41 protein-coding genes (1 of these 41 running past the window's edge) are annotated in these 57,671 nt (G+C 73.0%); 9 read left to right on the forward strand and 32 right to left on the reverse strand.

The genetic code is table 11. The features are described 5' to 3' along the window. Positions 1 to 88: 88 nt before the first annotated feature. Positions 89 to 1,024, reverse strand: a complete 936-nt coding sequence (locus FE634_RS20320; RefSeq protein WP_138876949.1) for a pseudouridine-5'-phosphate glycosidase — start codon at positions 1,022 to 1,024, stop codon at positions 89 to 91. Then, entirely contained in the window at positions 1,021 to 1,872 is an 852-nt protein-coding gene (locus tag FE634_RS20325) for a PfkB family carbohydrate kinase (protein WP_246060859.1), read from the reverse strand. The genes FE634_RS20320 and FE634_RS20325 overlap by 4 nt, the downstream gene beginning before the upstream one ends. 94 nt (positions 1,873 to 1,966) lie before the next feature. Here FE634_RS20325 and FE634_RS20330 point away from each other — a divergent pair, with 94 nt between their 5' ends. After that, entirely contained in the window at positions 1,967 to 2,926 is a 960-nt protein-coding gene (locus FE634_RS20330) for an ATP-binding cassette domain-containing protein (RefSeq protein ID WP_137294733.1), read from the forward strand. Continuing rightward, positions 2,923 to 3,723 (forward strand): ABC transporter permease, encoded by an 801-nt coding sequence (locus tag FE634_RS20335; protein ID WP_137294734.1) that lies wholly within the window; start codon positions 2,923 to 2,925, stop codon positions 3,721 to 3,723. The genes FE634_RS20330 and FE634_RS20335 overlap by 4 nt, the downstream gene beginning before the upstream one ends. 6 nt (positions 3,724 to 3,729) lie before the next feature. Here FE634_RS20335 and FE634_RS20340 read toward each other — a convergent pair whose 3' ends face one another. Both FE634_RS20340 and FE634_RS20345 read right to left on the reverse strand, forming a co-directional pair. Further along, the gene (locus FE634_RS20340; protein ID WP_138876950.1) at positions 3,730 to 4,890 is read right to left on the reverse strand and encodes a PQQ-dependent sugar dehydrogenase; all 1,161 of its coding nucleotides are present in this window, start codon (positions 4,888 to 4,890) and stop codon (positions 3,730 to 3,732) included. 73 nt (positions 4,891 to 4,963) lie between these two features. Next, positions 4,964 to 6,148 carry a homogentisate 1,2-dioxygenase gene (locus FE634_RS20345; protein WP_148240924.1) on the reverse strand — a complete coding sequence of 395 codons (1,185 nt, stop codon included), beginning with the start codon at positions 6,146 to 6,148 and terminating at the stop codon, positions 4,964 to 4,966. 81 nt (positions 6,149 to 6,229) lie between these two features. On the opposite strand from FE634_RS20345, the gene FE634_RS20350 reads away from it, so the two are divergent. The 3 genes from FE634_RS20350 to FE634_RS20360 are packed head-to-tail and all read left to right on the forward strand — an operon-like array spanning position 6,230 to position 8,982. After that, positions 6,230 to 7,087, forward strand: coding sequence for a hypothetical protein (locus FE634_RS20350; protein ID WP_138876952.1), 858 nt, complete (start codon positions 6,230 to 6,232; stop codon positions 7,085 to 7,087). A 10-nt stretch (positions 7,088 to 7,097) separates the two neighbouring features. Further along, positions 7,098 to 8,309: a fumarylacetoacetase gene (gene fahA / locus FE634_RS20355; RefSeq protein ID WP_148240925.1), complete on the forward strand. Its 1,212-nt coding sequence runs from the start codon at positions 7,098 to 7,100 to the stop codon at positions 8,307 to 8,309. After that, positions 8,284 to 8,982 carry an IclR family transcriptional regulator gene (locus tag FE634_RS20360; protein ID WP_138876953.1) on the forward strand — a complete coding sequence of 233 codons (699 nt, stop codon included), beginning with the start codon at positions 8,284 to 8,286 and terminating at the stop codon, positions 8,980 to 8,982. Before fahA ends, FE634_RS20360 begins: the two co-directional genes overlap by 26 nt. Before the next feature lie 74 nt (positions 8,983 to 9,056). Here the strand turns inward: FE634_RS20360 and FE634_RS20365 are convergent, their stop codons facing one another. From FE634_RS20365 to FE634_RS20385, 5 genes are read right to left on the reverse strand one after another with little or no spacing between them, the layout of a single operon-like run. Further along, on the reverse strand, positions 9,057 to 10,388 hold the full coding sequence (locus FE634_RS20365) for an MFS transporter (protein WP_137294740.1): 1,332 nt from the start codon (positions 10,386 to 10,388) through the stop codon (positions 9,057 to 9,059). Between the two features lie 50 nt (positions 10,389 to 10,438). Continuing rightward, entirely contained in the window at positions 10,439 to 11,860 is a 1,422-nt protein-coding gene (locus tag FE634_RS20370; protein ID WP_138876954.1) for an FAD-dependent oxidoreductase, read from the reverse strand. Continuing rightward, a complete protein-coding gene (locus FE634_RS20375; protein WP_138876955.1) occupies positions 11,860 to 12,648 on the reverse strand; it encodes an SDR family NAD(P)-dependent oxidoreductase in 789 nt (262 codons plus the stop codon). Before FE634_RS20375 ends, FE634_RS20370 begins: the two co-directional genes overlap by 1 nt. Beyond that, a complete protein-coding gene (locus tag FE634_RS20380) occupies positions 12,641 to 13,474 on the reverse strand; it encodes an SDR family NAD(P)-dependent oxidoreductase (protein WP_138876956.1) in 834 nt (277 codons plus the stop codon). Before FE634_RS20380 ends, FE634_RS20375 begins: the two co-directional genes overlap by 8 nt. After that, the gene (locus FE634_RS20385) at positions 13,471 to 13,941 is read right to left on the reverse strand and encodes a nuclear transport factor 2 family protein (RefSeq protein ID WP_138876957.1); all 471 of its coding nucleotides are present in this window, start codon (positions 13,939 to 13,941) and stop codon (positions 13,471 to 13,473) included. Before FE634_RS20385 ends, FE634_RS20380 begins: the two co-directional genes overlap by 4 nt. Positions 13,942 to 14,084: 143 nt before the next feature. On the opposite strand from FE634_RS20385, the gene FE634_RS20390 reads away from it, so the two are divergent. Both FE634_RS20390 and FE634_RS20395 read left to right on the forward strand, forming a co-directional pair. Next, on the forward strand, positions 14,085 to 14,783 hold the full coding sequence (locus FE634_RS20390) for an IclR family transcriptional regulator (protein WP_212721866.1): 699 nt from the start codon (positions 14,085 to 14,087) through the stop codon (positions 14,781 to 14,783). Positions 14,784 to 14,862: 79 nt separating this feature from the next. After that, the gene (locus tag FE634_RS20395; RefSeq protein ID WP_138876958.1) at positions 14,863 to 15,693 is read left to right on the forward strand and encodes a hypothetical protein; all 831 of its coding nucleotides are present in this window, start codon (positions 14,863 to 14,865) and stop codon (positions 15,691 to 15,693) included. 30 nt (positions 15,694 to 15,723) lie between these two features. Here the strand turns inward: FE634_RS20395 and FE634_RS20400 are convergent, their stop codons facing one another. The 7 genes from FE634_RS20400 to FE634_RS20430 form a co-directional block, all read right to left on the reverse strand. Beyond that, positions 15,724 to 17,037, reverse strand: a complete 1,314-nt coding sequence (locus tag FE634_RS20400; RefSeq protein WP_138876959.1) for a cytochrome P450 — start codon at positions 17,035 to 17,037, stop codon at positions 15,724 to 15,726. A gap of 130 nt (positions 17,038 to 17,167) precedes the next feature. Beyond that, positions 17,168 to 17,698, reverse strand: coding sequence for a Dps family protein (locus tag FE634_RS20405; protein ID WP_138876960.1), 531 nt, complete (start codon positions 17,696 to 17,698; stop codon positions 17,168 to 17,170). Positions 17,699 to 17,784: 86 nt separating this feature from the next. Continuing rightward, positions 17,785 to 18,828 (reverse strand): tRNA (adenosine(37)-N6)-threonylcarbamoyltransferase complex transferase subunit TsaD, encoded by a 1,044-nt coding sequence (gene tsaD / locus FE634_RS20410; RefSeq protein WP_246060861.1) that lies wholly within the window; start codon positions 18,826 to 18,828, stop codon positions 17,785 to 17,787. A gap of 49 nt (positions 18,829 to 18,877) precedes the next feature. Then, complete coding sequence (locus FE634_RS20415) at positions 18,878 to 21,703, reverse strand: FAD-binding and (Fe-S)-binding domain-containing protein (protein WP_148240926.1); 2,826 nt, start codon at positions 21,701 to 21,703, stop codon at positions 18,878 to 18,880. After that, the gene (locus tag FE634_RS20420; protein WP_137294749.1) at positions 21,700 to 23,280 is read right to left on the reverse strand and encodes a GMC family oxidoreductase; all 1,581 of its coding nucleotides are present in this window, start codon (positions 23,278 to 23,280) and stop codon (positions 21,700 to 21,702) included. The genes FE634_RS20415 and FE634_RS20420 overlap by 4 nt, the downstream gene beginning before the upstream one ends. After that, positions 23,277 to 23,786 (reverse strand): hypothetical protein, encoded by a 510-nt coding sequence (locus FE634_RS20425; protein ID WP_222847635.1) that lies wholly within the window; start codon positions 23,784 to 23,786, stop codon positions 23,277 to 23,279. Before FE634_RS20425 ends, FE634_RS20420 begins: the two co-directional genes overlap by 4 nt. A 104-nt stretch (positions 23,787 to 23,890) precedes the next feature. Then, positions 23,891 to 24,670, reverse strand: coding sequence for an IclR family transcriptional regulator (locus tag FE634_RS20430; RefSeq protein WP_137294750.1), 780 nt, complete (start codon positions 24,668 to 24,670; stop codon positions 23,891 to 23,893). A gap of 85 nt (positions 24,671 to 24,755) precedes the next feature. On the opposite strand from FE634_RS20430, the gene FE634_RS20435 reads away from it, so the two are divergent. Further along, a complete protein-coding gene (locus FE634_RS20435) occupies positions 24,756 to 25,076 on the forward strand; it encodes a putative quinol monooxygenase (RefSeq protein ID WP_134768264.1) in 321 nt (106 codons plus the stop codon). Positions 25,077 to 25,106: 30 nt separating this feature from the next. Here FE634_RS20435 and FE634_RS20440 read toward each other — a convergent pair whose 3' ends face one another. From FE634_RS20440 to xylB, 7 genes are all read right to left on the reverse strand, one after another. Continuing rightward, entirely contained in the window at positions 25,107 to 27,233 is a 2,127-nt protein-coding gene (locus FE634_RS20440; RefSeq protein ID WP_138876961.1) for a DUF6891 domain-containing protein, read from the reverse strand. A 68-nt stretch (positions 27,234 to 27,301) separates the two neighbouring features. Then, entirely contained in the window at positions 27,302 to 28,348 is a 1,047-nt protein-coding gene (locus tag FE634_RS20445; protein ID WP_138876962.1) for an HAAS signaling domain-containing protein, read from the reverse strand. Then, entirely contained in the window at positions 28,345 to 28,734 is a 390-nt protein-coding gene (locus FE634_RS20450; protein ID WP_138876963.1) for a PadR family transcriptional regulator, read from the reverse strand. The genes FE634_RS20445 and FE634_RS20450 overlap by 4 nt, the downstream gene beginning before the upstream one ends. Positions 28,735 to 28,839: 105 nt before the next feature. After that, the gene (locus FE634_RS20455) at positions 28,840 to 29,160 is read right to left on the reverse strand and encodes an AzlD domain-containing protein (RefSeq protein ID WP_138876964.1); all 321 of its coding nucleotides are present in this window, start codon (positions 29,158 to 29,160) and stop codon (positions 28,840 to 28,842) included. After that, positions 29,157 to 29,864, reverse strand: a complete 708-nt coding sequence (locus FE634_RS20460) for an AzlC family ABC transporter permease (RefSeq protein ID WP_212721875.1) — start codon at positions 29,862 to 29,864, stop codon at positions 29,157 to 29,159. Before FE634_RS20460 ends, FE634_RS20455 begins: the two co-directional genes overlap by 4 nt. 42 nt (positions 29,865 to 29,906) lie before the next feature. Further along, positions 29,907 to 31,067: an ROK family transcriptional regulator gene (locus tag FE634_RS20465; RefSeq protein WP_148240927.1), complete on the reverse strand. Its 1,161-nt coding sequence runs from the start codon at positions 31,065 to 31,067 to the stop codon at positions 29,907 to 29,909. 84 nt (positions 31,068 to 31,151) lie between these two features. Continuing rightward, on the reverse strand, positions 31,152 to 32,549 hold the full coding sequence (gene xylB, locus FE634_RS20470) for a xylulokinase (RefSeq protein ID WP_138876967.1): 1,398 nt from the start codon (positions 32,547 to 32,549) through the stop codon (positions 31,152 to 31,154). Between the two features lie 256 nt (positions 32,550 to 32,805). Between xylB and FE634_RS20475 the strand changes: the two genes are divergently transcribed. Then, the gene (locus FE634_RS20475) at positions 32,806 to 33,951 is read left to right on the forward strand and encodes an ROK family protein (protein WP_262347510.1); all 1,146 of its coding nucleotides are present in this window, start codon (positions 32,806 to 32,808) and stop codon (positions 33,949 to 33,951) included. Positions 33,952 to 34,366: 415 nt separating this feature from the next. On the opposite strand, the gene FE634_RS20480 is transcribed toward FE634_RS20475, so the two are convergent. From FE634_RS20480 to eboE, 9 genes are all read right to left on the reverse strand, one after another. Next, the gene (locus FE634_RS20480; RefSeq protein ID WP_138876968.1) at positions 34,367 to 40,987 is read right to left on the reverse strand and encodes a ThuA domain-containing protein; all 6,621 of its coding nucleotides are present in this window, start codon (positions 40,985 to 40,987) and stop codon (positions 34,367 to 34,369) included. A 106-nt stretch (positions 40,988 to 41,093) separates the two neighbouring features. Beyond that, a complete protein-coding gene (locus FE634_RS21755; protein ID WP_262347511.1) occupies positions 41,094 to 49,133 on the reverse strand; it encodes a PKD domain-containing protein in 8,040 nt (2,679 codons plus the stop codon). Between the two features lie 519 nt (positions 49,134 to 49,652). Further along, the gene (locus FE634_RS20525; RefSeq protein ID WP_212722050.1) at positions 49,653 to 50,858 is read right to left on the reverse strand and encodes a Gfo/Idh/MocA family protein; all 1,206 of its coding nucleotides are present in this window, start codon (positions 50,856 to 50,858) and stop codon (positions 49,653 to 49,655) included. An 81-nt stretch (positions 50,859 to 50,939) separates the two neighbouring features. After that, positions 50,940 to 52,025, reverse strand: coding sequence for a substrate-binding domain-containing protein (locus FE634_RS20530; RefSeq protein WP_137295372.1), 1,086 nt, complete (start codon positions 52,023 to 52,025; stop codon positions 50,940 to 50,942). 111 nt (positions 52,026 to 52,136) lie between these two features. Beyond that, complete coding sequence (locus tag FE634_RS20535; RefSeq protein WP_262347512.1) at positions 52,137 to 53,312, reverse strand: ABC transporter permease; 1,176 nt, start codon at positions 53,310 to 53,312, stop codon at positions 52,137 to 52,139. A gap of 16 nt (positions 53,313 to 53,328) precedes the next feature. Continuing rightward, positions 53,329 to 54,879: a sugar ABC transporter ATP-binding protein gene (locus FE634_RS20540; protein ID WP_262347513.1), complete on the reverse strand. Its 1,551-nt coding sequence runs from the start codon at positions 54,877 to 54,879 to the stop codon at positions 53,329 to 53,331. Between the two features lie 148 nt (positions 54,880 to 55,027). Then, positions 55,028 to 56,035, reverse strand: a complete 1,008-nt coding sequence (locus tag FE634_RS20545) for a sugar phosphate isomerase/epimerase family protein (protein ID WP_138876973.1) — start codon at positions 56,033 to 56,035, stop codon at positions 55,028 to 55,030. 79 nt (positions 56,036 to 56,114) lie between these two features. Continuing rightward, complete coding sequence (locus tag FE634_RS20550; RefSeq protein WP_212722058.1) at positions 56,115 to 57,509, reverse strand: alkaline phosphatase family protein; 1,395 nt, start codon at positions 57,507 to 57,509, stop codon at positions 56,115 to 56,117. After that, positions 57,506 to 57,671, reverse strand: the 3' end of a protein-coding gene (gene eboE / locus FE634_RS20555) for a metabolite traffic protein EboE (protein ID WP_138876974.1). Its footprint extends 1,049 nt past the window's final position; only the last 166 of its 1,215 coding nucleotides appear in the window; its start codon lies beyond the right edge, outside the window — the gene reads right to left on this strand; it ends in the stop codon at positions 57,506 to 57,508. The genes FE634_RS20550 and eboE overlap by 4 nt, the downstream gene beginning before the upstream one ends.

Here is a 57,671-nt window from a genome sequence, read left to right on the forward strand (position 1 = left end):
GGTGGCCCCAGCCGCGCAATTGCCGCGAAATGGGCAGCTCGGTGCGCGAAAACCGGCCAGATCGCGGCAATTGCGCGCTGTGGGCCAGCTACCGAGCGGCGTGGGCGGACGCGATGGCGGCGCCGAGGCGGGCGTTGTGGCGCACGAGCGCGATGTTGGCGACCAGGCTGGCGCCGTCGGTGAGCTCGACGATCCGCTTGAGCAGGTAGGGGGTGACGTCCTTGCCGCCGATGCCGAGGGCGTCGAGGTCGGCGAGGGCGCGGGCGATGACGCCGTCGATCTCGGCCGCCGGGATCTCGTCGGCGACCGGGATCGGGTTCGCGACGACCAGGCCGCTGCGCAGGCCGAGGCCGCGGGCGGCGGTCATCGCGGCGGCCACGTCGGCGGCGGACTCGATGCGCGAGGGGGCGGCGTGCCCGCTGACCCGCGAGTAGAAGGCCGGGAACTCGTCGCTGCCGACGACCATGACCGGGACGCCGTTGGTCTCGAGCACCTCCAGGGTCAGGCCGATGTCGAGGATGCTCTTCACGCCGGCGCACACGACGGTGACCGGGGTGACCGCGAGCTCGGTGAGGTCGGCGGAGACGTCGAGGGACTCCGCCGCGCCGCGGTGCACGCCGCCGAGGCCGCCGGTGACGAAGACGTCGATGCCGGCCAGCGCGGCCAGCCGCATGGTCGCGGCGACGGTCGTGGCACCGTGCCCGCCGCGCGCGACGACGTGCGGGAGGTCGCGGACGCTGGCCTTGGTGACGCCGGGGTCACGGGCGAGCAGCTCGAGGGCGTCGTGGTCGAGCCCGGCCCGCGGGACGCCGTCCAGCACCGCGATCGTGGCCGGCACCGCCCCGTGCTCGCGGACGATGCCCTCGACCTCGAGCGCCATGGCGACGTTGTCGGGGTAGGGCATCCCGTGGCTGATGATCGTGCTCTCGAGCGCGACGACCGGGCGCCCCTCGGCGACCGCGGTCGCGACCTCCTCGGTCAGGCGGATCGGCGGGGTCGAGGGGGTCGGGGCGGGGGCGGTCACAGGAGGCTCCTCACGAGCTCGTCGGTCAGGTCGGGACGCACGGTGTGCGGGCTGGAGACGGTCAGGGCGGCGACGACGTGGGCGTAGGTCGCCGCCTCCCCCGGCTCGGCGCCGCCGAGCCAGGCGTGGCAGAACGCCGCGAGCATCGCGTCGCCGGCGCCGGTGACGTCGACGACCTCGGCGGTGCGCGCGGCGAGCCGGTGGACGCCGTCGGGGGCGGTCAGCGTGGAGCCGGCGGGCCCGCGCCGCTCCCAGGTCAGGTCGGCGGCGGGGGCGCCGCCCGCCGAGAGGGCGGCCAGCTCGGCGCCGCCGGCGGAGAGCAGGAACAGTCGGCGGCCCGCCGCGGTCGGCGCCAGCCGCGCGGCCTTCGGGACGCTCACGGGGTCGAGGGCGACCGGGCCGGTGGCGGCGTCCCAGGCGGCGGCGAGGGTCGCGGGGGCCAGGTTGCCGTCGAGGACGACGAGGTCGGCGGCGGCCAGGAGGTCGCGGTCGAGGTGCTCGGGCCCGAGCGCGGCCGGCATGTCGGAGACGCCGCCGACCAGCTCGCCGGTGTCGTCGAGCAGCGCGACGTAGCTGCCGGTCGCCGCGGCGACCAGCCGGACGCCGCCGACGTCGACGCCCGCGGCCCGGGTCGCCCCGACCACGAGCCGGCCGTGGGCGTCGTCGCCGACCGCGGCCAGGAGGTGGGTCGTCGTGCCGAGGCGGGCGAGGTTCTCGGCGATGTTGCGCCCGACGCCGCCGGGCGTGACGGCGACGCTGCCGGGGTTGCTGGTGGCCGGCACCGGCGCGGCGTGCGGGCGGGCGACCACGTCGACGTTCGCCCCGCCGACCACGACCACGCTCGCCACGGGAGAACCATGCCAGGCGCGATGAATGCGGTTGTCGGTGCCGGTCCCTACCGTGACACTGACGCCACCACCGCACCACGAGAGGCGACGACGCATGGTCGACATGATCCGGGCCCGAGGCCTGGTCAAGCGCTACAAGGAGGTCACCGCCCTGGCCGGGCTCGACCTCGACGTGCCCGAGGGCACCGTCCTGGCCCTGCTCGGGCCCAACGGCGCCGGGAAGACCACCGCGGTCCGGTGCCTGACGACCCTCCTGGTGCCCGACGAGGGCAGCGCCGAGGTCGCCGGCGTCGACGTGCTGGCCGACCCGCAGGGCGTGCGCCGCAGGATCGGCCTGTCCGGCCAGTACGCCGCGGTCGACGAGCACCTCACCGGTTTCGAGAACCTCACGATGGTGGGCCGGCTCTACGGCCTCGGGAAGGCGCGCTCGCGCACCCGGGCCCGCGAGCTGCTCGAGCGCTTCGACCTGGCCGAGGCCGGCGACCGGCCCTCCAAGACCTACTCCGGCGGCATGCGGCGCCGCCTCGACCTCGCCGGCGCCCTGGTCGCCGAGCCGCCGGTGCTGGTGCTCGACGAGCCGACGACCGGGCTCGACGTCCGCGCCCGCCAGCAGATGTGGGAGGTGATCCGCGAGCTCGTGGGCAGCGGGGCGACGCTGCTGCTCACCACCCAGTACCTCGAGGAGGCCGACCGGCTCGCCGACGACATCGTCGTGATCGACCACGGCCGCGCGATCGCGCGCGGCACCGCCGACGAGCTCAAGTCCCAGACCGGGGGCGAGCGGATCGAGGTCGTGGTCGCCGACTCCCTCCACGTCGAGGCCACCCGCCGGCTGCTCGGCGCCGTCGCGCTCGGCGACGTGCAGGTCGAGGACCGCACGCTGACCGCGGCGGTGACCGACGGCGCGCCCGCGCTGCGCCGGCTGCTCGGCGACCTCGAGGGCGAGCGCATCGGCGTCCTCGACGTCGGGCTGCGCCGCCCGACCCTCGACGACGTCTTCCTGACCCTGACCGGCCGCACGGCCGACGAGCAGCCCGAGGAGGCCGCCCGGTGAGCACCCCGCAAGCCCTCAGCGACGGCTGGGTCGTCGCCCAGCGCAACCTGATCAAGATCAAGCGCGTGCCCGAGGTGCTGGTCTTCGTGCTGATCAGCCCGATCATGTTCGTGCTGCTCTTCGCCTACGTCTTCGGCGGCGCCATCGCCCCGCCGGGCGCGGTGGGCTACAAGGAGTTCCTCGTCGCGGGGATCTTCGCCCAGACCGTCGTGTTCGGCGCCACCTTCACCGGCGCCGGCCTCGCCGAGGACATGCAGAAGGGCATCATCGACCGGTTCCGGTCGCTGCCGATGTCCCGCTCGGCCGTGCTGATCGGGCGCACGACGTCCGACGTCGTCTACAACGTGCTCTCGCTCGTCATCATGGCGCTCACCGGCCTGCTCGTCGGCTGGCGGATCCGCGAGGGTGTCCTCGACGCCGCCCTCGGCTTCCTGCTGCTGCTCGCCTTCGCCTACGCGATCAGCTGGGTGATGGGCTTCATCGGCCTGCTGGTGCCGAGCGTGGAGGTCATCAACAACGCCTCGTTCATCGTCATCATGCCGCTCACGTTCGTCTCGAACGCCTTCGTGCCGACCGAGTCGTTCTCCGGCGTGCTGCGCACCATCGTCGAGTGGAACCCCGTCTCCACCCTGACCCAGGCCAGCCGCGAGCTCTTCGGCAACACCGGCGGCCAGGCCGCCCCCGACGCGTGGCCGATGCAGAACCCGGTCCTCTACACGCTGCTGTGGGTGGTGCTCATCATCGTCGTCTTCGTGCCGCTCTCGGTGCGCCAGTACCGGCTCTCGTCGGCGCGGTAGCCCGGCTCACCGGGCCAGCGCGAACAGCTGGTCGTCCTCGGCGGCCGGCTCCCCCCGGCCGTCGGTGTTCGAGGTGGCCAGCCACAGCATCGTGGTGTCGGCGGTCGCGACCACGTTGCGGATCCGGCCGTAGCGGCCCACGAGGTGGGCGACCGGGTCCTCCAGGAGGTCGGCGCCGGTGCGGTCGCCGTCCTCGCCCTCTCCGGGCCTCTCGGCCACGGCACCGGCGAACGGCACCTCCCACAGGGTCTCGCCCCTCAGGGCCGCCACCCACAGCGACCCGTCCCACCAGGCGATGCCGGACGGCGAGGCCTCCTCGGTGGTCCAGACGACCGCCGGGTCGACGTACTCCTCGCCGCCGCCGGTGCCCTCGACCGCGGGCCAGCCGTAGTTGGCGCCGGCCTGGACCAGGTTGAGCTCGTCGAAGGCGTTCTGGCCGAACTCGGCGGCCCACAGGCGGCCCTCCGGGTCGAAGACGAGACCCTCCACGTTGCGGTGGCCGAGGCTGTGGACGGCGGTGCCGGACGGGTTGTCGGGCGCCGGCTCGCCGCCGAGGGTGTAGCGCAGCACCTTGCCCGAGAGCGAGTCCGGGTCCTGCGCGTCCTCGGGGACGCCGTTGTCGCCGGTCGAGACGTAGAGCATCCGGTCGGGCCCGACGGCCAGCCCGCCGCCCTGGTGGTAGGTCGCGCCGCCGGGGATGCCGCTCACGACCTCCTCCGGCTCGCCGAGCCTCGTCCCGTCCCAGCTCATCGCGACCACGCCGTTCTCCTCCGGCCCGGTCCGGAAGGCGTACAGGGTGTCGTCGCCGGGGCCGAGGGCCAGGCCGAGCAGGCCGCTCTCCCCCTCGGCGCGGACGCCGTCGACCGAGCCGACCACCTCGGGCTGGCCGCCACCCGGTGGCGACAGCAGGATGTCGCCGCTGTCGCGCGAGCCGACGAACAGACCCCCGCCGACCAGCGGGGCCAGCCCCCACGGCGTCTCGAGCTCCGTGGCGACGCCGCTGACCCGCAGCTCCTCGACGGCCGCCGGGACCGACGGCCCGGCCGAGCCGGTCCGCGACGCGTCGCTGGGCTCGTTGCGGGCGTCGTCGTCACCGCAGCCGGTCAGGACGGCGGCGACCAGGGTCGCGCACGCCAGGGCGGTGGGGGTCCGGGCTGCGGGGCGCATGTCCCGATGGTGCCGGACCGGCCCTGAGGGTCCGTTCGCGGAGCCCTGGTCGCGCGGGTGCGCGCCGAGCCGCTCAGCGCGGGCTGTTGGCCCAGGTCCAGGCGTAGGCGGGGTCCTCGACGGCCAGGCCGCCCTCGCCCAGCTCGAGGGGGGCGAAGGTGTCGACCATGACGGCCGACTCCTCGAAGTACTCCGCGCCGAGCGAGGCCTCGATCGCCGACGGCTGCGGGCCGTGGGCGTGGCCGCCCGGGTGCAGCGAGATGGAGCCGAGACCGATGCCGGAGCCCTTGCGCGCCTCGTAGTCACCACCGACGTAGAACATGACCTCGTCGCTGTCGACGTTCGAGTGGTAGTAGGGCACCGGGACGGCGAGCTCGTGGTAGTCGACCTTGCGCGGCAGGAAGTTGCAGATCACGAAGTTGTGCCCCTCGAAGACCTGGTGCACCGGCGGCGGCTGGTGGATCTTGCCGGTGATCGGCATGTAGTCGTCGATGTTGAACGTGTAGGGGTAGAGGCAGCCGTCCCACCCGACGACGTCGAAGGGGTGCGTCGCGTAGGTGTAGCGGGTGCCGACGATGCTCCCCGAGACGCGGTGCTTGACCAGCACCTCGACGTCGGTGCGGTCGGGGCCGTCGAGCAGGTGCACGGCGGTGGGACCGTGGAGGTCGCGCTCGCAGTAGGGCGCGTGCTCGAGCAGCTGGCCGTAGCGCGAGAGGTAGCGCCGGGGCGGGGCCACGTGGCTGTTGGCCTCGATCGGGTAGAGCTGCGAGGCCTCGGCCGGCACCCACCGGTGCGTCGTGGCGCGCGGGATGACCACGTAGTCGCCGGCGCGGTAGGCCAGCACGCCGAAGACGGTCTCGACGGTGCCGCTGCCGGACTCGACGTAGACGCACTCGTCGCCGATCGCGTTGCGGTACAGCGGCGAGGCGTCGGTGCCGGTGGTGACGTAGGAGATCCGGACGTCGGCGTTGCCGAGCACCAGCCGCCGGTCGAGGACGGCGTCGGTGCCGGTCACCAGGTCGTGCAGCTTGAGGTGGCGCGGCTTCAACGGGTGGTTGGGCACCCGGGTCTGGTCGGGCAGCTCCCAGACCTCGGCCGAGGAGATCGCCGAGGGCACGCCGCGGTGGTAGAGCAGCGAGGAGTCGGAGGAAAAGCCCTCCTCGCCCATCAGCTCCTCGTAGTAGAGCCGGCCCTGGGGGTCGCGGTGCTGGGTGTGCCGCTTCGGGGGGACCTCGCCGACCTGCCGGTAGTGCGCCATCGCTGCGTCCTCTCGTCCTGCCTGTCCGATTAACGAACAGGTGCTGTTCTCATTCCGGACGGTAGTCGCTAGGGTGGGACGGTGTCCATCCCCCCGCCGTTCCGGCACCTCGTCGACGACGCCGCGATCTTCCCGCCCGGCCTCGCCCCGCTCCCGGACGCCGTCGCGGCCCACGCCGCCCACCTGCGCTCGGACCACGCCGCGCTCGTGGGCCCGTTCCTCGTCGACGCCGCCCGCCTCGACGACCTGGGCGCCCTGGCCCCGGCCGGGCTGGCGGTGAGCGTCGTGGTCCCCGCTCCCGACGCCGTCACCGACGTCGTCGCCCGGGCCGGCGCCGCCGGCCTGGTGCTCGCCGGGCTCGAGGTGAAGCTCGGCGGCGCGGGCGCCCCCGGGGCGCAGGTCGCCCAGGTCGCCGAGCTCTCCGCCGGGAGCGGGGTGCCGACCCACGTCGAGGTGCCGCGGGTCACCGACCCCGCGTGGCCCGCCGTCCTCGACGCGGTGCTCGCCCACGGCCTGCGCCTGAAGTTCCGCACCGGCGGCACCGAGGCCGCCGCGTTCCCCTTTGAGGCCGAGGTCGGTGGCTGGATCGAGGCCGCCGTCGCGCACGGCGTCCCGTTCAAGTGCACCGCCGGCCTGCACCACGCGGTGCGGCACACCGGGCCGGCGACCGGCTTCGAGCACCACGGCTACCTCAACATCCTCCTCGCCACGGCCCGTGCGCTCGCGGGCGCACCGGTGGCGCCCGTCCTGGCCGAGCGCGACGGCCCGGCGCTCGCCCGGGCGGTCGCGCTGCTGCCGCCCGAGGACCTGCTCGCGGCCCGCGCCGCGTTCACGTCCTACGGCTCCTGCAGCATCCTCGAGCCGCTCGAGGACCTCACGGCCCTGCACCTGCTCCACCCCACCGACGTCCACCCCGCCGACGTCCGCACCACCGACTGAGAGGCTCCACATGATCACCTGGGTCGAGGGCGCCGCCGGCAGCCCGTACGACATCGACAACCTCCCCTACGCCGTGGTGTCCACCGACGCCACGCCGGCACGGCTGGGTGCCCGGATCGGCGACCGGGTCCTCGACCTCGGCGCGGCCGCGCGCACGCTGCGCCCCGCGTGGGCGCCGCTGCTCGACGTCGCGGCGCTGAACCCGTTGATGGCCGCCGGCCCGCGCACGTGGGACGAGGTCCGCTCGTGGGTGGTCGAGCTGCTCACCGATCCCGCCCTCCGCGACCGCGTCACCCTGCTGGGGGTCGACGAGGTGACGACCTCGCTGCCCTTCGAGGTCGCCGACTACGTCGACTACTACGCCTCCGAGCACCACGCGACGAACGTCGGCCGGATCTTCCGCCCCGACGGCGACGCGCTGCTGCCGAACTGGAAGCACCTGCCGGTCGGCTACCACGGCCGGGCCGGCTCGATCGTGGTCTCGGGCACCGCCGTCCACCGGCCCGCGGGCCAGCGCAAGGCGCCGGCCGACGACGCCCCGACCTACGGTCCCTCGCTGCGCCTCGACATCGAGGCCGAGCTCGGCTTCGTCGTCGGACGCAGCCTCCCGCTCGGCGAGCGGGTCGGCACCGCCGAGCTCGCCGACACCGTCTTCGGCGTCACCGGGGTCAACGACTGGTCGGCCCGCGACCTCCAGGCCTGGGAGTACGTCCCGCTCGGGCCCAACCTGGCCAAGTCGTTCGCCACCTCGGTCTCGGCCTGGGTCACCCCGCTGGCCGCGCTCGCGGCAGCCCGCGTCGACGTGCCCGGACAGGAGGTGGCGGTGCTCCCCTACCTGCAGGAGTCCGGCCCGAACGGCGTCCCCTCCGGCTACGACGTCGACGTGGAGGTCGAGCTCAACGGCGTCGTCGTCGCGCGGCCGCCGTACCGGACGATGTACTGGTCGCCGGCGCAGATGCTGGCCCACCTCACCGTGAACGGCGCCTCGCTGCGGGTCGGCGACTTCTTCGCCTCCGGCACGATCAGCGGCCCGGAGCAGGACCAGCGCGGCTCGTTCCTCGAGCTGTCGTGGGGCGGGCGCGAGCCGTTCGCCGTCGGCGAGGAGCAGCGCACCTTCCTCGAGGACGGCGACGAGGTCGTGCTGCGCTACAGCGCGCCGGGTGCGCTCGGTGGACGGATCGGGTTGGGTGAGGTCCGTGGCCGCATCCTCCCGACCCGCTGACGCCGAGGGCGGCTCGCAGACGCTCGAGCGGGGGCTCGCGGTCCTCGTCGAGCTGGGCCGGCACCCCCGCGGCCTGACCACCGCCGAGGCCGCGGTGGCGTGCGGGCTGCACCGCTCCATCACCCACCGGCTGCTGGTCTCGCTGGTGCGCACCGGCTTCGCCGACCGCGACGCCGCGGGGCGCTTCCGCGTCGGCCCGGCCGCCGGGGACCTCGCCCACGGGGTCGGCGTCCGTCCCGCCCGCCTGCGCGACGTCGCCGGCCCCGTGCTGCACCGGCTCGCGGTCGAGCTCGACGCGACCGCGTCGCTGGTCGAGGTCGCCGGCGACGCCGCGGTGACCACCCTCGTCGCGGAGCCGCCCACCGACGGGCCCCGCTTCTCCTACCGCCTCGGCAACCGCGACCCGCTCGACCGCGGTGCCGGCGGCCTCGCGGCGCTGGCCTCCGGCCCGGCGCTGCCCGGCGAGGCCGAGCGGGTCGCCGCCGTCCGCGAGGCCGGCCACGTCGCGACCTACGCCGAGCTCAACCCGGGCGCCTACGCCGTCGCCGCCCCGTTGCCCGGCTGGCCGGTCCGCGCGGCCGTCAACGTCGTCACCTCGCGCGAGGAGCTCGTCGCCGCGGCCGTCGAGCCGGTGCTGCGCGCCGTCCGCGAGATCGGCGCCGCGCTCGGGTGAGCGCAGCGCACCGCCCCCGCCGGGTCGACCGGCGGGGGCGGTGCTGTGCTGCCGTGGTGCTGCCGTGGTGCTGCTCAGACCGTCTCGGTGACGGCGGCCGGGGTGCCCTTGGCCGGCTTGACGAAGGCCAGCAGGATGATCGCCACGAACATGCAGATGGCCGGGAAGATCATGCTGAAGATGACGTCGTCCGCCGCGGCGGTCTTGCCGATGACGAACGGCCCGAAGAAGCCACCGGCGGCCGCGATCGCGTTGATGGTCGCCAGCCCGACCGCGGTCTGCGACCGGGTCAGGGCCTCCGAGGCCAGCGCCCAGAACGGGCCGAGGTAGGAGAAGACGCCGATCGCCAGCAGGCAGAGGCCGATCATGCCGAGCGCCGGGGTCTCCTTGAAGACCATCGTGACGACGAGCCCGACGACGGCGACCGCCAGCGTGCACATCACGATCGGCTTCCGGTTGCCGAGCAGGTCGGAGTAGCGCGCGACCAGGAGCATCGCGATCGCGCCGCACACGTACGGGATCGCCCCGACGAGCCCGATGTTGGTCGAGGAGTAGCCCGGGTTGAGCTGGGCGACGATCTGCGGCAGGAAGAACGTCATGCCGTACAGGCCCACGGCGTAGAGCAGGTTGATGAAGGCCAGGTAGAGGATCTTGGGGTTCTTGACCGCGTCGAGGGAGATCTCCATGTGCTCGTCGTCGGCGACGTCGTACTCCTTGCTGATCTCGCCCTCGAGCCAGTCCGACTCGTCCTGCGAGAGCCAGCGCGCCTTGCTCGGACGGTCGGCGAGGTAGAACAGCACCCAGACGCCGAGGATCACCGGCGGGGCGCCCTGCAGGATGAACACCCACTGCCAGCCGTTCAGGCCGAACCAGTCCGCGTGGTCGAGGATGTAGCCGGCGCTGACGCTGCCGATGAGCAGCGCCACCGGCTGGGCGAGGGAGAACCCGGCGATGCCGCGGCTGCGGTCCTGGGTGCGGAACCAGTAGGTCATGTAGAGCAGCAGCCCGGGGAAGAGGCCGGCCTCGGCGACGCCAAGGGCGATCCGGGCGATGTAGAGCTGCGTGGTGTTCTGCACGAACCCGGTCAGCATCGTGATGATGCCCCACGTGATCGCGATCCGGGCCAGCCAGAGGCGGGCGCCGACCTTCTTCATGACGATGTTGCTCGGGACCTCCAGCACCGTGTAGGCGACGAAGAAGATCGCCGCGACGGTGCCATAGGTGGCCAGGCTGATGCCGAGGTCCGACGACATCTGGAGCTGGGCGTAGCCGATCGCCGCCCGGTCCATGTAGTTGAACATGTAGAGCAGGAAGGCGGCCGGCAGGACGTAGCGCTGGACCTTGCGCAGGACGGCGGGCCCGGAGACGGACGCGCCCGGGCGCGCTGAGGGGGTGCTGGTGGACATGGGAGCTCCAGTTTTCCGGTGACGGGACGGCGGGTGGCGAGGGGGGTCCCTCAGGCGGTGGCGGCGGCGTTCTGGCCGGCGAGCCGGCCCAGGGTGAGGGCGTTGGCGACGGCGTTCCCACCGCCGACGTAGCGGTTGCCGAGGACGCCGCCACCGGCCTCCCCGGCGGCGTACAGGCCCGGGATCGGCCGGGCCCGCTGGTCGAGGACGGCGGCGTTCGCGTCGATCTCGAGCCCGGCGTGGGTGCACACCAGCTCGGTCGGCAGCACGCGGGTGGCGTGGAACGGCGGCGTGGCGATCGGCGCGGGGGGCGTGGTGACGCCCTTCGCGGCCAGCGTCTGGTCACGCTGGAAGTCGACGTCGCTGCCGTACGGGAGCTGGTCGTTCCAGCGCTCGACAGTGGCGAGCAGGTGGTCGGCGGGCACGCCGATGCGCTCCGCGAGGCCGCTCAGGTCCTCGGCCGCGACGACGGCGCCGGTGCCGACGTGCTCGGTGACGCGCGACGGCGTCCAGTCGGCGTAGCCCTCGGGCAGCGCCCGGCGGGCGGCGTCGTCGAAGACCATCCAGGCCGGTCCGCCCTGGGCGTCGATGAGGCCGCCGGAGACGGCGTAGGAGGCGTCCTCGTCCATGAACCGCCGGCCCTGCGGGTTGACGTGCACCCGCGACACGGGCGGGAACCCGGCCTGCCAGTGGTGGTGGCGGACGAACTGGGCGGTCGGGAGCATCAGCCCCCAGCCGTCGCCGGCGACCGAGGCGCCGACCTGCTCGCCGAGGACGAGGTGGTCACCGCGCGAGCCGGGCGCGGCCACGACGAAGAGGGAGTCGCCGGCCCGGAGCGCGTCGGGGAACCAGCGCTCGACGAGCGCCGGGTCCTGCGCGAGCCCGCCCGAGGCGACCACGACGGCCCCCGAGCGCAGCTCGACGCCGTCGGCGACGACGCCGCGCACCCGTCCGTCCTCGACCAGCAACCGCTCGACGCGGGTGTGCAGGACGGCCTCGACGCCGGCGGCCTTGCGGGCCCGGTCGAGCACCTGCACGAGGCCGTAGCCCTGGTCCTTCGGGACGTGCGCGCGCCACACGTCCTCGACGCCGGCCCGGGTCAGCCCCGGGGTGTGGGCGTCGGACGACACCTGGGCCGGCACCTCGACGCCGAGGTCGAGCAGCCACTCCAGGGTCGGTCCCGCGAGCTCGCAGAAGCGCCGCACCAGGCCCGGCTTGAGGAGCCACTGGTTGAGGTCCATGTAGTGCTGGAAGTACCGGTCGACGGTGTCGTCGACGCCCAGCGCCTTCTGCACGCTGGTGGCGGCGGCGGTGAACATGCCGGCCGACAGCTGCGTCGACCCGCCGAGCTCCCCCTCGGACTCGAAGAGGATCACGCTCCGTCCGCGCTCGGCGGCGGACGCGGCCGCCGCGAGGCCCGCGCCGCCGCCGCCGATCACGATGACGTCGTAGTCGTTCTCAGGGGTGCTCATCAGAGCTCTCCGTCCATCTCGGTGAGGATGCGGTGGTAGGTCCCGTTGGAGACCAGGGCGCCGTCGACGGTCAGCTCGGCGCCGGACATGTAGGAGGAGCCGTCGCCGAGCAGGAAGGCGACGACGTCGGTGATCTCGCCGGGCCGGCCCATCCGGCCGAACGGGATGCTGGCCACGGCGCTCTCGACGAAGCCGTCGGCCCCGGCCAGCAGTGGCGTCTCGACCAGCCCCGGGTGCACGGAGTTGACCCGGATGCCCCAGGCGGCGAGCTCGCCGGCGGCCGACTTGGTCAGCCCGCGCAGCGCCCACTTCGACGCGGAGTAGGACGGCGAGAAGTAGCCGATCTGCCCGGCGATCGAGGAGATGTTGACGATCGAGCCCCCGCCGGAGTCGCGCATCAGCGGCGCACACGCCTGGGTGCCGAGGAACGGCCCGTCGAGGTTGATCGCCAGCACCCGGCGCCACACGTCGTGCGGGGTGTCCATGAAGCGAAGCCGCCGCGAGATCCCCGCGTTGTTGACCAGCCCGTACAGCGCGCCGTGCGTGGTCGCGACGTCGGCGACGAGCGCCTCCCACTGTGCGGGGTCGGTCACGTCGAGCGGGTGCCCGCTGGCGGTGCCGCCGGCGGAGCGGATCTCCTCGACCACCGGCGCGCAGTCGGCGACGTCGGCCAGGACGACCCGCCAGCCGTCGGCGGCCAGCGCCCGTGCGTGGCCGGCGCCCATGCCGCCGGCGGCGCCGGTGACCAGGACGACGCGGTCGGCACCGGCGCGGACGCCGTCAGACATGCCGGGAGCCGCCGTCGACCGCCAGGATGTGCCCGGTGACGTAGCGGGCGCTGTCGGAGAGCAGGAACAGCATCGGGCCGACGACCTCCTCGGGCGAGCCGATGCGGTGCAGCGGGATGCTGTCGAGGGCCTTCGCGAGCGCCGGCGGGTCGTCCTGCACCCAGCGGGTCATCTCGGTGTCGACGAAGCCGGGCGCGATCGCGTTGACGCGGATGCCCAGGTCGCCGTACTCGACGGCGAGGCACTCGGTCAGGTGGGCCACGGCCGCCTTCGAGGAGCAGTAGGCCGCCCGGCCGCGCCGGACGCGGACCGCCGCGACGGAGGCCATGTTCACGATCGAGCCGCCGGGGGCCATCGCGGACGCGGCGGCCTGAGCGCCGTAGAGCACGCCCTCGACGTTGATCGCGAGCGTGGCCTGGATCTGGCTGACGGGGATGTCGGCGGCCGGGGCCTCGGGGAAGATGCCGGCGTTGTTGATCCACAGGTCGAGGCGGCCGAACCGCTCGACGGCGAGGTCGGCCACCCGCTGCTGGGCGTCGCGGTCGCGGACGTCGACGCCCGTGCCGACGACCTCGCCGGCCCCCGCGAGGCCGTCGTGCTCGAGCGCGATCGCCGCGGCGGCCTCGCCCATCAGCGACTCGTCGAGGTCGGCGCCGAGGACCCGCACGCCGCGACGGGCGAGGGCGGCGGCGAAGCGGGCCCCCATGCCGCGGCCGGCGCCGGTGATGACGGCCACCTTGTCGCGCAGGTCGGGGTGGTCGACGGCCATCCGGGCGCCCTCGACGCGGCCGGGGTGCTCGTGGGTGGTGGGGTCGAGCAGGGTCATGCGGGTGCTCCTCGGTCGTCGGGGGTGGTGGTGACGGGCTCCGGCGCGACGTCGTCGCGCCGGACGAGCCGGTGGGCGACCAGCCACGCGTCGCCGTGGCGGACGAGCCGGTCGGTGAGGGTGGTCAGGCGCACCAGGCGGCTGTCCTGGCCCTCGGGGGTGGCCACGATCTGCAGGTAGGCGTGCGCGACGACCTCGCCGTCGCGCCCGGAGGCCTCGACGTCGACGTTGGTGACGACGTGGCGCAGGTGGGTGCGGCTGGCGACGCAGGAGTCGTGGAACGCGCGGGCGAAGGCCGTGAGGGCCGCTCCGCCGCGCGCCGGCTCGGGGTACGACGGCGAGTCGAAGACGCCGTCGGCGGTGAACGTCGCCGCCCAGCCCTCGGCGTCGCCCTCGTCGATGAGGCGCGACTGCCGGGCGTGGAGCCGGAGCGCGGCCAGGGCCACGGTCTCGGGGACCTCGCTCATGGAGCCCTCCTAATTCAGTGTGCGATATTCGCACGCGGCGTGCTATAACTGCACTGGAGGTTAGGCCGGTCACATCTACGTGGTCAAGCCCACTCCGTGACCCGCGACACGCACCAGGGCTGGGGAGCGCCAGGATGAGACGCATGAACGAGGGGACCGACGTCGTCGTCGACGCCGGCATGTCCAAGACGCTGCACTCGGGTCTGCGCGTGCTGGCGGTGCTCAGCGCCCGCGGCGAGGGCATGACGATCACCGAGGTCGCCGAGGCCGTCGGCGTGCACCGCACCGTCGCGCACCGCTTCCTGCGCACCCTCGAGGCGCACCGCCTCGTGCGGCGCGACCGGGCCAAGCGCTTCCACCCCGGCGCGGGACTGGTGCCGCTGGCCGACCCCGTCGAGCGCGACCTCCGCGCGGCCGCGCTCCCGCTGCTCGAGGAGCTCGCCGACGCCGTCGGGGCCACGGCACACCTGGTCGTCCAGGAGGATCCCGAGCACGTGCGCGCCCTCATGGTCGTCGAGCCCCGCAGCGCCTCGATGCACGTCGCCTTCCGGCCCGGCCAGCTCGACCTCGTCGACCGGGGCTCGGCCGGCCTGGCCATCCTCGCCGCCCAGCCGGCCCGTCCCGGTGAGCGGCCGGAGGTCCGGGTCGCGCGCGAGCAGGGCTACGCCGTGACCTACTCCGAGGTGATCCCGTCGGTGCACGGCATCTCGGCGCCCGTGCCGCTGCGCCGCGACGGCGCGCCGCTCAGCGTCGGCGTCTCGGTCTTCGACCTGGCCGAGCAGGACCGGGTGGCCGCCGCCGTCCTGTCGACCGCGGCCCAGCTGGCGCGCGTCGCGGGCTGAGCGTTCCCTCGCCCCGCCGGCCCTCGTCGCCCTCGTGCCCGCGTTGCCCGGGCCGGGGACCGGCCCTACGGTGACCAGGGTGTCCACCCACCCGTTCTGGTCCGCCCTCGTCGACGACGCCGCGACCCTCCCGCCCGGTGGGGCGTCCCTCCCCGAGGCCCTCGCGGCCCACGCCGCACGCACGGCCGACGACGGCGCCGGGCTCGCCGGCACCGTCGTGCTGCGCGACACCGACCTGCCCCTGGCCCGCGGCTCGGACGCGCCGCTCACGGTCGCCGTCACCGGCGGCGCCGGCCAGCTGGCCGGTCCGGCCGGCCTGGCCGCCCGCCTCGGGCTGCGCCTGGTCGCCCTCGAGATGGCGCTGCGCGACCACGACGACCTGGCCGGCAACGCCCGGCGGGTGGTCGCGGCCCTCGACGCGGCGCGGGCCGACGGCGTGCTCGACGACGACGTCGCCGTCCGCGTCGAGCTGCCGGCCACGCCCGCCGACCACGCCTGGCGCAGCGCGGCGGAGGTGGTCGCGGCGGCCGAGCTCCGGCTGGGGCTGCCCACCGGCGGGGTCGGGCCGGGGCCCGCGTCCGACGTCCTGCTCGGGTGGATCGACGCCGCCCTCGACCTCGAGACGCCCTTCAGCTGCACCGGGGGCCTGGACCGCGCCGTGGGCCACGACGCGCCGGACGGCGACGCCCGGCACGGCTTCCTCAACGTGCTCCTCGCCACCCGCGCGCTCTACGACGGCACCACGACCGACCAGGCCCGGGTGCTGCTCGAGGAGCGCGACCCCGGCGCGGTCGTCGAGGCGGTGCGCTCGGCCGACCTGGGCGGCGTGCGGCGGTGGTTCACCTCGTTCCGCTCCGGCTCGGTCGCCGCACCGTGGGACGACCTGCGCGCGCTGGGCCTGGCGGGCTGACGCCGTCGCCCGCCCGGGTCGGCCCCCGGGTCAGCGGCCGGCCGGGACCCGGTCGCCGGCGCCGTGGAGGTCGACCGGCAGCGCCTCGACGCCGTAGACGGCCGAGAGCTTGCGGAAGTCGAGCGTGTCGCGCGGGGCGGTGACGGCCAGGTCCGGGAACCGGGTGGCCAGGGCGCGCAGCGCGATCCGCAGCTCCATCCGGGCCAGCTCGGCGCCGACGCAGCGGTGCATGCCGTGTCCGAAGGCGAGGTGCCGCGTCGGGGGGCGGTGCGGGTCGAAGGTGTCGGGGTCGGCGCCGGCGACCGCGGGGTCGCGGTTCGCGCCGAGCAGCGAGATGCCGACCGCGTCGCCGGCACTGATCTGCTTCCCGCCGAGCTCGAGGTCGACCTTGGCGAAGCGCAGGAAGGCCAGCTGGACGACGGTGAGGTGGCGCAGCAGCTCCTCGACGATCCGGTCGACGTGCTCGCGGCCGGCGGAGTCGTCGCGCAGCATCGCCATGGCGTCGGGGTTCTCGGCGAGCAGGTAGGCACCGAGCGAGAGCATCGAGGCCGACGTCTCGTAGCCGCCGAGGAAGACGCCGTCGGCGATGCCGCCGAGGGTGAGGTCGTCGAGCTCGTCGCCGTGCTCCTTGAGCAGGCCCCCGATGAGGCCGTCACCGGGCTCGGCGCGCTGGGCGGCGACCGCCTTGATGAGGAAGTCGCGGGTGTGGGCCGCCGCACCGAACGCGCCGACCCCGCCCTGGGACAGGTCGAAGCGGGCGACGCCGAGCTCGAAGAACCGCTCCCGGTCCTCGACCGGGAGGCCGAGCAGCTCGCAGATCACCTGGAAGGGCACCGGGAAGGCGAACTCCTTGACCAGGTCGACGTGCGGGCCGGCCGCCTCCATCGCGTCCAGCCGCTCGTGCACGACGCGCTCGATCTCGGGCTCGAGCCGGGCCAGCCGGCGCATCGTGAACTCCGGGGTCAGGTAGCGGCGCAGCGCGGTGTGCAGCGGCGGGTCGGTCATCCCGAGCCCGCCGATCTGGTCCTCGTCGCTGCGGCCCTCCTGCGACACGAACTGCCCGATGTCGTTGGAGTACGACGTGCCGTCGGCCAGTGCGGCCCGGGCCTCGTCGTAGCCGCTGACCAGCCAGATGTTCTTGCCGAACAGCGTGGCCAGCTTCGTGACCGGCTCGGTGGCGCGGATCGCGGCCATCTCGGGCAGCGGGTCGAGGCCGTCGCGCTTGAGCGGCATCGTCACCGACGACGGCAGGAACCGCATCTTGCGCAGGTCGATCCCGTCGCGCATGGTGCGCTCGAGCAGGAACTTGCCCGCGCGCTGCTTGACCGCCTCGACGAACCTCATGGGTGTATTGGATCAGACGGCGCGCGGTGTAGGCCCCGGGACGTGCCCGGAGGTGACCCTTGCCTCACCCTGACGCACCCCGGCCGGCACCGATCGGCACCTCGTCGACCCGGTCGGCACCCGGTGCGGGTCAGGGGGCGATGTTCTCCGGGACGCTCGCGCCGGCGGTGCGGTTCTCGGCGTCGACCATCCAGGCGAGCTGCTCGATGCGCTCGATGATCGTGTGCAGGAGGTCGGCGGTGGTGGGGTCCTCGGCGTCGACCTCGTCGTGGATCCGGCGCGCGGTCGCGGAGACGCCGTACAGCGCGCCGACGACCAGGTCGACGGTCACGGCGGTGTCGACCTCGCCGGCCGGGAACGCCGGCAGGCTCGACTGGTGGCCGACCGTGGCGGCGCGGGCGTCCGGCGTCACGTAGACGGCGCGCATCCGCTCCGCGACGTCGTCGCCGAACGCGCGGGCGGCGTCGACGATCTCGTCGAGCTGGAGGTGGAGGTCGCGGAAGTTCTTGCCGACGACGTTCCAGTGCGCCTGCTTGCCCTGGAGGTGCAGGTCGGTGATGTCGACGAGGAGCTGCTGCAGGTGGGTGGCGAGCTGGGCGGAGGCCCGGAAGGCGGGGTGGGAGGAGTGCACGGTCTTGTGGCGGTCGGTCATCTGCGTCATGGCTCAGACTCTGCCACGCTTTTTGGAATCATTCCAGGAAAGGAAGGCTTGCCTCAGTGGTGCCGCGGCCCGGGCCGCCGGCCGGGCTACAGCGGCTGCAGCTGGGCGAGCTCGAGCGGGACCGACGAGCGGGCGCCGAGCTCGGGGACCGACGGCCGCGCGCCGTCGCGCACCAGCAGGTCGCCGATGGCCGCGATCATCGCGCCGTTGTCGGTGCACAGGCGCATGGGCGGCACCCGCAGCTCGATGCCGGCCTCCGCGCAGCGCTGCTCGGCGAGCGAGCGGACCCGCGAGTTGGCGGCGACGCCGCCGACGATGACGAGGGTGTCGACGCCCTCCTGGCGGCAGGCGCGGATCGCCTTGGTGACGACGGTGTCGGCCACGCACTCCTGGAACGAGGCCGCGATGTCGGCCACCGAGACGCCCGGGTCGCGCGGCGCCGCGACGTAGCGGGCCACGGCCGACTTGAGGCCGGAGAACGAGAACCCGAGCGCGGGGTCGCGCTGACCCATGAGCGGGCGGGTGAACCGGATCGCGGTCGGGTCGCCGTCGGCGGAGACCCGGTCGATCGACGGGCCGCCCGGGTAGGGCAGGCCGAGCAGCCGCGCGACCTTGTCGAACGCCTCGCCGGCGGCGTCGTCGAGGGTGTCGGACAGGTGCACGATCGGCGTCCGCACCAGGTCGTCGACGGCGAGCAGGCTGGTGTGCCCGCCGCTGACGATGAGCACGATGCTGCGCTCGGGCAGCGGGCCGTGCACGAGGGTGTCGGCGGCGGCGTGCCCGGCGAGGTGGTGGACGCCGTACAGCGGGACGCCGAGGGCCAGCGCGGTCGCCTTCGCCGCCGCCACCCCCACGTGCAGGGCGGTGGCCAGGCCCGGCCCGGCGGTCACCGCGACCGCCCCGACCTGGTGCCACTCGAGGCCGGCGTCCTCCAGCGCGGTGCGCATCGTCGGCACCATCGCCTGGACGTGCGCCCGGGCCGCGATCTCGGGGACGACGCCGCCGAAGAGCACGTGCTCGTCGATGCTCGACGCGAGGGCGTCGCCGAGCAGCACGCCGTCGCGCACGAACCCCACGCCGGTCTCGTCGCACGAGGTCTCGATGCCCATCACGATCGTCACGTCCGTGATTCTCGCAGCCGCCGCACCGGCACCGGGGAATCCCCGGCCCGGGCCCGGCTCACCCGAGCGCCTCGGCGAGCACCTCCAGCACGTGCCGGTAGGGCCGGCCGGTCGCGCGCGACAGGCCGATCTCGCAGGTCCGGTTGCCGCTGACCCAGGCGTCGAACCCGACGCCGTCCGCCTCCAGCGCCGCGACCTCGGCGGCCTCCGGTGCGGTCGCGGCGGCCGTCAGCTCGGGGTGCAGCAGGCCGCGGTCGCCGGCGAAGCCGCAGCAGCCCCACGCGGTCGGGACGACGACGTCGTCGGCCACCGCGGCGGCGATCCGCAGCAGCGCGTCGGTGGAGCCGAGGACGGTGCCGGAGCAGGTGGGGTGGACCGCGACGCGGCCCAGCCGCCGGGACGCCGGCACCGGGGGCAGGTGGGGCAGCACCCGGTCGGCGACGAAGTCGAGGGCGTCGACGACGTCGTGGCCGGCACCGCCCACCAGGATCTGGAGGCCCTCGGTGCACGAGCTCGCCTCGACGACGACCGGCAGGCCCCGGTCGGGCTCCAGCGCGGCGGCCACCCGCTCGCCCATCCGGCGGTGGCCCTCCAGGTGACCCTTGGACTTCCACGGCGTCCCGCAGCACAGGCCGGCCATCGCGCCGGGCCCGGACGGCGTCCGCAACCGGACCCCGGCGCGCTCGCACAGCGCCTGGAACGCCGTCCCCGCGCCGCCGCCGAACATGGTGCCGACGCAGGAGGCGAACCAGACCGCGTCGGCGTCGGGCGCGACGAGGTCGACCCGCCTCGCGCCACCGGGACCCAGGCCCGGGCCGTACTCGGGCAGCGTCTCGTGGTCGACCACCCGCCGGGCGGCCCGGGACGTCGCCGCGGCCGCGGCCGGCGCCCGCGCGGCGAGGGTGAGTCCGGCCGAGGCGGCGCGCGTCGTCGCCGACCAGTGGTCGGCGGCGAAGGCCCAGCCGCGCTGCTCGGCGCGCGAGCCGTCCTCGGCCCGCAGGCGGCGCACGAGCGCGCCGGTGTCGATGAGCACCGGGCACGCGGTGGCGCACATGCCGTCGGCGGCGCAGGTGTCGATGCCGTCGTACTCGTAGTCCTCGCGCAGGCTCGCGACCAGGTCGTGGTCGCCGCGCCGCTGCGCCGCGGCCAGCTCGCGCCGCGCGACGATCCGCTGCCGCGGGGTGAGGGTGATCGAGCGGGACGGGCAGACCGGCTCGCAGAAGCCGCACTCGACGCAGCGGTCCACCTCGGCCTCCACCGGCTCGGCGGTCTTGAGGTCGCGCAGCCAGGCGCCGTCGTCGTCGGTGACCACCGAGCCCGGGTTGAGCAGGCCGCGGGGGTCGAGGAGCCGCTTGACGGCGTGCATCACCGCCGCGAGCTCGGCGCCGTACTGCCGCTCGACGAACGGCGCCATGATCCGGCCGGTGCCGTGCTCGGCCTTGAGGGTGCCGTCGAGGCCGAGCACCAGGTCGACCATGTCGGTGGTGAACGCCTCGTAGCGGGCCATGTCGGCGGCGGAGTCGAAGCGCTCGTTGAGCAGGAAGTGCAGGTTGCCGTCGCGGGCGTGGCCGAAGATCACCGAGCCCTCGTAGCCGTGCGCGGCGAACAGGCCGACCAATCCGGTGCTCAGCTCGCCGAGCCGGGCCACGGGGACCGCGACGTCCTCGAGCAGTGCGTTGGTGCCCGCGGGCCGGGCGCCGGCGACGGCGCTGAAGAGCCCCTTGCGCGTGCGCCACAGGCGACCGCGCTCGACCGGGTCGCCGGTCAGCTCGAGCGGGACCGAGAGGGGGAGCCCGGCCAGCGGGCCCTCGGCGTCGGCCCGCAGCGACGCGAGCTCCTCGGTCGTCGCGGCCTGGAGCTCGACCAGCAGCGCCGCGTGCTCGCCCACGCCGGCCGCGTCGAGCCGGCCGATCGCCTCGGGCCGCTGCGGGTCCAGCGCGGCGACCCGCAGGGAGGCGGCGTCCAGCAGCTCGGCGGTCGCGACGCCGGTCGCCAGGATCTCCGGCACCAGCGCCGAGGCGGTCGCGAGGTCGGGGAGCACGAGCAGCCCGGTCGCCGCGTGCGGCAGCACCTCGACGGTGCGCAGGACGGCCGAGGCGACGAAGCCGAGGGTCCCCTCGCTGCCGACCATCAGCTTGACCAGCACGTCGACCGGGTCGTCGGCGTCGAGGAAGGCGTTGAGGCCGTAGCCCATCGTGTTCTTGATCGCGAAGAGCCGGCGCAGGGTCGCGACCGACGCGGCGTCGCCGCGGACGCGGTCGCGCAGCCGCAGCAGCCCCTCGTGCAGGTCCGGCTCGGCCGACCGCAGCGCCCGGTCGGCGTCCGGTGCCGCGGTGTCGACCACGGTGCCCGACGGCAGCACGACGACCATCGACTCGACGGTGGCGTAGGAGCTCAGCTCGGTGCCGCACTGCATGCCGGAGGAGTTGTTGGCGATGACGCCGCCGAGGGTGCAGGCGATCTCGGAGGCCGGGTCCGGCCCGATCTTGCGACGGTACGGCGCCAGGCGGGCGTTGACGGCCCGGACCGTCACGCCCGGCTGCACGCGGACCCGGGCGCCGCCGTCCAGCACCTCGACGGCACCGGCGCCCGCGAAGGCGTGCCGGACGTCGACCAGCACGCTGTCGCTGAGCGCCTGGCCCGACAGCGACGTGCCGCCGCTGCGGAAGGTCAGCGGCACCCCGAGCGCGGCACACGCCCGCATCACCTCGGCGACCTCGCCGGCGTCGCCGGGCGTGGCCACCGCCTGCGGGTGCAGGAGGTAGTGCGAGGCGTCGTGGGCGCGCACCGCCAGGTCGAGCGGGCGCCCGGAGACCCCGCAACCGGAGTCCCCGAGCGCCGCGACCAGCCGGTCGGCCAGGGAGGGCTCGGCCGAGGTGCTCAGAGCTCACCCTTCCCGAGACGGTCGGCGATGTGCTCGGCCTGCCGGATCGCCAGCGCGACGATCGTCAGGGTCGGGTTCGCCGCCGCGCCGGTGGTCATCACCGAGCCGTCGCTGACGAAGAGCCCCGGGACGTCGTGCGCCTCGCCGAAGGCCCCGATCACGCCGTCCTCGGGCCGCGCGCTCATCCGCAGGGTGCCCAGGTTGTGGGTCGCGGGGTAGGGCGGGGTGTGGTGCGTCCCGTTCGCCCCGACGGCCTCGTAGAGCAGGTCGGCGCGCCCGTAGCCGTGCTCACGCATCGCGACGTCGTTCGGGTGGTCGTCGAAGTGGACGTCGGGCACCGGCAGGCCCCACTGGTCCTTCGCGCCGGTGTTGAGGGTGATCCGGTTGCTCTCCTGCGGCAGGTCCTCACCGACGATCCAGAGCCCGGCGGTGGAGGCGTAGGCGTCCATCACCTCGGTGAACTCCCGGCCCCAGGTGCCCGGGTCGACGAACGCCGCGAGGAACGGGACGCCGAGCGACAGGGTCTCCAGGTAGTAGCCGCCGGCGAAGCCGCGCGAGGTGTCGAGGCGGGCCTCGTCGGCGATGATCCCGGCCATCGTCTCGCCGCGGTACATCCGCACCGGCTGGTCGAAGCGGGCGTAGACCGAGCCGGTCGTGTGGCGCATGTAGTTGCGCCCGACCTGGCCCGAGGAGTTCGCCAGGCCGTCGGGGTGCAGGGAGCTGGCGCTCATCAGCAGCAGCCGCGGCGACTCGATCGAGTTGCCGGCGACGCAGACGACCTTGGCCGCCTGCCGGTGCAGGTTGCCGTCCTTGTCGAGGTACAGGACGCCGTTGGCCCGGCCCTGCGCGTCGTGGGTGACCTGCACGGCCTGGCACTGCGTGCGCAGGTCGCACCGCCCGCTCGCGACGGCCCGCGGGACCTCCCGGACCGCGGTGCTCCACTTGGCCGTCGACTTGTCACCCTGGAAGTTGAAGCCGTCCTGGACGCTGGCCGGGCGGCCGTCGTACGGCTCGGCGTTCGTGCCGTAGGGACCGGTCGCGTAGAACTTGTAGCCGACCTTCTCGGCACCGCCGGCGAAGACCTTGTAGTTGTTGTTGGCCGGCAGGGCCGGGCGCCCGTGGCGGTGGGTCGACCCGATCGCGATCTCGGCCTTGTCGTAGTACGGCGCCAGGTCGGCCAGCTCGATCGGCCAGTCGAGCAGGTTGGCGCCCTCGATGTCGCCGTAGTGGGTGCGGCCCTTGAACTCGTACTCCCGGAACCGGGGCGTCGCGCCGGACCAGTGGGTGGTGGAGCCGCCGACGGCCTTGACGATCCAGGCCGGCAGGTTGGGGAAGTCCCGGGTGATCCGGTAGCCGCCGGAGGTGGTGCGGTTGTCGAGCCAGGCCATCTGGTTGAAGGCGGCCCACTCGTCGTTCTCGTAGTCCTCGGGCTTGAGCCAGGCGCCGGCCTCGAGCACCACGCACGGGATCCCGCGCTGGGTGAGCTCGTGGGCGACGGTGCCGCCTCCCGCGCCGGAGCCGATGATGACGACGGCCTCGGTGTTCTTGTCGATCGGCGTGCCGAACTGGTCGCTCATGCCTGGACCTCCTGCGTCTGCTGGGGCTGCTCGGGCTGATCGTGGTCGGCCACCTCGACGAGCTGCTCGGGGCCGTCGTACTCCTCGATGCGCGGGTCGGGCAGCCAGTCGAGGTCGTCGAAGCCGCGGTGCAGGTAGCCACCGTGCTCGAACGACGAGCCCTCGTAGCCCAGCAGCTCCCACACCTCGGGGTCGTTGTAGAGCGTGGTGACCGTGACCCCGCGGATGAACCGGAAGAACTCGGCGTCCTCGATCTCGCGCAGCAGCTTCTCGTCGACCTCCGAGCCGCTCGCGGCGGCGCGCAGCTCGAGGGTGGCCAGTCCGCGCTCGAGCGCGAGACGGTGCCAGAGGTCGGCGTCGAGCTGGTCCAGGATCGCCTGGGCGGTGCGCTCGTAGGGCCCGTCGGGGAACGACGGGTGGGGGTACGCCGCGCGGAGCAGGCGGACCAGGGCCGGCGCGAGGTCGGCGGCGGGCTCGGGGGTGGATGCGGACGCGGGATCTGACACGGAGGCCTCCGGGACGGGACGGTGTGACTGTCGTCACCGTAGGAGCGGGCGCGGTGTTGCACGAGGACCGTTCTCGCCGGCCGAGAACGCCGGGCCCGTGCGCCTCAGGCGGAGCGGTAGAAGCGGCCGATCCGGGAGGCGCAGGCCCGCAGGACCTGCTCGACGTCGGCGCGGCCGTGGGCCAGGACGGGGTCGGGCGCCGAGATGGCGACCGAGCCGACGAGGGCCCCGGCGACGCCCCTGACCGCGGCCGCGGCGCAGGTCGAGCCGGCCTGGAACTCGCCGAACTCCCAGGCGATGCCGCGCTCGGCGACCGTGTCGAGCTGGGCGTGCAGCTCGGCGTGCGTGGTGATGGTGCCGGGGCCGAACCGGGGCATCGGCTCCGGGTCGAGCAGCGCGGCGCGCTCCTCGTCGTCCATCCGGGCGAGCAGGATCTTGCCGAACGCCGTCGCGTGGGCCGCCTCGTGGAACCCGAAGTCGATGGGGGGCAGCCGCGGGTGGGCCGGGCTGTCGACGGTGAGGACGACCACGATCTGCGAGCCGCGGTGCACGGCGAGGTAGGCGGCGGTGCCGAGCTGCTGGTGCAGGGCGGTGACCTCGGCGCGCACCTGGCGCGAGACCCCGATCTGCTCGTGCAGCGAGACGCCGAGCGCGTGCAGCTTGTAGCCGAGCTCGAAGCGCTTCTCCTCGCGGATGTGCACGAGGTAGTCGCCGTCGAGCAGCTCGCGGACCAGCCGGTAGACCGTCGGCAGCGGGAGACCGGTGACGTCGGCGATCTCCTTGGCCGAGGCGCCGCCGCGGGCGGCCACGGCCTCGAGGATGTCGAAGGTGCGCGCGACCGAACCCGGACGCTGCTCCCCCGCCGTCGCCGACATGACGCTCATGTAACCACGCAGGTCACGGTGGCGTTCTCACCCGGTGAGAGACACCTCTGGCGGCGCCGACCCGGCCGCTGGCACAGTCGGGCGCATGATCCTGATCTGTGTGAAGTGGAAGATCAAGCCGGAGCACGCCGACAGCTGGCCCGAGCTGGCCCGCGAGTTCACCGAGGCGACCCGGGCCGAGCCCGGCAACCGCTTCTTCGACTGGTCGCGCAGTGTCGAGGACCCCACCGAGTACGTCCTGCTGGAGGCCTTCGACGACGACGCCGCCGGGCCGCACGTGCAGTCCGACCACTTCAAGAAGGCGCAGGCCGACCTCCCGCAGTACGTCGTGGAGACCCCCCAGATCCGCAACTGGCAGAACGAGCCCGACGAGTGGCACCGCCTCGGCGAGTTCGAGGTCTCCTGAGCCGCGGCCTCGCGGTGCCGCTCGCCGACGTCAGTCGAGCGGCACCCCGAACGGCCACTCCCAGCGCAGCGGCGTCACGACGACCGGCCACCGCGGGTCGCCGTCCCAGTCCACGTCGAGCCCGGCCTCGGTGAGCGCCTCGGCGAGGATCCGGCCGACCCGCTCCGCCGCGGCGTCGTCGGAGCGGTCGGCCCCGCCGTAGGTGAGCGTGACCTCGTCGGTCAGGATCGCGCGCGCCTCCTCCCGCGCCGTCGTCGCGACGTGGCCCAGCGGGCTCGACGCTGGCGTCCAGGTGTGGCCGGCGAGGAAGACCGCCACCCCGCGCCCGGGCAGGGTGGTGAGCGCGCGCAGCAGGGCCTGCGCACCCGGTGAGGCGCGGGGGACGAGCCGGCGGTGCTCGGCCACGACCTCCTCGACCAGGGCGACCGCCTCACCCTGGGTCGGCCGGCGCTCGCCGGGGAACCGGCGTCCGAAGTCGTCGGCGGTGACCAGGTCGAGGGCGACCCCGACCAGCCCGGCGTGGTCGTGGCGACCGGTGGCGGCCAGCACCAGGAGGTGCCGCGCCAGCCCCGAGCCCGGCGGGAGGCGCGCGTCGAGCACGGCGTGGCGCGCCGCGAGCGGCTCCTCGGCGCCGTCCGGGCCCACGACGACGGCCGTGGCCGGCGCCGTCGCCAGGACCGCCCCGACCCGCAGCCGCACCGGGACCGGCGTCCCGTCGAGCACCAGGTCGAGCTCGGCCCCGGGCTCGGCGAGGACGGCGCCCACCGCGGCGGCGCCGTCGTCGGTCACCTCCGCGTCGTCGCGCTCCTCGAAGCTGCGCAGCCAGCTCGTCCCGGTGAAGCGGCGGACGCCGTCGACGTGGCAGTAGACGTGGCGGCGCGCCACCGGGCGTCGCAGGGCGAACGACACGACGCGGTGCAGGTCGCCGAGGCTCGTCGCCGCGCCGACGCGGAGCCGGACGACGTCCACGCCGCCCAGCGCAGCGGTCAGCTCGACCCCCGCACCCTCCGGCAGCGTCGAGGGCAGGTCGACCGGCGCCCAGACCACCGCGGTGTCGTCGGTGCCGACGACGCCGAGGTGGTCCGACAGCGTCCGGATCACCCGGTGCCGCAGCGCCTCCGGGACCAGCAGCACGTGGCTGCCGCGCTCGAGCACCACGTCGTCGAGCAGGCCCAGCGACGCGAGCGCGTCGAGGGTGCGCATCACCTCGGCGGTCACCGGCGCGAGCCCGGCCGCGTCGTCGCCGAGCATGGCCTCCGCCATCTGGGTGACGACCGAGGCGGTCGACTCCTCCTCGTCGTCCTCGTCCTCGGCGAGCAGGTAGGACTCGTCGCAGCCGGCGACCAGGGCCACCGCGAGCGCCGCGGCGGCCGCGAGGGGGCGACGCTGGTCGTCGCTGCGCAGGGCCGCGTCGAACGCCGAGTCGACGGCCGCCCGCACCAGGCCCATCACGACCAGGTCGACCAGGTCGGCGGACGGCGGCGGGCACCCCCCGGCGTCACGGACCTCGCCGCGGGCCTCGAGGACCTGCCCGCCGCCGTCGACCCGGACCAGGCCGGTCTCGTGGAGGGCGTCGACCCAGAGGCGGAGGGCGACCGTGCCGTCCGCGAGGCCGACGAGCCGGGCGGCGGCGGACCGCGGGAGCGACGGCCCGGTCCCGAGGACGTCGAGCGTGGCGCGCAGGAAGCCCAGGAACGGGCGGGCCGCACCCGCACCCAGGACGTCGTGGGCGGACGGCACCGCCGCGAGCCCCGTCGCGAACGACTCGTCGACGGTGGGGCCCAGGGACCCGAGGCCGAGCGGTGGCTGGGTGCCCCACGTGGTGACGTCCCAGCAGTCCTGGACGGCGCGCTCGCTGCGCCGCCAGCGCTCGGTCCGGCGCAGGAAGAGCAGGTAGCGGACCAGCGTCATCAGGACCAGGTCGTAGTCGTCACCGGGGTCGATGCCGTCGCGGACCACGTCGCGCAGCAGCCAGCGCAGCAGCTCGGCCGTCGGGTCGTGCAGGTCGCCGCCGCCACGCTGGGCCCGGGCGAACAGCTCCCCCAGCACGCGGCCGGCGACCCGCGGCGGGGGTCCCTCGGGAAGGTCGGCGCCGGCGTACCAGCCCTCGAAGCGCGCGACGGTGAGGCCGGGGACCTGCGGGAGTGAGCGGGGCACCTCCCCGGCGTGCCCGGCCCGGCGGGGCACGACACCCGCGATTTCCGCGGAGTCGGTGCCCGCCGCCGCTACGGGACGACGGGCGCGACCGGGACCGGGCGGGCCCGCGCCAGCGGGGGCAGCGGCGTGGACCGGCCGGTCGTCTCCGCCGTGCAGCGACCCGTGCGCAGCTGCACCTCGTCGAGCGGGAAGACGTTGAGCAGCTCGGTGTCGGCGTCGAGGGCCGGGCACGGGACCCGCCGCTCGGCGCCCCTGCCGGTGCTCGTGCCGGAGGCGACGGCCAGCGGGTCGCCGTCCTGGTCGAAGAGCTGCACGTCCTGGAGCGGCAACCCCTGGGCGTCGTAGGCGAAGACGTTGGTCACCGCCTCGTCGTCGAGCTGGAGCCCCGGTCGCCGCTCGGACCGGGCGCCGTCGTTGAACCCGGGGCGGTAGCCGTCGTAGGGCTGCGCCTCGACGGCGTTGCCGGCCAGGTAGCCGGGCCACGGGACGCCGAAGGAGAGCATCGTGACGACGAGCCCGACGTTGACGGCGAGCGTGACGAGCCGGGTCGCCGGGTGCCGATGCCCGCCCGGTCCCGGCCCGGGCCGCCCGAGGCCGACCAGCACGCTGACCACGACCGCGGCGGCGAGCAGGACGGCACCCGTCGCCGGGTGCCCGAGGGAGGGCACCAGCGACAGCGGTTCGTGGTCCCCGGCGACCAGGTCCAGGAGGGTGACCGCGATCCAGGCGCGGGCGACCCACCAGACCGGGCGGAGCTCGCGGACGACGTCCCAGGTCGCGCGGCTCCACGCCCGCTCCTCGACCACGCGGTCGAACCGGGCGCGGCTCTGGTCGAGGAGGTCCTCGACGCCGGGCGGGCGTGGGACCCGCAGCCGGGCGCGACGACCCGCGTGCTCCGGCAGCCCGGCCGCGAGCCGGAGCTCGGCGGCGTAGGCCGCCGGGTCGCCGAGGTCGGTGCGGTTCGTCGGGTCGGCGAGGTGGTCGACGAGGTCGGCCTCGAGCCCACCCACCAGCTCCTCGCGCTCCTCCTCGCTCAGGTCGGACAGGTGGGCGCGCACCTGGGAGACGAACGAGGCGATGTCGGGCGTCGTGCGGTGCGGGGCGCGGGTGGTCACGGGTGGTCTCCCTCGGGTCGGGCCGGGTGGGGGTCGAGGCGGGGTTCGGAGCGGGGTCCGGGGCGGCGGTCGGGGTGCAGGAGCTCGGTCACGGTCTCGCTGAAGGTCGCCCAGTCCTTTGACTGGCGTTCGAGCTGGTCGCGGCCGGCGGGCGTCATCCCGTAGTACTTGCGGTGCGGCCCCTCGTCGGAGGGCACGACGTACGACGTGAGCGCGCCGGCGGCGTAGAGGCGACGCAGGGTGCCGTAGACCGAGGCGTCGCCGACCTCGGACAGCCCGCTCGCCCGCAACCGCCGGAGCACGTCGTAGCCGTACCCGTCCTCCTCCTCGACCACCGCCAGCACCGCGAGGTCGAGGACCCCCTTCAGCAGCTGCGTGGTGTCCATGCGAGCCACACTAGTGCGCGTTCCGCACTAGTGCGCGGAGGAAAGGTGCGCGTGTCGCGGACGACGCGGATCCCGTTCGCGACGACGCGGATCCCGGTCGCGTCGTCAGACGAGCGCGCGCAGCAGCGCCGTCACCAACACCGCGGCCGCCGCCGCGGCGAGCAGGGGCGCCCGGCAGAGCAGGAGGACGGTGGCGACGGCGACCCCAACGGCCTCGGCCCCGACGGCGAGCCGGCGACCGTCGGCGAGCAGTGCGGTGGCCACGAGGGCGGCGAGCAGGGCCGGCGCGAGCGCGGCGATCACCCCGGCACTCCACCCCGGGAGCGGCCGGTCGCCCACGACGGCGGGGCCGATCCCCTTGGTCACCACCGCGACGCCGACCAGCCCGGCGATCAGCAACCAGACCTGGGCCTCGGACAGGTTCATCCGTCCCCCCGTGCCGCGTCGTCGCCGGCGCCGTCGACGGGACCCGGTCGCGCCGCACCGAGCCCGAGCAGGGCCGCGGCGCCCGCCGCGAGGACCGGGACGCCGGGCGGGGCGAGGGGCACCAGCGCGATCGCGATACCCGCGCCGAGCGCGGCGACGACCCGGGCCCGGGGCTGGCGCAGCTCGGCGAGCAGGATCGCGACGAAGAAGGTCGGGAAGAGGGCGTCGAGCCCGAGCCGCTCGGTGTCGGCGAGGACGTCGCCGGAGAACGCCCCCACGACGGCACCGGTCGTCCAGGCGACGTACTGGGGCAGCGTGGTGCCGAACAGCAGCCCGCGGTCGAAGGTGCCGTCGCCCCGGTTGGCGAGCGCCCACGACGAGTCGACGACCGCCTGTCCCTCGACCGCGCGCCGCAGTCGTCCGCCGGTGAGGGACGGCGCGAGGGCGACCCCCATCGCGAGGAACCGCGAGTGCATGAGCGCCGCCGCGGACAGCGCGGCCGGGATGCTGCCGCCGCCGGCCACGATCGTGAGCGCGGTGAACTGGGCGGAGCCGGCGAAGACGAGCGCCGAGGTGACGACGGCCTGGAGCGGGGTGAAGCCGGCGTTGACGGCCAGCACGCTGAAGGAGAGCGCGAGCACCAGCGCGACCGCGCCGTACGGCATCCCGAGGCGGACGCCGCGGCGGAAGGAGTCGGCGTCCACCCGCCCACCGTAGGAGCGAGGCCGGCCGGTCGAGCGGCGGGGTCAGCCGAGCAGCACGCCGGCCAGCGCCTGCTCGGCCGCGCCGAGCGCGGCGGCGCCGAGCCCGAGCGTGCTCAGCCGGAGCTCGGGGCGGCGACGGGTGGGCGGGTCGAGGCGGGCGTCGAGCGCGGCGCGGGCGTGGTCGAGGACGAGGTCGCCCAGCGGCACGAAGTAGCCGCCGAGGACGACCACCTCGGGGTCCAGGACGCTGGTCAGCGTGGCCAGCCCCAGCCCGAGGTCGCGACCCACCCGGGCCAGGACCTCCTGCGCTGCGGCGTCGTGGGCGGCCCGCGCCGCGACCGCCTCCCCGGTGGCGGTGGGGGTGCCCAGCTCCTCCATCCCCAGGGACCGCAGCACGGCGTGCAGGCCCACCGAGGCCTCCCAGCAGCCGCGGCGTCCGCACCCGCACAGCGCCGTCGGGTCGCCGACCGCCACGTGCCCGGCCTCGCCGGCGAAACCCGTCGCCCCCTGCACGAGCACGCCGCCGGCGACGATCCCGACGCCGATGCCGACGGTGCCGGTCACGTAGAGGGCGTGGTCGACGCCGCGAGCGACGCCGTGGTGGACCTCGGCGTAGGCCGCACAGTTGGCGTCGTTGACGACCCGGACGTCGGAGTCCGGGAGCACCCCGGCCAGCGCGTCGGCCAGCTCGGGACCCGACAGCGTCAGGTTCGGCGCCCACGCGACGGTGCGGTCGTCGCCGTGCACCAGGGCCGGCACGGCGGCGGTGACCCCGACGAACCGGTCCGCGCCGTACCGGTCCCGCAGCTCGCGCGTCGTTGCGAGGAGCGCCTCGACCCGGTCGGTCGCGACCGGGCGCGACTCGCTGAGGACGACCTCCCCGGCGAGGTCGAGGACGACCGCGGTCACGTAGTCGACGTTGAGGTCGAGGCCGAGGCCGAGGTGGCGGCCCGGGCGCAGCGCCACCGGTCGGCCGGGACGCCCGCGGACCGGCACCCGGTCCTCGCCGGTCCGGCCGTCACCGGTCGGGTCGAGCCCGACCGTCCCGTCGGCCTCGAGGCCGGCGACGATCACCCCGATCGTCGGCTTCGACAGCCCGGTCGCCACGGCCAGCTCCGCCCGGGAGGTGGGACCGAGGCGGCGCAGGGTGCGCACCACCAGCGCGGTGTGCCGGCGGCGGAGCTGCTCGGTCCCGGTCGTCATCGGCCGCTCACCGCCGGGCTCCCCGGGTCGACCGCGGCCGGCAGGGTCCCATCACTCAGCCCGGGCGCCGCGCGGTCGCGCGGGTCACGTCCAGGAGGCGGTGCGCTCACGCAGGTCGGCGTAGGTCGCGCGCACCTGCGGGTCGGGCTCGGCCTCGAGCACCTCGGCCTCCGGCCCGGCCCAGGTCGGCGGGGCGTCGCTGCCGGCCAGCGCCCAGGCGGCCTGCCGGGCGGCGCCGAGGGCGACGTACTCCCCCGGCGGCACGACGGTCACGGGCCGGCCGAGCACGGCCGGCGCGAGCGCCCGCACGGCGCGGCTGCGGGCCGCCCCGCCCACCAGGAGCACCCGGCGCGGCTCGACGCCGGTCGCGGCGACGACCTGGTCGACGGCGTCCGCGAGCGAGCAGAGCAGGGCGGTGTAGGCGGCGCGCGCGAGGTCGGCGCGGGTCGTGCGCGGGGTCAGGCCGGTCCAGGTGCCGGTCGCGGTGGGGCGGTAGGGGCTGCGCTCGCCGCCGTAGTAGGGCGACAGGACCACGCCGCCGGCGTCCGGCGTCGACTCGAGGGCGAGGTCGGCGAGGCCGTCGTGGTCGACGCCCAGCCACTGCGCCTGCAGGTCGAGGATCCCGGCGGCGTTCATCGTGGTGACCATCGGCAGGAAGCCGCCCGCGGCGTCGGCGAAGCCGGTGACGACGCCGGTGCCGTCGGCGACGGGGCGGGCGCTGACGGCCGAGGCGACCCCGGAGGTGCCGAGCGAGACCAGGACGTCGTCCGGCCCGAGGGCCATGCCGAGCGCGGCGGCCATGTTGTCGCCGGTGCCGGCGGAGACGACCGCCCCGTCGGGGGTGTGGGCCGCGACGCCGCCAGGGGCCACCAGGCGGGGCAGGTCGGGCTCGTGGCCGAGCGCGGCGGCGGCGAGGTCGGGGCGCCAACGGCCCTCGGCGGTGGCGAAGTAGCCGGTGCCGGACGCGTCGCCGCGGTCGGTGAAGGGGTCGGTGCCGGGGGCGCTGAGGTGCCGGGCGACCAGGTCGTGGGGGAGCAGCACCCGGGCGACGCGCGCGGCCCGCTCGGGCTCGTGGTCGCGCAGCCAGCGCAGCTTGGTCACCGTGAACGAGGCGACCAGGACGCTGCCGATCGCGTCGGCGCAGGCCTGCGGTCCGCCCATCTCGGCGACCAGGTCGGCGGCGGCCCCGGCCGAGCGGGTGTCGTTCCAGAGCAGCGCGTCGCGCACCGGCCGGTCCTCGGCGTCGAGCGCGACCATGCCGTGCTGCTGGCCGCCCACGCCGACGGCGGCGACGTCGCGCAGCTGCGCGGGCGGCAGCGCGGCGAGGACCTCGTCGACGGCCGCGAGCCAGGCCTGCGGGTCGACCTCGGTGCCGGCCGGGTGCCGGACGGCGCGCTGGGCCACGACCGTGCCGTCGTCGGCGTCGACGAGCAGCGCCTTCACCGACTGGGTGGACGTGTCGATACCGAGGGCGAGCGTCATGCCTGCATTAAGTACGACTGTCGTACTAATGTCAATGGCCAACGACCGATCGTGCCACCGCCCGGCGTCCGACCGCCCGACTTTTGGCTGAATGCGGACAGAACTCGGGGTGTTCAGGGGGCGAAAGTTCTACCCCGAAGGGGACTTGCCATGATTTACTGGCCCCATGTCCACGAGCCCCCACACCAGCGGGGTTCAGGCACTCCCGACCACTCCAGCACCCGCCCCCCTCGGGGGCGGTGAGCTGCTCGGACTGATGCTCGACGGCCGGCCCCGCACCCGCGCCGACCTGATCGAGCTGACCGGTCTGGCCCGCTCCACGGTGGCCGGCCGGATCGAGGGGCTGCTCTCGGTCGGCCTCCTGCTGCCCTCGGGCCAGAGCCGGTCGACCGGCGGCCGACCGCCCACCCGCTTCGCCTTCAACCCCGCCGCCCGGCTGGTGCTCGCCGCCGACTTCGGGGTCACGCACGGACGGGCCGCGCTGACCGACCTCACCGCCACCGTGATCGCCGAGGAGGTCAGCGACCTCGACATCGCCGACGGTCCCGAGACCACGCTCGGCTGGCTCGTCGAGGCGACCGACCGGCTCCTCGAGCGCACCGGCCGCACGCGCGCCGACCTCGCGGGCGTCGGCATCGGGCTCCCCGGGCCGGTCGAGCACCACACCGGACGGCCGGTCAAGCCGCCGATCATGCCCGGCTGGGACGGCTTCGAGGTCGCCACCTGGGTCGGCGACCGGCTCGGCGCGCCCGTCCTGGTCGACAACGACGTGAACATGATGGCCCTCGGCGAGCACTCCGTGGTCTACCCGCACGTCGAGCACCTCGTCTTCGTCAAGGTCGCCACCGGGATCGGGGCCGGCATCATCAGCGGCCGCCGCCTGCACCGCGGGGCCCAGGGCTCCGCGGGCGACCTCGGCCACGTCCAGAGCCCGCAGGGCGGCGACGCGCTGTGCCGCTGCGGCAACCACGGGTGCCTCGAGGCCATCGCCAGCGCCCGGGCCATCGCCCAGGCGCTGGACGCCGACCACTCCCCCGTCGTCGACGCCAGCCGCGCCGTCCTCGACCGCCTCGCCCTCGGCGACCGGGAGGCGCTGGCCGCCATCCGCCGCGCCGGCCGCGACATCGGGGAGGTCCTCGCGTCGTGCGTCAGCCTGCTCAACCCCTCGGTGATCGTGCTCGGCGGCGCCCTCGCCGGCGGCGCGCCCAGCCTGCTGGCCGGCGTCCGCGAGGTCATCTACGCCCGGTCGCTGCCCCTCGCCACGGGCGAGCTCAGCGTCGTGCCGGCCCAGACCGGCGAGCACGCCGGCGTCATCGGCGCGGCCACGATGGCGGTGCAGCAGTTCCTCGCACCGCAGTCGGTCGACGCGATGCTCGCCAACCCGGTCAGCCAGGCCATCTGACCCGGCGGTCCGAGCTGGCGTGGGCCGGTCGGACCATCGGTGGTCGAGCGGGCGGCACGGCTGAACGGAGCCGCGACCCACGTGTGAGATCGCAGGCCCGCCGGGGCTGAGCCGACCCGGCCGGCTGGCGATCGAGGACCGGGGTTTCGTCGGCGCTCGCTGGCGCTCGCTTGCTCAACCTCCGGGGACCGGGACGACCGAGGGACCGGGGCGTCCGGGGGCCGGGACGCAGGAACCCCGGGGGTTTCGTCGGCGCTCGCTGGCGCTCGCTTGCTCAACCTCCGGGGGGCGGGACGCACGAATGGTTTCGTCGGCGCTCGCTTGCTCAACCTCCGGGGGCGGGACGCACGAACGCCGGCCACCCCCCGAGCAGGTCGGGTGGTGGCCGGCGTCCGTCAGGGGCCGGGAGGGTCCGTCAGCGGCGGACGGTGAACCTCCAGGTCGTGGCCGTCTGGTTGCCGGCGGTGTCGACGGCGACCACGCGGACGGTGTGGCGGCCGAACCCGAGCGCCCGCTTCGGCGTGGCCGTCAGTCGACCGGTCGCCTTCACGTAGCGGACCGGGGAGACCCGCTTGCCGTCGATGAACACCTTCAGGCTGCCGGCGCGGACGCCGGAGGTGCCGTCGGTGACCTTGGCCTTGATGGTCGGCGTCCGGTCGCGGGTCGTGCCCTTCGGGCTCGTCCCGACGACCTTCGGGCCGGTCGCGTCGACCGTCCAGGTCGCCGTCGCCGGGGAGGCGTCGACGCCGCCGGCGCTCACGGAGCGGACCCGCACGGTGTGCCGGCCGTCCTTGAGGTTGCCGAAGGTCTTCGGCGAGGTGCAGGCCGCGTACGCCGAGCCGTCGATCGAGCACTCGAACGTCGCCTGTCCGGCAGCGGGACCGGTGGCCGTGAACCGCAGGGTCGCGGTCCGGGACCGGGTGGTACCGCTCGGCGCCGACGTGATGCGGGTGTCGGTGACCCCGGCCGGCGCCGCGGTCACGGTGATCGTGACGGTGCCGGTGTCGGTGTCGGTGCCGTCGGAGACGACGTAGTCGAACGTGTCGCTCCCCGTGTAGCCGGCGGCCGGCGTGTAGGTGACGCTGCCGTCACCGGCGATGGTCGCGGTGCCGTGCGCCGGCGTCGTCACCGACTCCACGGTGAGGGTTGCTCCCGTGTCGGCGTCGGTGTCGTTGGCCAGCACGTCGACCGAGACCGCGGTGTCCTGGACGGTGGTGGCGTTGTCGTCGGCCGCCACCGGGGCGGCGTTGAGCGGGTCCTCGCCGTCGACGGTGAAGTAGTCGAACGACACGACGTCGCCGCTGTCCTGCACCCCGGCCGCGAACACGCCGAAGCTGGGCTTCGTCATCTCGTTGCTGACGGTGCTGGCCAGGGCGGTCCAGGTGGTGCCGCCGTCGACCGAGAACTCGCCGGAGTACGTCGAGCCGGCCTTGGTCAGCCGGAGCCGCAGGTCGGCGCCCTGGCCGGCGGCCAGCGTCGTCTCCGGCAGGTTGCCGACGATGACGTCACCCACCTCGGAGCGCATCTCGACCTTGATGGCCGAGCCGGCGTTCTCCCCGGTCAGGAAGTCGAGCTTCACGTAGTTGGCGTCGTCGCCGTAGACCATGATCCCGGCCTGGCTGTAGCCACCGGTCAGGGCCGAGGCGTCGAGCCCGGTCTCGAGGACGAAGTCGTCGCCGGCGTGCGAGGCCGACTGCAGGATGTAGTTCGACTTCGCCGTCCCGGCCAGGTAGATCTCGCCGGGCGTCGTGGTGAGCCGCAGCTCACCATCGACCACCGTGTACTTCGTGGTGTCCTCGGCCTGGATGGCGTCCCAGCGGCACTTGTCGAGCGCGGTGCCCTCGAAGGTGTCGTCGGAGGACGTCGGGCCGCACGGCTCGGTCACCGTGACCGTCACCGTGGCGGTGTCGGTCAGCTCTCCGTCGGAGACGGTGTAGCCGAAGGTGTCGGTGCCGGTGAACCCGGCGCCCGGCGTGTAGCGCACGGTGCCGTCGGCGTTGATCGCCGTGGTCCCGTTCGCCGGGTCGGTGACCGCGGTGACGGTGAGGTCGTCACCGTCGGGGTCGGTGTCCCCGACCAGCACCGGCACGTCCAGGGCGATGCCCTGCTCCGTGGTGGCGGTGTCGTCGTCGGCGACGGGTGCCCGGTTCTCGGTGCCCGCGCCGGTGACCTCGAAGTAGTCGAAGGTCCCCGACTGGCCGCTCTGCTGGACGCCCAGGGAGAAGACCCCGAAGTCCATGTCGGCCGTCGGGTTCGACACGGTGCCGACCGTGACCCAGCCGCCACCGAAGTCGACCTCGCCCAGGTAGGACGTGCCCGTCTTGGTGATGCGCAGCTTGAACGTCGAGACGTTCGGCGGCACGACGACCTCGGGCTGCGGGTTGAGGATCGCCGCGTTGGACTCCGACCGGAGCTCGATGCGGTTGAAGCTCTCGGTGGGGCGGTCGACGTCGGCCACCGGGTCGAGCTTGACGTAGTTGTCGTCGTCGCCGTAGATGAGCAGACCCGCCTGGCCGTAGCCGTCGGTGTAGGTCGCCGACAGCTGCGTCTCGATCGAGTAGTCCTCCGTGGTGTTGGCGTCGGACTGCAGGATCAGGTTGGTCGCCTGGTCCTGGTTCGCCGAGGCCGTGTAGAGGTCGGCGGGCGCACCCTGGATGGTCAGGGCGCCACCGGCGACCTCGTAGGCGTCCGGGTCCTCACGCACGATGGCGTTCCAGCGGCACTCGTCGAGCGAGGTGCCGTCGAAGTCGTCGCGCGGCCCGGCGGCGCCGCTCGTCCCGTCGGGGTCGAAGCGGATCCAGTCGAAGGCCACCGTCGGGGTGCCGACAGCGCCTCCGGAGACCGCGGTCGGTCCCACCTTGGGCGAGGGCATGGTGCCCATCGGGGCCGGACGGCCGACCGGGGCGAAGGTCTCGCCGTCGGTCGAGTACGACGCCCGCAGGTCGGTGCCGTCGGAGGTCAGACGCACGTAGTACGTCGTCGGGAAGCCGGCCGGGACGCCGCCGAGCTTGTCCTCGGCGTTGTTGCGCGCGCTGCCCTGCGTCTCGTAGATGAACTCGACGTCGCGGGCCCCACCGGCCGAGATGAGGTGGACCGAGGCCCAGTTCTCGTCGTCGGAGTAGAGCCGCAGACCGGCCTGCTGGTAGTTCTCGGACACGTCGGCGGTGACCTTGGCGGTCACCTCCCACGCTCCGTCGGGCGCGGCCTGGACGACGACGTCCTTGGCGTTGCCGCCGGGCCCGTACAGGCTCCCGGTGTCGATCGGCATCGTGAGGCTGCCGCCGGTCACGGCGATGTTGCCGCTGGGACGGATCACCTGCCACTTGCCGTCGAGCGAGGTGCCGTCGAACTCGTCGGACTGCTGGGTGCCGCAGGTGCTCAGCACCCGGATCGGCACCGTGGACGACGCGGTGGCGCCCTGGGCGTCGGTCACCGTGAGTCGCGCGGTGTAGCTGCCCGGCTCGGTGTAGGTCCACTGCGCGTTCAGCGTGGTGGCGGTGTCGGCGTCACCGGGGACGCCGAAGTCCCAGGCGTAGGTGAGCGCGTCGCCGTCGAAGTCGGTCGCCGAGCCCGTGAAGTCGACGGTGAGCGGCGAGGAGCCCTGGGTGGGCGTGCCCGTCGCGCCGACCTGCGGCTTCGAGTTGATCGAGACACCCTTGCCGGCGGCGTCGAAGAAGTTCAGGTTGAACAGCCCCGTCGCGGCCGGGTTGTCGTTGGTGAAGACCAGGAACAGCTCGTGCGTGCCCTCCTGGGCCGACGCGGCGACGTCCATCGCCACGGTCTGCCAGGACTGCCAGCCACCGGTCACCGGGACGTCGACCGAGCCGGCCAGCGGACCGGTCGGGCTGTCGAGGTGGGCCTCGATGGTGCCACCCGCGCCGCCCGAGGCCACGCGGAAGCGCAGCTGCGGGACCTGGAACAGGCTGATCGGGCCGTAGGAGACGTGGTCGCCCGCGTCGATGTTGGACACGTTGCGCGCCCCACCCTGCGGGTCGGTCGTCGCCTCGGTGGCCACGCCCTGCTGGGTGTCGAAGTGCTCGGCCTGCTTGCGCTTGGGCTGCAGCACGACCTCGTCCTCACCGCTGAGCGTGCGGATGGTGCCCGCGCCCTCGTCGGTGTAGCTGGCGTTGATGACGCCGAAGATGTCGGCCGAGGCGTCGTGGCCCTCGTCCTTGACCGTCTGCAGGACGACGTCGCAACCGGTCGCCGAGCTGAGCGGGTGACCGTGCGAGTCGTGACCGAGGATGTAGTCGATCTCGACCTTCGAGCAGTCGATCACGCCGTCCTCGGGGTCGGTCACGTTGACCTTGACCCGCACCGCGTCACCGAACTCGAAAAACCCGCCGTTCGGGGGCAGCTCGAGCTCGACGGTGGGCCGGGTGTTGCCGACCGTGACGACCGCGGTGGCGACACCGGTGCGTCCGGTGGTGTCGGTGACGACCAGGCGGGCGTCGTAGACACCGTTGGTGGTGTAGGTGAACGTCGGGTTCGCCTCGGTGGAGTCGACGGTCCCGTCGTTCTGGAAGTCCCAGGCGTAGGACGCGATCGAGTCACCCTCGTCGGGGTCGCTCGAACCCTCGCTTGAGAACTGGACCGGCAGCGGCGCGACACCCGAGTCGGGGGTGGCCCGGGCCGACGCCGAGGGCGAGCGGGCGCCCTCGTTGATCGCGTTGATCTTGTAGACCGCGGAGTTCTCGTTGCCGGTGAAGTACCCACCGTTGCCGTAGTCGAGGACGTACAGCGAGCCGTCCGGCCCGAACTCCATGTCCATCGCGGCGTAGAGCGTCGAGGAGTCGAAGAACGGGTCGATGCTCGACACGTCGCCCTCGGCGTCCAGGGCGATGTCGCGGATCCAGCCTCGGGTCCACTCACCGGCGAAGAAGTGGTTGTCGAAGTACTCGGGGAACTTGACGTCGGAGTCGAGGTCGGGGTCGTAGTTGTAGACCGGACCGGCCATCGGGCCCTCGCCGCCACTGCCGAACTCGTCGGTGGTGACGCCGTTGTAGGTGACGCTGCCGCCGTCGTACTTGATCCAGGCCGGCTGGGCCGGCGGCAGGTTGGTCAGGCCCGTGTTGTGCGGGCTGTTGTTGACCGGGGCCGCGCAGTTGAACTTGGGGCCGGTGGCGTTGGTGGCGAAGTTCCACCTGTTGTAGGTCTCGGCCGCGGTGTTGAGGCCGGTGCAGTAGGGCCAGCCGAAGTTGCCGGCCGAGCGGATCTGGTTGAACTCCACGATGCCGCCGGGGCCCCGGTTGGGGTTGGCGCTGCCGGCGTCGGGCCCGTACTCACCGAGGTAGACGTAGCCGGTCTCCTTGTCGACGGTCATCCGGAACGGGTTCCGGAAGCCCATCGCGTAGATCTCCGGGCGCGTCTTGTCGCCGGTGTCGGCCGCCTCCGGGAAGAGGTTGCCGCCGGGCACCGTGTAGGTCGCGGCGGTCGCGTCGGGCTTGATCCGCAGCACCTTGCCGCGCAGGTCGTTGGTGTTGGCCGAGCTGCGCTGGGCGTCGTAGGACGGGTTGCGGGTCAGCCGCTCGTCGAGCGGCGCGTAGCCGTCGGAGGCGAACGGGTTGGAGTCGTCGCCGGTGGAGAGGTAGAGGTTGCCGTCGGCGTCGAAGTCGATGGCGCCGCCGGCGTGGCAGCAGATGCCGCGGTCGGCCTCGACCTGGAGCAGCTCCTGCTCGGTCGAGGGGACCAGGTCGTCGTCGACCATCTTCATCCGGGTCAGGACGTTGTGTCCCTTCCACGCCTGGAAGGTGGCCTCGGTGCCGTCGTTGGGCGCGTCACCGGCCGGGGTGTCCAGCGGCGGGGCGTAGTAGAGGTAGACCCAGCCGTCCTCCTCGAAGTTCGGGCTGACCGTGAGGCTCTGCAGCCCGTCCTCGTCGTGGGAGTAGATCGGCACGTCGTAGAGGAGCGTGGTGTTGCCCTCGAGGTCGGTCAGGAAGATCCGGCCGTCGCGGGCGTTGTGCAGCACCCGGCCGTCGGGCAGCACCGAGATGCTCATCGGCTCGCCGACCTTGTCGACGCCCTTGGCCAGGGTGACCTGCTCGAAGGAGGCGTCGGTGGGCGGCAGCTCGGTGCACGCGGTGGGCGCCTGGTCGGCAGCGTACTGGATGCCGCCGAGCAGGTGCAGCTCGAAGAGCGGCTCGCTGAAGGAGGCGTCGGTGTGGCCACCGCCGGTGTAGAAGCTGCGGCCGCCGTCGTACTCCTGGTACCAGGCGATCGGGTGGTCGTCGTCGGTGGTGTTGCCGTCGACCTCGTCGTAGGTCGACTCGTCGACCGTGGCGAGCACGTTGATGTTGGAGTTGCTGCGCGGGGAGTAGTCCGGCACCGTCGCGGGGCCGTTGCCGCCCGGGAACGGGAGGGGTCCACCGGCGAAGGTGCCCTCGGTCGGCTGGAAGTTGTACCACTCGTCGGTGCGGCTCACGCTGTCCGGCATGGCGCAGGTCGAGGGGGTCGTCTTGTCCTCGAAGCGCACCGTCGCGGTCGGGGTGCCGTTGGGGTGGTTGCGGAAGTAGGCACCGACCAGCTTGCCGTACCAGGGCCAGCTGTACTCGGTGTCGGACGCCGCGTGCACGCCGACGTAGCCGCCGCCGGCCTGGATGTAGTCCTCGAACGCCGCCTGCTGGGTGGCGTTGAGGACGTCGCTGGTGGTGGAGAGCCAGACGACGGCCTCGTACTGCGCCAGGTTGGCCGTGGTGAACGTCGTGGCGTCCTCGGTGGCCGTCACGGTGAAGCCGTACTGGGCACCGAGCCGCTGGATCGAGCGGATGCCCGCGCCGATCGAGCCGTGCCGGAAGCCCGCGGTCTTGCTGAAGACCAGGACGTCGTACTCCGGCTCGGCCGCGGCGGCTGCCGCTGCGGCCGGGGCCGCAGCGGCGGCCGGGGCCGCCGAAGCGGCCGGCGCGGCCGCTCCGGACGTCGTCGGCGCGGCCTGCGCCGACGACAGGCTGCTCGACGAGATCGCCGGCGCGGCGGCGGCCGGGGCCGCCGATGCTGGGGCGGCGGCCATGACGCCGCCGGTGACCGCGAGGGCTGCCACCCCGGCGATCACCCCGCGTACGCGGGCCGCGGGTGTTCGGAACCTGATCATGCTGTCCTGCCTTCTGCGAGTGGTGTGGTGCGGAGAGAGTGGTGCCGGGACCTGGTCATCGGCGGACGGTGAAGCGCCAGGTCTTGGTGGTGCGGTTGCCGACGGCGTCGACGACGACCAGGCGCACGGTGTGGCGTCCGATCGACATCGCGCGTCCCGAGGTCCAGGTCATCCGGTCGGTGCGCGCGTCGTAGCGCACGCCGACCTTCTTCCCGTCGATGCGCAGGGTGAGGTGGCGGCGAGCCAGCTCCGAGCCCTGGTCGCGGACGACGGCGCGCACGGTCGGGGTGCGGTCCCGGGTGGTGCCCCGAGGCCCGAGGTTCTTGACCACGGGGCCCTGGGTGTCGACCTTCCAGGTGCGCACGACCGGCGTGGCGTCCTCGTTGCCGGCCGCGTCGACCGCACGGACCTCGAGGCGCTGCGCACCCTGGCGCAGGTTGGTGAAGGTCGCGGGCGACGCACAGGGGCGCCACGCGCCGCCGTTGAGGCGGCACTCGAAGGTGCCGGACTCGTCGGAGGCCAGCCGGAACGTCGCCGTCGTGCTGCGGACGGTGCCGGTCGGCCCGGCGGTGACGGTGGTCTGGGGCGCCGTGGTGTCCGGCGTCTCCCCGTCCTCGACCACGATCTCGACCTCGGCCGTGGTGGTGGCGTCGTGGCCGGGCATGTGGCCGGCGTGGACGCTGCCGACCGTGACCGTGGCCGTGTAGGTACCCGGCTCGGCGTAGGTGTGGTCGGGGTCGGCACCGGTGCCCGTGGTGCCGTCGCCGAAGTCCCAGTCGTAGGTCAGGTCGGCGGTGCTGGGCGCCAGGTCGACGCAGCCGATCCGCTTCGCGCCGTTGTCGGGGTCGTGGATGACGATCGAGACGGCCTTGGCGCCGGCCCGGATCGGCATCGTGTCCTCGACCAGGGTGCTGGCACCGGTGGCGTCGGCCGTGAACGGCAGCCAGATCTCGTTGGCCTCGGCGAACGGCTGGGTCTCGTCGAAGCGGAAGTGCGCGCCGCCGTTGTTGGAGGCGCACGTCTCCTCGTGCACGTGGACCATGTGGTTGGCGTTCGGCTTCACGCCGGTGACGTCGAGGGTCGTGTAGGTCTCCCCGCGGCTGCGGACCATCTGGGCCGACCCGGTGAGGTCCGGGTAGGCGGTGGTCCCGTCGGCGAAGGCCTCGAACGTGCCCTCGGTCGTCACCTCGGTGGAGAGCTCGACGTCGAGCGGCGCGGTCCCCGTCGACGGCGTGGCCGTCGCGGCGATCTCCGGCAGCACGACCTCACCGGCTCCCTCACCGACCACGACCTGGACGCTGGCGGTCCCGGTGTTGCCCTCGGGGTCGGTGGCGGTCAGCACGGCCGTGTAGGTGCCGGCCTCCATGTAGGTGTAGGTGGTGCGGGCGAAGGGCGACGTGTCGTCGTCGGTCCCCGGCACCCCGAAGTCCCACCCGTAGGTGATCTGGCCGCCCTGCTCGTCGGTGGCACCGCCCTGGAACAGCACGTTGAGCGGTGCGGTCCCGGTGGTCGGGGCGCCGCTGGCGGTGACGATCGGCTTGACCCCACCGGTGACGGTGATCGGCCAGCTGCGCTTGAACTGCCCGCCCTTGCCGTCGCTGACCGTCAGGCTCGCCGTGAAGCGGCCCGGGGTCGCGTAGTTGTGGTGCGCGTGCGACGACGTGGAGGTGTCGGCCGGCAGGTTCGACTCGCCGAAGTCCCAGAGGTAGGTCAGCGGGTCGCCGTCCGGGTCGGTGGCGCGTGCCTCGAAGTGGGTGTACAGCGGGGCGGCACCGGCGGTCGGCTCCACCAGCGGCGTGGCCGTGGGCGCCCGGTTGCCTGCGGCGGCCTCGACCACCACGGTGCCGCGCATCGTGGCGCCGTGGATCGTGCACCAGTAGTGGTAGGTGCCCGGCGTGGTGAAGGTGCGCCGGATCGGCGTCCCGTTCGGGTCGCGGTACTCCTGCAGGGGCGGGTTCCAGGTGGCGCCGGTGTTCTGCGAGGTCAGGTCGTGGGCCATGGTGGCCCGGTCGAACTGCCACTCGACGGTGTCGCCCACCTTGATCGTCACCTCGGAGGTGCCGTTGTCGGCCGAGACCCACTGGTTGTTGGTCGCGCTGTCGACGGCGTCGACGACCCAGGTGCGGTTCTGCGACGCGCCCTCGACCGTGATCTCGACGGTGTCGGTGGCGGTGGCCCCGGCGGTGTCGGTCGCGGTGACCGTGGCGGTGTAGGTGCCGGCCGCGGTGTAGGTGAAGGTCGCGTCCGCGCCGGTCGCGGTGTCGGCGTCGCCGGCCACCCCGAAGTCCCAGGCGTAGGTGAGCTCGTCGTCGTCGGCGTCGGTGCCGACGGCGCTGAGGTCGACCTCGAGCGGGGCGGTGCCGGATATCGGCGTGGCCGACGCGGTCACCTCGGGTGCGGTGTTGTCGCCGCACTCGCGCTCGGGGGCGGCGCCGAACCAGGCGAACTTCGCCGTGGCGACGGCGGTGCCGGCGGGTCCGCGCAGGGCGTAGGGGCCGACGAAGGAGTCGGCACCGAACCCGGCCCGGTCGTCACCGGCGGACTGCCAGGTCTCGCCGTCGACGGAGTACTCGCCACGGAAGGTGACGCCGTCGACCGAGGAGAGGCGCAGGTGGACGGTCTCGGGGAAGTCGGCCGGCAGGAACGGGCCACCGAAGTCGCCGCCCGGGCCGGAGTGCCAGTTGCCCGAGAAGTCGTTCTGACCACCGGAGTTGCGGAGGAACTCGACCCAGCGGTTCCCGCTGCCCTTGTTGACGAAGGCCAGCTTGAGGTAGCCGCCGCCGGTCGGGTCGTGCAGGACGAGGCCGGCCTGCTGACCCTGGGCGGTGCTCGGGAACGTCAGCTTGGTGACGGCCGTGTAGGCGCCGTCCGGCAGGTCCTGGAGGATCAGGTTGGGCGAACCCTCCGTCAGCTCGCCGGGGCCGGTCTGCAGCTCCAGGTTGCCGCCGGTGACCTCCCAGAGGTCGGGGTTCTCGCGCAGGATGCCGTTCCAGCGATCGGTGCTGAGGGCGGCGGCGAAGTCGTCGCCGCGCGAGCAGCTGGTCGTGGTGGGCTCGGCGATCGGGACCACCGGGTACTCGAGGACCGGCTCGCCGTCGAAGCGGACGTACTCGTAGTCGGCGGCGGGAGCCGTCGCGGCGGCGCCGCGCAGGGCCATCACGCCGACCCGCGGGGAGGTGATCCCCTCGAGGGCCCGCGGGATGCCGACCTGGGTGAAGGTCTCCCCGTCGGTGGAGTAGGCACCGGTCAGGTTGGTGCCGTCCGAGCTCATCCGCAGCCAGAACGTCGTCGGGAAGTCGGTCGGCAGGAACGGGCCGCCGAAGTCACTCCCACCGGTGTGCCAGTCGCCGTTGAAGTCGAAGGTGTTGTTCGGGTCGCTGCTCTTGAGGAACTCGATCCACTCGTTGCCGCCGGTGCTCTTGCGCACGAACATCAGCTTCGCGAAGCCGGACCCACCGGCGCCGGCGACCACGAGTCCGGCCTGCTGGCCCTCCTCGGTCGGGTCGAAGGAGAGCTTGGTCGTGACCGCCCACTCCCCCTCGGGCGTGGCCTGGGTGATGACGTTGGGTGCCGTGGAGTACTCGCCGGGCCCGGCCTGCAGGCTCAGCACGCCGTCGCCGACCTCGTAGAGCGAGGCGTCCTCGCGCCGGATGTTCCAGCGGCAGCTGTCGAGCAGCTCGTCGTCGTCGAACTCGTCGGAGCGGCGCTGGTCGCACGGCGGCTCCTCACCGGGCAGCACGCCCGAGATCGCGAACACGTGCAGCTTCGGGTCGTTGGGCAGGGTGATGCTGACCAGGTCCTTGTCCTGGACGGCGACCTGCTGGGCCCACAGGAACACCCGCGGGCCGGTGTCACCGCCGGCGTCGTGGCGGTGCGGCATGTCGGCGGCGACGGTCTCGCCGAACTTGGGCGAGACCGCCCAGTCGGTGAAGCGCAGCTGCACCGTGGAGGTGGTGCCGTCGCCGTAGGTGATCGTGGCCGGCTGCTGGACGTCGCCGTTGTGGGCCGAGGCGATGATGCTCAGGCCGGAGAAGCGACCGGTCGGCAGCGGGATGGTCTGGCCGGCGGCCTCGACGTTGTTGTTGACGCCGTCGACCGGGCTCGGGAACTCGTGGTCGACGCCGTCGACGACGAGCGGGCCGCCGTTGGCGCGGACGCCCTCGGGGAGGGTCTCGCTGGCGTAGGCCCAGCCACCGCCGTCGAAGTTGCCGTTGCCCGGGTTGGCGTGGGTCGAGATGCCGTCGTTGTTGAAGAACGACGTCAGGTCGGCCACGGCCCGGCACACGCCGGACTCGAGGGCACGCACCGCGACGGTCGTGGTGCCGGTGTTGCCGTCGGGGTCGGTCACGGTGAGGGTCGCGGTGTAGCGACCGGCCGCGGCGTAGGTGTAGGTGGGGTTCTGCTCGGTGGAGGTGTCCTCGGTCGTGCCGTCGACGCCGAAGTCCCAGGCGTAGGTGACGGCCTGGTCCTGCGGGTCGGTGGCGCCGCCGGTGAAGGACACCTCGACGGGCGCGATCCCGCAGCTGGGGGCCGCGGCGGCCGTCGGGACCGGGTCGGTCAGCACGGTCACGCTGCGGGCGGTGAAGGTGGCGCCACGGGTGCCGTCGGCGTCGACGGGGGTGACCTCGGCGGTGAAGGAGCCCTCCTCGGTGTAGGTGTGCTGCACCTCGGCGGCAGCACCGGTCACGACGGCGGAGCCGTCACCGAAGTCCCAGTCGTAGGTGAGCGCGTCGTCCTGGCGGTCGACGCCCTCGGCGGTGAAGGTCACCTCGAGCGGGGCGCCACCGCGGACGGGGTCGACCGCGACGGTGTTGACGAAGGGCTCGTCGACGTCGAGCTCGCGGATCTGCACGTTGCGGAAGGAGACGACGTCGGCGTTGCCGTGGTTCTGCAGGCCGACGTAGCCGCTGGTGCCGCGCGAGCCGTCGGAGGTGTAGCGGTTGACCTCGACCCCGTTCAGGGTCATCACGTAGGTCTGGCCGACGACGCGGATCTCGTAGTCGTTCCACTCACCGATCGGCCGGGCGTTGCGCGCGTCCTCGCGGTCGAAGTTGTAGACCGAGCCCGTCTTCTGCGGCTCGTCGTTCGGCTGACCCTCCTTGATCTGGATCTCGTGGCCGTTGTCGACGGCGACGAACGGGTCGTTGCCCGGGTCGGGGAAGCGGGTGAAGACGCCGGAGTTGTCGCCCTCGTCGCTGAGCTTGAACTGCAGCTTCATCGAGTAGTCCGCGAACTCCTGGGTGTCGTTCCACAGCAGGCCGAGGCCGCCGAAGGACGTCATGGCGCAGTCCTCGACGGTGAAGCCGCCCGGTCCGGACTGCTTCCAGCCGTCGAGGTTGCGGCCGTTGAAGAGCAGCTCGTAGCCGGCGTCCGCGGTCGGCAGGCTGGCGCAGGCGCGGCGCACGACGACCGCGACAGTGCGGGTGCTGGCCTTGCCGGTGGTGTCGGTCGCGGTGACGGTAGCGGTGTAGCTGCCGGCGGTCGCGTAGGTGTAGGAGACCGTCTGGCCGGTGGCCTTGTCGGCGTCCGTGCCGGCGACGCCGAAGTCCCAGGCGTAGGTGATCGCGTCGCCGTCGTTGTCGGTGGCCTGGGCGGTGAAGGAGACGTCGAGCGGGGCCGAGCCCTCGGCCGGCGTGGCGCTCGCCGCGGTGATGAACGGCGCGACGTTGGAGGCGATGCCGTCGCCGGTGAAGCGGACCTCGTCGAAGTTGATCTCGCCGTTGCCGGTGTAGACGAAGAACAGCCCGCGGCCGCCCTGGTCGGCCTCCCGGCTGGTGATCGCGCCGGTGACGGTCTTGTAGAAGTACAGGCCCTGCGTCGAGCCGTCGAGGGCGATCCGGGAGACCACGGGGCCGTTGGCCGCGCCCGCGCGCACCTCGATGGCGGCACCGTCGGCCGGGGAGCCGGAGTAGGTGACCGAGATCGACTGCATCCCGGCGAGGCTCATCGGGCTGTAGGACACGTGGTTGCCGTTGCCCATGCCGGTGATGATGCCGCCGGCCCCGGGCCGCGTGCCGGACTTGTCGTCGTAGCCGGTCTCGCTGACCCCGGAGCGGCCGTTGGCGTGCTCGGCCTGCTTGCGCTTGGGCTGCAGGGTGATCAGGTCGCGGCCCACGAGCGGGTCGTTGGCGCCCGCGCTGCCGCCGCCGTCGGCGTAGGTCGCCGCGAGCTGGCCGTAGATGTTGGCGTCCTCGCCGTGGTCGGTCGAGTCGGACATCGTCATGGTGCCGGTGCAGCCGAGCTGGCTCTGCAACGGGTGCGCGTGGACGTCGTGGCCCAGGCCCTCGGAGACCTCGACCCGGGCGCAGTCGACGGTCTCCTCGCGGTCGGTCACGTCGACGTCGTAGTCGACGTCGTCACCCGGGGCGAAGAAGCCGCCGTCGATCGGGGCGTTGAAGTCCAGGACGGGCCGGGTGTTGCCGACGTTGACGATGACCTGGCCGGTGGCGATCTTGCCGGTGGCGTCGGTGACCTTCAGCGTGGCCTGGTAGTCGCCGGCCGCGGTGTAGCGGTGGGTGGCGTTGGCCGTCGTGGCGTCGGTGCTGCCGTTGCCGTCGAAGTCCCAGGCGTAGGTGAGCGCGTCGCCGTCGGGGTCGGAGGTGCCGGCGCTCGAGAACGCGACGTCGAGCGGGACGCCGCCCTCGGCCGGGGTCGCGGTGACCTTGACCTGCGGGGCGGAGCCGTTGACGGCGTAGTCGACGCGGACGAGCTTGGTGTCGGGCGAGCCGGAGAAGAAGCCGGAGCCGTACTCGAGGACGTAGAGCGAGCCGTCGGGGCCGAACTCCATGTCACCGGGGGCGAAGAAGCCGCTCATGAAGTCGTTGATGGAGGCGATGGAGCCGTCCGGGTTCGTGCGGACCTCCTTGATCCACCCCCGGCTCATCTCGGAGATGAAGACCGAGCCCTCGTAGTCGGCCGGGAAGGCGGTGTCCTTGGCGGTGGTGTTGCGCGACTGGCGGTAGACCTGCGCGCCGGTCGGGGTCGAGCCCTCGACCTGCGGGTACTTGAACGGCGCCGAGGTGGAGTAGGGGATCCAGGCGTCGGTCATCGGGGGCAGGTCGGTCAGGCCGGTGTTGTTGGGCGAGTCGTTGACGCCCCGCATGCCCTCGGGGTCGTTGCACGGGAAGCGCTTGAGGCTGCCGTCGGGGTTGGTCCGCGCGCGGTTGGCGGTGAAGTCCCAGTCGACGTAGGCACCGCCGAAGCCCTGGTCGGTCAGGTCGTCGCCGACCTCACCACCGCAGTAGGGCCAGCCGCCGTTCATGGCCTCCGTGGTGCGGTTGAACTCCTCCTGGTGGCGCGGGCCGCGGCCCGGGTCGTTGCTGCGCGAGTCGGGGCCGACCTCGCCCCAGTAGACGGCGTCGGACTCGGGGTCGGTGCCGAGGCGGTAGGGGTTGCGCAGGCCCATCACGTAGATCTCGGGCCGGGTCTTGGCCGCGTCGGCGGCGGGGTACTTCGCGGTGGGGTACCTGTTGCCCTCGCCGAAGAGGTTGCCGTCGGGGATGTCGTAGGACATGCCGGGGCTGCTCTCGGGCGGGTTCTCGTCGCCGAGGTCGTCGGCGCGGGGGATGATCCGCAGCATCTTGCCGCGCAGGTCGTTGGTGTTGCCGGCGGAGTCCTGGGCGTCGTAGTCGTTGCGACCCGCGCGCTCGTCGTGCGGGGAGAACCCGCCGTTGTCGGAGGAGGAGGTGTTGTCGCCGGTGGTGAGGTGGAGCACGCCGTCGCCGTCGAACTGCAGCGAGCCGGCCGAGTGGCAGCAGATGTTGCGCTGGGTGCCGACCTGGAGGATGACCTTCTCGGAGGACTTCTCGATCGAGACCTCGCCGGTCTGCGCGTCCTCGACGAGCGTCAGCCGCGAGAGCCGGTTGGCGTTGAGGGCCTTCGGCTGCGGGGCGTAGTAGACGTAGAGGTGGTTGTTGGTGGCGAAGTCGGGGTCGAGGGTGATCCCGAGGCCGCCGTCCTCCAGACCGCTCCACACGTTCAGCTGAGCGGCGAGCATGATGATCTCGATGGACCCGTCGGTCGGGTCGTACATCTGGATGTCGCCGGCGCGGGTGATGAAGAAGACCCGCCCGTCGGGCGCGACGGTGAGCTCCATGACCTCGCCCAGGGTGCTCCCCTGACCCAGGACGACCTTCTGGAACTTGCTGAGGTCGGGCGCGGCCGCGGCGGCCGCGGCGGGGGCCGCGGCGGCGACGTCGGGCAGCGCGGCGGCACCGGGACGGCGGGGGCAGCCTCGGCGCGGGCGGGCAGCATGCCGAACAGGCCGGCGGCCAGGGCCAGCACCAGACCGACCGCGAACCCGCGGCGCGGGGACGGGTCGGCGCCGGGGGCGGCCGTCGAGGGGGAACGGCGAGGGCGGGTGCCCCCGGGGAGTGCCGAATCATGTGCCATGCGCGCAGAGAGCCCTTTCGCGAAGACCGGTGGCCCGAGGAGCCGCCCGTGACGGTCGTCACACTAGGGAGAGGGTTTTGCCGACGTCAATACATAAGTGCCCCGGACCTCGTCTTATTTTGGCAAGTCGTTGGCACAGAAGGGTCGGGAACGCCGACGACCCGGCGCGCCTGGGGCGGGCCGGGTCGTTCGGGTCGGGTGTCTCAGCGCGGGAGGGGGTCCCTCACGCGGGGACCTGCTGCCACTGCCGGGTGTCGGAGCTGACCTCGACGGCGCCCAGGACGCGCTGGACCTGGAGGCCCTCGGCGAACCCGGGGGTGGGGTCGGTGCCCTCGGCGATCGCCGTCACCAGGTCGACGGCCTGGTGGGTGAAGCCGTGCTCGTAGCCGAGGCCGTGGCCCGGGGGCCACCACGCCGCGACGTAGGGGTGGGTGGGCTCGGTGACCAGGATCCGGCGGAAGCCGGCGGTCTCGTCGGGCTCCTCGGCGTCGAAGTACTCCAGGACGTTCATGTCCTCGAAGTCGAAGGCGAGGCTGCCCCTCGAGCCGTTGAGCTCGAGACGGATCGCGTTCTTGCGGCCGGTGGCGAAGCGGGTGGCCTCGAAGATGCCGGCGGCGCCGCCGCGGAACCGGGCCAGGAACAGGGCCGCGTCGTCGACGGTCACCTGGCCGCGCTCGGCCGAGGCGGTGCCGGAGAGCCCGGCGTGCTCGGCGGCGAGCGGGCGCTCCTTGACGAAGGTCTCGAGCTGGCCGGAGACCTCGGCGATGTGGTCACCGGTGATGTGCTGGGCCAGGTCGATGATGTGCGCGCCGATGTCGCCGAGAGCACCGGAGCCGGCCTTGTCGCGCTCCAGGCGCCACGACAGCGGCGCCTCGGGGTCGGCGATCCAGTCCTGGAGGTACTGGGCGCGGACGTGGCGGATGTCGCCCAGCCGGCCCTCGGCCACCATCCGGCGCGCCAGCGCGATGGCGGGGACGCGGCGGTAGGTGAAGCCGACCATGGCGCGCACGCCGTGGGCGGCGGCCGCCTCGGCCGCGCGGACCATCTCCTCGGCCTCGGCGACCGAGTTGGCCAGCGGCTTCTCGCACAGCACGTGCTTGCCGGCCTCGAGCGCCGCGATGGCGATCTCGGCGTGGGTGTCGCCCGGCGTGCAGATGTCGACCAGGTCGACGTCGTCGCGCTCGACCAGCCGGCGCCAGTCGGTCTCGCAGTCGAGCCAGCCCAGCTTCTCGGCCGCGGCCGCGGTGCGGGCCATGTCGCGCCCGCCGAGGACCTGCATCACGGGGTTGAGGGGCAGGTCGAAGAAGCGTCCGGCTGAACGCCAGGCCTGTGAGTGGGCGGCGCCCATGAAGGCATGGCCGACCATGCCGACGTTGAGGCGACGAGGTTCGGGACCGCCGTCGGTGCCGAGGTTGAACGGGCTGGTCATGGTGGGGCTCCAAACGTCGGACGTCCGGCCGTCCCGGACCGCCGGGGGGCGGCGGTCCGGGACGACCGGGTGTTCAGTGGGTCAGGACTTGAACGCGGTGGGGAGGTACTCGTCGACGTTGTCGGCGGTCACGACGGGGGCGAAGAGCTGCACGGTGCGGGGGACCTCGACCTCGACGAGGTCGGAGACGTTCTTGTCCTGGGCCAGCAGGCGGGCCAGCTTGAGGCCGTCGGCGCCCTGGGTGGAGGGGTAGATGACGGTGGCCTTCAAGACGCTGTTGCCGGCCTTGATGGACTCCATCGCCTGCTGGGAGCCGGCACCACCGATCATGGTGAACTCATCGCGGCCCGCGGCCTCGATCGCAGCGATGACGCCGACACCCTGGTCGTCGTCGTGGTTCCACAGGTAGTCCATCTTCGGCAGCGCCTGCAGCAGACCCTCAGCGGCCTCCTGGCCGGTGTCGGCAGAGAACGCGGCCTCGACCTGGTTCTCGACCTCCAGGCCACACTCGGCCAGCGCGTCGGCGAAGCCCTGGCTGCGGTCCTGGGTCAGCGGCAGCGAGGCGATGCCCTGGATCTCACCGATCACGGCGTCCTCGTTGCCCGCGGCGTCCTCACACACGAACTCCCCGGCCGAGACACCCATGCCGTAGTTGTCACCCAGCACCGTGACCCGCGCGGCGTTGGGGTCGCTGAACTCGCGGTCGACGTTGACCACCGGGATCCCGGCCTCCATCGCCTCGAGCGCGACCGGGGTCAGCGCGGCACCGTCGAAGGGCAGCAGCACGATCGCGTCGACCCCGTCGCTGATGAAGGTCTTGATCTGCTCGATCTGCACGTTGGGGTCGTTGGTGCCCTCCGAGACCACCAGCTCGACGTCGTCGTACTGCTCGGCCACCGCACGGGTGGACTCGGTGATCGAGGCCATCCAGCCGTGGTCGGCTGCGGGGGCGGAGAAACCGATGGTGATCTTGTCACCGGCCTCGTCGTTGGAGCCCTCCTCGGCACCGGAGTTACCACCGGACAGGTTCGGGTTGCCCTCCTCCTCGGAGGAGTCGTTGCTGGTGCAGGCACTGAGACCCAGCACAGCGACCACCGCGAGGGTCGCGGTGAACTTCGCCGACTTGTACGCACCGGCGCGCGGGGCGGAGAGGAACTTCAAAGACATGTCGTGCTCCCTTTGGGTTTGTCGCATTGAAAACCTGAGTTGGACCTGAGTTGAGCTGGTGGGCAGAACTGCCCGGATGTGGTTGGGCCCCGAGGCGCCCGGATGGTGGGGCTAGGTGGTGCTCTTCCGAGACGCCAACCACTGCTGGAGCAGGACGGCGGCGACGATGATGGCGCCCTTGAGCACGTCCTGCTCAGAGGGCGGGCGGTTGTTGAGGGTGAACACGTTGGTCAGGGTGTTGAAGATCAACACCCCCAGCACGGTCCCGGTGATCGTGCCGCGACCACCGGCCAGCAGGGTCCCGCCGATGACCACCGCCGCGATCGCGTCGAGCTCGAGGAGCTCGGCGTGGTTGGCCGACCCGGTGGTGGTCTTGGCGATCAGGATCAACGCCGCCAGACCCGCGCACACCCCGACCAGCACGTAGAGCAGCACGGTGTGGCGACGCACGTTGATCCCAGCCAGGCGAGCAGCCTCCGGGTTGCCCCCGACCGCGAAGGTCCGCCGCCCGAAGGTGGTGCGGTTCAACAACACACCCACCCCCACCGCGACCACCGCGAACAACCAGATCTGCATGTCGATGCCCAGCGGCTTGGCGTTGAAGAAGTCGTAGAAGCCCGGCAGGTCACTGCTGCTGACGATCTGGGTCCGCTTCTCGGAGATGATCTCAGCCAACCCCCGCGCCGCGACCAACATCGCCAACGTCGCGATGAACGCCACGATCTTGCCGTAGGCGATCAAGATCCCGTTCACCAGACCCGCACCCGCACCCACCGCGATCGCGGCCAGCACCAACAACAACCAGTGCGTGTCAGCCGCCATCTCCTGGGTGGCCAACGTCGTGGCCCACACCGAGGACAACGCCACCACCGCACCCACCGACAAGTCGATGCCACCACCGGTGATGACGAACGTCATCCCGATCGCCACGATCCCCACCACCGTGCCCTGACGCAGGATCGACTGGAAGTTGTCCGCAGCCAGGAACCGGTCACCCGCAGTGATGGTCCCCACCACCGCGATCAACAACAACACCACGACCAGACCGATGATCCGGAAGAACCCCATGTCGGCCAACCGCGCCATCGTGGAACCACCCGCAGCACCACCACCACCACCAGCACCGCCGGGACCCGAGGCCGTCATCGTCTGCGAGGACTCAGTCGACTCGATCACCGGCAACGCCTCCACCGGATCACCAGCGTGCGCACCACCAGAACCGGCAGAACCGGTGTTGTGCTTGTCGTGCTTGTCGAGGGCCGAGGGCCGCTCGGTGGAGTTGCTCATGCGGGGGTTCCTTCCATCACCAGGTCCAGGACCCGGGACTCATCGATTTCAGCGGCAGCAGCTTCGTGCACCACACGTCCTTCACGCACCACCAGCACCCGATCAGCCAGACCGAGCACCTCCTCGACCTCGCTCGAGACCACGACCACCGCCACCCCCGAGTCAGCCAGGTCACGCACCAACCGGTAGATCTCGGCACGCGCGCCCACATCGACACCACGAGTCGGCTCATCGAGCAACAACACCCGACACCCCGCAGCAGCCACCGCGCCAGGACCACCTTCTGCTGGTTGCCCCCCGACATCGTGCGCACGTGACGGGCGATGTTGCGCGGACGCACGTCGAGGGAATCGACCAGCTCACGGGCCTTCGCCTTCTCCTTGGCCCGCTGGATGAACCCGAACCGGTGGAACAACCTCATCGAGGACACGCTGATGTTGGCAAAGACCGGCTGGTCCAACAACAGACCCTGACTCTTGCGCTCCTCCGGAGCCAGACCCACCCCCGCACGCACCGCAGCATCAACCGCACCACGACGCAACCGCGTGCCATCCACACTCACCGTGCCCGAGGAAGCCCGACGCGCACCGTAGATCGTCTCCAAGATCTCCGTGCGCCCCGAACCCACCAGACCCGCCAGACCCACGATCTCCCCGGCCCGCACCGCCAGGTCCACCCCAGCGAAATGACCAGCCAGGCAGAGGTCCTCGACCTGCAGCACCACCTCGCGCTCAGCCACCGCCACCACACCAGCGGCACGCTCGGGGAACACGTACTCGATCGCACGACCGGTCATCAACTTGATCAGATCCGCCGTCGGGGTCGACTTCGCCGGCAAACCCGTCGCGACCGTCACCCCGTCCTTCAACACCGTGATCCGATCCCCGATCTGGCGGATCTCCTCCAACCGGTGCGAGATGTAGACCACCGCCACCCCCTGGGCGGTCAGGCTCTTCACCACCCGGAACAGGTTCTCCACCTCACCGTGGTCCAACACCGCCGACGGCTCATCCAAGATCAACAAATCCACCTCGTGCGACAACGCACGAGCCATCGAGACCACCTGCTGCCCAGCCGGGGACAAATCACCCACCAACCGCGACGGACTGATCTCACTGTGACCCAGACGAGCCAGGATCTCCCGGGCCCGCGCATTCGCCGCACCCCGACGAGAGAACCCGCCAGTGGAAACCTCATGACCCAAAAAGATGTTCTCCGCCACCGTCAACCCATCCACCAGATCAAGCTCCTGGTAGATCGTGGCCACACCAGCATCAATCGCGGCCTGCGGATTCGCGAACCTCGCCGGCACACCCTTCCACGTCATCGACCCCTCATCAGGGATGTAGGACGCCGACAAGATCTTGATCATCGTCGACTTACCCGCACCATTCTGACCCAACAAACAGTGCACCTCACCGCGACGAACATCCAGATCAACACCACCCAACGCCCGCACCGACGAAAACACCTTCACGATGCCACTCATCTGCAACAGCACATCACCGTCGACGTCGGGGGTGGCCGGCGTCGATGACGCGTCCTCCCGCTTGCCGAGATCAGGCATGTCGTCCCCTCGTCCTGGTTGTGACTGCGCTCACAGGGCGCGTGCGCACGCCCAAGGTAGAGCGTCTTCTGTCATCAGGGCAAGTAGTTCTGACTAGCAATCGTGCAAATGTCGCGAAATGGCACCCGCAGGGGGGGTGGTGAGGGGCTCAGGAGCTGGTCGAGAATGCGGCGTCGAACGCGGCCGAGGGCGGGTCGAAGGCCAACCGACGCACGAACTCCAACGCCTCCGGAGCCCCCACCAACCGGTCCATCCCCGCGTCCTCCCACTCCACCGAGATCGGACCCTGGTACCCGATCGTGTTCAACATCCGGAAACACGCCTCCCACGGCACATCCCCGTGCCCGGTCGAGACGAAGTCCCACCCCCGCCGGGGATCGGCCCACGGCAGGTGCGACCCCAACCGACCATTACGACCATTGCCCACCTGACGCTTCGCGTCCTTGCAGTCCACGTGGTAGATCCGATCCCGGAAGTCCCACAAGAACCCCACCGGATCCAGGTCCTGCCACACGAAGTGACTCGGATCCCAGTTCAACCCGAACGCCGGACGATGACCGATCGCCTCCAACGTCGCCACCGTCGTCCAGTAGTCATAAGCAATCTCCGAGGGATGCACCTCGTGGGCGAACCGCACCCCACACTCGTCGAAGACATCCAGGATCGGGTTCCACCGATCCGCGAAGTCGCGATACCCAGCCGCCACCATCTCCTCGGTCGCCGGCGGGAACATCGCCACGTACTTCCAGATCGCCGAACCCGTGAACCCCACCACCGTGTCCACACCCAGGCGCTGCGCGGTACGCGCGGTCAGCTTCATCTCCTCCGCCGCGCGCTGGCGCACCCCCTCGGGGTCACCATCACCCCACACCCGGCTCGACAAGATCGCCTCGTGACGCCCGTCGATCGGGTCATCACAGACCGCCTGACCCTTCAGGTGGTTCGAGATCGCGTGCACCTTCAGCCCGTACTTCTCCAGCAGGTCGAGCTTGCCCTGCACGTAGGCGTCGTCCTCAGCCGCCTGCCACGGATCGAGGTGGTCGCCCCAACACGCGATCTCCAGGCCGTCGTAGCCCCACCCCGACGCCAGCCGAGCCACCTCCTCGAACGGCAGATCAGCCCACTGGCCGGTGAACAACGTGATCGGACGAGGCATGAGAGTTCCTCTCGCAGAACAGAACAGGACAGACGAACGAACAGATGGGTCGAGCGGGTGGAGCGGGGTCAGGTCCGGGTCACGGCCGGGAGCCGGTGGCCAGCCTCGCCAGCAGGTCGCGGACGTCGGTGGCCTCGATCCGCTCGGCCTTGACGCTCGGGTCGGAGCAGAGCAGGACGGGACCGTCCTCGGGGCGGCTGGGCAGCCGCCCGTGGCTGCCGCTGACCGGCGCCGGGTCGAGCGGGACGACGCTCATGGAGTAGCGCAGCCCGACCTTCTTGCGCACCAGGGTCAGCCCGGCGCGCGCCTTCACGAGCCGGTCCTCCGGGTCGAGGAAGAGCTCGGCGGGGTCGTAGCCGGGTTTCTTGTGGATCTCCACGGCCTTGGCGAAGTCGGGCGCGAGCGCGTCGTCGAGCCAGTAGTAGTAGGTGAACCAGGCATCGGGCTCGGCGACGAGCACCAGCTCGCCGGCCCGCTCGTGGTCGAGCCCGAGCTCGGCCTGGCCCTCGCGGTCGAGCACCTGGTCGACGCCGTCGAGCCCCTCGCACAGCGCGCGCACCCGGGGCAGGTCGGCGGGGTCCTTGACGTAGACGTGCGCGACCTGGTGGTCGGCGACGGCGAAGGCGCGCGAGGTCCAGGGGTCGAGCAGCTCGCCGGTGGCGTTGTGGTGCACGTGGAGCAGGCCCTCGCGGCGCAGCAGCCGGTTGACGTCGACCGGGCGGGAGGCCTTGGTGATGCCGTACTCGCTCAGCAGGACGACGGTCGTGCCGGTGCGCTCGGCGTCGTCGAGCAGCGGCGTGAGCACCTCGTCGACGTCGCGGGCCGCCTGGACGGCCTGCTCGCTGTCGGGGCCGAAGCGCTGGAGGTCGTAGTCGAGGTGGGGCACGTAGACCAGGGTGAGGTCGTGCTCCGGCATCAGCTCGCGGGCCGCCTCGACGATCCAGCGCGAGCTCGGGATGGCCGCGGTCGGTCCCCAGTAGGTGAAGAGCGGGAACGGGCCGAGCTTGTCGGTCAGCCGGTCGTGGAGCTCCGGCGGCCAGGTCCAGCAGTCGGGGCTCTTGCGGCCGTCGGCGTGGTAGACCGGCCGCGGCGTGACGGTGCTGTCGACGTCGGCGCCCATGGCGTACCACCAGCAGACGTTGGCGACCTTGTAGCCGGGTCGCTCGCGCCGGATGACGTCCCACAGCTTCTCGCCCTGCACGAGCGCGTTGTGCTGGCGCCAGAGCAGGACCTCGCCGAGGTCGCGGAAGTACCACCCGTTGCCGACGATGCCGTGGTCGCGCGGGAGCAGGCCGGTCAGGAAGGTCGACTGCACCGAGCAGGTGACGGCGGGCAGCACGGTTCCGAGCTCGGCCGCGAACCCGGCCGTGGCCACCCGCTGGGCGCGGGGCATGTGGCGCAGCAGGTCGGGGGTGAGGCCGACGACGTCGACGACGAGCAGGCGGGGCGGGGTCGGTGCGGGGGTCTGGCTCACGAGGGGGCTCCTTGCAGTCCGGGGACGGGGTCGAGGCCGAGCGCGACGAGTCGGTCGCGAGCCCAGGCGAGCTCGGCGGCGATGCCGGCGACCAGGCCGGCGTCGTCGCGCGGGCGCAGCTCGGGCGGCAGCACGCCCCACGTGTAGGTCTCGACCTCGACG

The organism is Nocardioides sp. S-1144, from assembly GCF_005954645.2.
Taxonomy (GTDB): domain Bacteria; phylum Actinomycetota; class Actinomycetes; order Propionibacteriales; family Nocardioidaceae; genus Nocardioides; species Nocardioides dongxiaopingii.

Bases quoted from the DNA above. Each gene is read 5' to 3' on its own strand.
- FE634_RS20330 (WP_137294733.1), top strand. From the start codon at position 1,967: ATGGTCGACATGATCCGGGCCCGAGGCCTGGTCAAGCGCTACAAGGAG.
- FE634_RS20340 (WP_138876950.1), bottom strand. From the start codon at position 4,890: ATGCGCCCCGCAGCCCGGACCCCCACCGCCCTGGCGTGCGCGACCCTG.
- FE634_RS20345 (WP_148240924.1), bottom strand. From the start codon at position 6,148: ATGGCGCACTACCGGCAGGTCGGCGAGGTCCCCCCGAAGCGGCACACC.
- fahA (WP_148240925.1), top strand. From the start codon at position 7,098: ATGATCACCTGGGTCGAGGGCGCCGCCGGCAGCCCGTACGACATCGAC.
- FE634_RS20365 (WP_137294740.1), bottom strand. From the start codon at position 10,388: ATGTCCACCAGCACCCCCTCAGCGCGCCCGGGCGCGTCCGTCTCCGGG.
- FE634_RS20370 (WP_138876954.1), bottom strand. From the start codon at position 11,860: ATGAGCACCCCTGAGAACGACTACGACGTCATCGTGATCGGCGGCGGC.
- FE634_RS20375 (WP_138876955.1), bottom strand. From the start codon at position 12,648: ATGTCTGACGGCGTCCGCGCCGGTGCCGACCGCGTCGTCCTGGTCACC.
- FE634_RS20380 (WP_138876956.1), bottom strand. From the start codon at position 13,474: ATGACCCTGCTCGACCCCACCACCCACGAGCACCCCGGCCGCGTCGAG.
- FE634_RS20385 (WP_138876957.1), bottom strand. From the start codon at position 13,941: ATGAGCGAGGTCCCCGAGACCGTGGCCCTGGCCGCGCTCCGGCTCCAC.
- FE634_RS20390 (WP_212721866.1), top strand. From the start codon at position 14,085: ATGAACGAGGGGACCGACGTCGTCGTCGACGCCGGCATGTCCAAGACG.
- FE634_RS20400 (WP_138876959.1), bottom strand. From the start codon at position 17,037: ATGAGGTTCGTCGAGGCGGTCAAGCAGCGCGCGGGCAAGTTCCTGCTC.
- FE634_RS20405 (WP_138876960.1), bottom strand. From the start codon at position 17,698: ATGACGCAGATGACCGACCGCCACAAGACCGTGCACTCCTCCCACCCC.
- FE634_RS20420 (WP_137294749.1), bottom strand. From the start codon at position 23,280: ATGAGCGACCAGTTCGGCACGCCGATCGACAAGAACACCGAGGCCGTC.
- FE634_RS20430 (WP_137294750.1), bottom strand. From the start codon at position 24,670: ATGAGCGTCATGTCGGCGACGGCGGGGGAGCAGCGTCCGGGTTCGGTC.
- FE634_RS20435 (WP_134768264.1), top strand. From the start codon at position 24,756: ATGATCCTGATCTGTGTGAAGTGGAAGATCAAGCCGGAGCACGCCGAC.
- FE634_RS20450 (WP_138876963.1), bottom strand. From the start codon at position 28,734: ATGGACACCACGCAGCTGCTGAAGGGGGTCCTCGACCTCGCGGTGCTG.
- FE634_RS20455 (WP_138876964.1), bottom strand. From the start codon at position 29,160: ATGAACCTGTCCGAGGCCCAGGTCTGGTTGCTGATCGCCGGGCTGGTC.
- FE634_RS20465 (WP_148240927.1), bottom strand. From the start codon at position 31,067: ATGACGACCGGGACCGAGCAGCTCCGCCGCCGGCACACCGCGCTGGTG.
- xylB (WP_138876967.1), bottom strand. From the start codon at position 32,549: ATGACGCTCGCCCTCGGTATCGACACGTCCACCCAGTCGGTGAAGGCG.
- FE634_RS20475 (WP_262347510.1), top strand. From the start codon at position 32,806: ATGCTCGACGGCCGGCCCCGCACCCGCGCCGACCTGATCGAGCTGACC.
- FE634_RS21755 (WP_262347511.1), bottom strand. From the start codon at position 49,133: ATGGAGCTCACCGTCGCGCCCGACGGGCGGGTCTTCTTCATCACCCGC.
- FE634_RS20525 (WP_212722050.1), bottom strand. From the start codon at position 50,858: ATGACCAGCCCGTTCAACCTCGGCACCGACGGCGGTCCCGAACCTCGT.
- FE634_RS20530 (WP_137295372.1), bottom strand. From the start codon at position 52,025: ATGTCTTTGAAGTTCCTCTCCGCCCCGCGCGCCGGTGCGTACAAGTCG.
- FE634_RS20535 (WP_262347512.1), bottom strand. From the start codon at position 53,312: ATGAGCAACTCCACCGAGCGGCCCTCGGCCCTCGACAAGCACGACAAG.
- FE634_RS20540 (WP_262347513.1), bottom strand. From the start codon at position 54,879: ATGCCTGATCTCGGCAAGCGGGAGGACGCGTCATCGACGCCGGCCACC.
- FE634_RS20545 (WP_138876973.1), bottom strand. From the start codon at position 56,035: ATGCCTCGTCCGATCACGTTGTTCACCGGCCAGTGGGCTGATCTGCCG.